This window comes from Micromonospora sp. RL09-050-HVF-A (assembly GCF_019374995.1).
In the GTDB taxonomy this organism is placed as follows: domain Bacteria; phylum Actinomycetota; class Actinomycetes; order Mycobacteriales; family Micromonosporaceae; genus Micromonospora; species Micromonospora antibiotica.
Window position 1 is genome coordinate 4,092,866 of the sequence record NZ_JAGKQP010000002.1, and the last position, 57,671, is coordinate 4,150,536.

Consider the following 57,671-nt stretch of genomic DNA (forward strand, 5'->3'; position numbering starts at 1 on the left):
ACGCAACTGGTTCCGCCCACCGGCTCGGCACCGCTCTGCCCGACCACCGGGCCGACGGTCGGGCCGACAGCGCTGTCCCCAACCACCGGACCCACGGCCGGGCCGACGGAGCTGTCCCCGGCCACCGGGTCGACGGAGCTGGGCCGACCGGCCACCGGGGTCAGCCGGCGGTCGGGGTGGCGCCGGCCGGGCCGTGTACCCGGGCCACCCAGGCGGCCGGGTCACCCAGCTCGTCCAGCCGGGGCAGGGTCAGCGGCGAACCGAAGATCTTGTTGAAGCCGGCCATGCCCACCTGCTCGACCACGCCGTGCACGAACTTGCGCCCCTCGGCGTACTGGCGCATCTTGACGTCCACGCCGAGCAGCCGGCGGATCGCCTTCTCCAGCGGGTTGCCCGCCTCGCGGCGGCGGTTGAACCCCGCCCGGATCCGCTCCACGCTGGGGATGACCTGCGGGCCGACGCCGTCCATCACGAACTCGGCGTGCCCCTCCAGCAGGGTCATCAGCGCGGTCAGCCGGTCCAGCACCGCCCGCTGCGCCGGGGTCTGCACGATGTCCAGCACGCTGGTGCGGCTGTCCGGGTCGCGTACCGCGTCGGAGAGGGTGGACACCCCCCTGCGCAGGCGCTCGACCAGGTGTTCGGTGCCCTGGGAGGCGTCCACGAACGCCTGCACCTCACCGAGGAAGTACGCCCGCATCCACGGCACGGCGGTGAACTGGGTGCGGTGGGTGACCTCGTGCAGGCACACCCAGAGCCGGAAGTCGCGCGGGTCGGCACCGAGCTTGCGCTCCACCTCGACGATGTTCGGCGCGACCAGCAGCAGCTGACCCGGGTCGGCGGAGAAGACCTCGTACTGGCCGAGCACCCGGCCGGAGAGGTACGCCAGCACGGTGCCGGCCTGCACCCCGGTGAGCCGGGAGCCGACGGCCTCGGTGAGTACGCCTGGCGGCTTGTCGCCGGAGAGCCGGCTGACCAGTGGGGTGATCACCTCCCGCAGGCCGGCGATGTTGGTGGCCGCCCAGTCCCGCCGGTCCACCACCCGCACCGGCGGATGACCCACCTGCGGGCGCAGCCCCGTGTAGTCGGCGACGTGCCCGGCCGCCTCGTCGGTGAGCCGGCGTAGATCGCCGACCACCTCGGTGGCCTCCGCGTACGACACGCGGGGGCCCGACTTGCTCAGCGCCCCCGCGGTGGCGGCGGCCAGATCCCAGTCCACGAACTGCGCCATGCCACCCACCGTACCCGCGCCGCGACACCCCGGCCGGTTCCGCACGACGGGCTGCTCGACGGCCGGCCCGGGCGCGACCCGCTGGACGGCAGCGGGCGGACGGGGACCGCTCAGCGGCAGGCGACCGGACCCGTTCAGCGGCAGCCGCAGCCGGCCAGTGCACCGGCGATCCGGTCCAGTGCCGCCCGGGTCACCTCCGGGTCGCCGCCCGGCGCCTGGTCGGTGAGCACGGCGAAGGTGAGCAGCCGGCCGTCGCGGGTGGTCACCAGGCCGGCGATGGCGTGCACCCCGGTCAGGGTGCCGGTCTTGGCCCGGACCACGCCGGCCCCGGCGGCGGTGGACGTCGACTCGTACCGGGTGCCGAGGGTGCCCGACCAGGCGGCCACCGGGAGGCCACCGAAGATGGCGGTCAACTCCGGGTGGGTGCCGTTGCCGGCCAACGCGATCAGGTCGGTGAGCAGCGAGGGGCTGATCCGGTTGCTCCGGGACAGTCCGCTGGCGTCGGCGAGGCTGATCTCGTCGGCCGGCAGGCCCAGCTCGCCGATCACCTCGTCCATCGCCGCCGCGCCACCGGCGAAGGACGCCTGCTGGTTGCGGGCCAGGGCGACCTGGCGGGCGAGTGCCTCGGCGATCACGTTGTCACTGTCGGTGATCATGATGTCGACCAGCCGGATCATGGGCAGCGACTCGACCTTGCCCAGTTCGGTGCCGGGCGCGGGTGCGCCACCCTCCGTCGCGCCGCCGGCCGCCGGGGCGGTGCCCCGGACCACCCCGGTCTCCGGCAGGCCGAGCAGCCGGGCGAAGGAGCGGCCGGCGGCCAGGTCGGGCTCGGCGTACCGGGTGGCCGCACCGTGGCTGTCGGCGAAGTTCTTCCGCGCCCCCGCCGGGTCCTGGCGTGCGCCGTCGGTCATCAGCGCGGTGATCGACGCGCCGAAGCCGCCGGTCGGGATGTCCGCGTCCCAGCCGGGACCGTGGACCGGGCCGGGGAAGAGGGTCGAGTCGACCACCACCCGGGTCGGGGCGGTGCCGCCGAGGGCCTGCTTGACCTGGGCGGCGAGGGTGTCGAGCCGGGCGGCACCGGGATAGAAGCCGGATTTGTCGACGGCCAGGGTCGGGTCGCCCCCACCGACCAGCACCACCTCGCCCGGGTTCGCCCCGGCGAGCACGCGGGTCGCGATCCGGTAGCCGGGGCCCCGCGCCTTCAACACGGTCACCCCGGTTGCGAGCTTGGTGACCGAGGCGGGGACGGTGCCGTCGTCGCCGCCCCTGGCGTACAGCGATTCGCCGCTCACCACGTCGGCCACCGACACGTTCACCCGGCTACCCAGGGCGGCGGCACCGGTCAGCGGCTCGACCGCGGCGCGTACCCCGGCGGGGGTCGGCACCGAGGCGGCGGCGTCGGGGCCGGCGAGCACCGGGGACGGATCGGGCTCGGGGGGACGCGCGGAGGGCGACGGGGTGGGGTCCGCGCCCAGCCAGCCGGCGACCGGACCGGGCCGGAGCACCGCCGCCGCCCCGGCGAGGCCGACCAGCAGCACGACGACCAGCAGCACCGGCACCCACCGCCGACGACGACGCGGCGGCCCACCGGCCGCCCCCGGGGGGCCGGTGACCGGCGCGGAACCGGGGGGTACGGGACGCGACGCCGGCCCCGGCTGGCCAGCCGACGACGGGTGGGCAGGCGAAGGATGACCAGTCGACCCCGGCTGGGCAGGTGACGACGAATGGACGGGCGGCGACGGCATCCCGCCCCCGGGGGAGACCGACGCCGCGCCACGGTGCGGCGCGACCTGCGCGGACCCGGCGTGCGGCGCGGCCGGTGCACTGCCGGCGTGCGGCGCGACCTGCGCGGAGCCGGAGTGCGGCGCGGCCGGGGCGCTACCGGCGTGCGGCGGGACCTGCGCGGAGCCGGAGTGCGGGGCTGCCGGGGCGGAGCCGACGGCCGCGCGGCCGGCGGCGGCCGTGGCCGGTGGACGCCAGACCGGCGGGGGCGGCTGGTCGGCGGCCCGACCAGCGGCCGACGGTGACTCGGGGGTCGACTCCGGGCGGCGTGGGACGTTCGCGTCGGGCACCGACACCCGGCCGGTGGCCCCGCCGGTCACGGGTCGCCCCGAACCCCGGCCGTCAACCCCCTCCGGGCGGTAGTGTGAATCTTCCCTCCTCACGACCCCCTCCTCCCGCCGCCGAACTCGCCTGGGTGACACTACTTCGGTCCGAAGACTATGCGGCGTCCGGAGCCGACGGGTGGCCATTCATCCGCACCGGGGGCGTCAGTGGTTCCGTTCAGCCAGCGTGGGCAGACGAGGGAGCGTGGGAGATGGATTTCGACGTCACGGTTGAGATCCCGAAGGGTCACCGAAACAAGTACGAGGTGGACCACGCGACCGGCCGGATCCGGCTGGACCGCACCCTGTTCACGTCGACCCAGTACCCGGCCGACTACGGCTTCATCGAGGGCACCCTCGGCGAGGACGGCGACCCGCTGGACGCGCTGGTGCTGGTGCCCGAGCCGACCTTCCCGGGCTGCCTGATCCGCTGCCGCACCATCGGCATGTTCCGGATGACCGACGAGAAGGGCGGCGACGACAAGGTCCTCTGCGTGCCCTACGAGGACCCCCGCCAGGAGCACCTGCGCGACATCCACCACCTGGGCGAGTTCGACCGGCTGGAGATCCAGCACTTCTTCGAGGTCTACAAGGATCTCGAACCGGGCAAGTCGGTCGAGGGTGCCACCTGGGTCGGCCGGGTCGAGGCCGAGGCCGAGGTGTTGGCGTCCTACCAGCGGGCCCGCGACGCCGAGGCGCAGGGCGGCACCGCCCACTGACCCACCAGCTCCACCGCAGGCCCGGACCCCGGTGGTCCGGGCCTGCGGCGTGACAGGGCGGCCGGTCGGCCTCAGCCCAGCAGGCCCCGGGCGGTGTCGTAGAGGTCCAGCACCGCGCAGGCCACCGGCACCACCGACACCACCAGCGCGGTGTCCGTCAGGTCAGCCACCCGACCGAGGTACGGCGAGACCGGTCGCCGGGCGTACGTCGTACCGGCGGCGACGGCGAGCAGGGCGACGAACAGCCCTCCCCCGCTCAACGCCAGCAGCCCGAGGGCACCGGAACGGCCGGCGAGCACCGCGCCGAGCACCACGAACCCGGCCAGCCCGGCGACCACCGGGGGCACCCGGTGCCGGACCGCCACGAACAGCCGGGACCGCAGCAGCAGCACCGCCGCCCCGACCGCCACCAGCACCCGCCCGGCGACGCCGCCGGTGACGGCGAGCACCGACACGGTCGCGACGACCAGGGTGGCGTGCCCGAGCAGCATCCCGGTCAGCATCTCCTCGCTGCGGGCCACCGCCGCGTACACCCGACCCCGGTCCGGCAGGTCCCGCACCCCGTCCGGGCCGCCCGTCGGGGCGTCCGGCAGGGTGATCGGCGGCAGCGGCACCTTGCCCAGCCGGATCGCCGCCAACGGCAGCGCCCCGAGGGCGAAGACCAGCACGCAGAGCAGTACGGCGGCGGTGGCGGCCGAGGTGAGCAGCAGCCCACCCAGGCCGGCGAGCGTACCCACCGCGCCGACGGTCGCGCCGGCCACGAAGACCCGCAGCCGGGTGGCGACGCCGAGCAGGCCCAGGACGGCGGCCAGGAGCAGCGCCACCGCACCGGCGAGGAGTTCGGGTGCGCCGAGCCAGGGCAGTGGCTGCACCGACCCGACCGGGTCCCCGGAGCTGACCGCGAGGGCACCCGCCGTCGCGGCGTACGGCAGGGCGTAGCCGCCGAGGGTGGCCCCGGTCGGGCCGTCGCCGTACGCCCGGGAGGCGATCGTGGCGGCGAGGGTGAGCAGCAGCGCCACCGCGCCCGCGGCGGGCCAGCCGGCGGGTTGCCCCGGCCCGGCGGCCAGGACGGCGAGCAGCCCCACGGCCAGCGGCACCCCCGCCCCGGCCAGTACGGCGGCCCGGGTGGTCGCCGCCGACCAGGCGGCCCCCGGCGGCGGGCGCCGTCGGCGATGGCCTCGACCACGTCGTCGTACTCCAGCTCGGGCCACTGGTCGTGGGCGGGCACCAGGTGCAGCACCTCGCCGTCGCGCACCCCCTGCGGCAGCAGCGGCTGCGCGGTCACCAGGACCGCGCCGTCGGTGCGTCGCAGCACCCAGCCGCCGTGCCGCTCGCCGTCGTCGGCCAACCCCTCGCCGGCGTGCCGTAGCACCTCGGGGAGCAGTTCGGCCAGGGGCACCTGCTCCGGCAGGGCCACGTCGACGCGGCGCCCGGGGGCGCTGATGGTGACCCTGGCCAGCCCGGTTGTCATCGACTGGACTCCATATCGATCGGGAGCGGTGGCTGACGGACGACGCGCACTTTACCTACGATGAGCCAGGTTCGGGTTACCGAGCGCCACAGGGAGGTGCCTTTTGTCCACTGTCGTCATCAAGCGGCCACCGCGCCGGCCCGCGCCGGAGATCCCGGTCGGCGAGCTGCCCGTGGAGGGCCCGCCGGAGATCCCCGTGGTCACCGGCGGACGCTGGCAGCAGGCACTGATGGTGCTGCCGATGCTGGGTGGCACGGTGGCGATGGCGATGATGTTCGGTCGGGGCGGCGGCGCCTACTCGTACGTGGTGGGCGGCATGTTCGGGCTCTCCTCGGTGGCGATGCTGATGACCTCCTGGGGCAGTGCCTCCGGCACGCCGAGGAAGTCGGAGATGATGGCCGCCCGCCGGGAGTACCTACGGCACCTGACCGGGCTGCGGCGACGGGTCCGGCAGACCGCCCGGCAGCAGCGTGCCGGGCTGTACTACCGGCACCCGGACCCGGGTCGGCTCTGGTCGACGGTGGACAGCCACCGGGTCTGGGAACGCCGCCCCGGCGACCCGGACTTCGGTGTGGTCCGGATCGCCGTCGGGCCGCAGACGCTGGCCACCCCGCTGGTCCCGCCGGTCACCCGCCCCCTGGAGGAGTTGGAGCCGATGACCGCCGGGGCGCTGCGGCGCTTCCTCGACGCGTACTCGGTGGTGCCGGACCTGCCGGTGGCGCTGTCGCTGCGCAGCTTCGCCCGGGTCTTCGTCCGGGGTGGGCGGTCCGACGGCACCGGCGGGGCGGCGGAGAGCGGCGGCACGGGGTCGCCCGACGCGCAGGCGCTGGCCCGCGCGATGCTCACCCAGCTCGCCGTCTTCCACGCCCCCGACGAGTTGCTCGTCGCGGTCTGCGCCGGCCCGGAACGGCGGCGGCACTGGGAGTGGGTCAAGTGGCTGCCGCACGCCCACCACCCGAGCAGGGTCGACGCGTTGGGCCCGGTCCGGCTGGTCGCCAGCTCCGCCGTCGAGCTGGAACGGCTCCTCGGCGAGGTGCTGGCCAGCCGGTCCCGGTTCAGCCCGGCCGGGCCGGCCACCGACGGCCCGCACGTGGTGGTGCTCCTCGACGGCGGCGACCTGACCGACGCCACCGAACTGACCGGCGACGGCGGCATCGACGCGGTCACCGTGCTCGACCTGGACACCCCGCCGCCGCGCCTGCTGGACCGGTTCGCCCTGCTGCTGGAGGTCCGGGCCGGCCGGCTGCACTCCTGGTCGGCCGAGGGGCACGCCGAGGTGGGCCGCGCCGACCGGCTGGACGTCGCCGACGCGGAGGCGGTCGCCCGCCGGCTCGCCCCGCTGCGGCTCGCCGCCGTCAGCCGGGGCACCGAGGCCACCCCCGGTGCCGAACTCGACCTTCCCGAGCTGCTCGGGCTCGGCGATCCGGAGGGGTTCACCGCCGACCAGGGTTGGCTGCCCCGCTCACCCCGCGACCGGCTGCGGGTGCCGATCGGCGTCGGCGTGGACGGCGGCGCGGTCGAGCTGGACCTCAAGGAGTCCGCGCAGGACGGGATGGGCCCGCACGGGTTGCTGATCGGCGCGACCGGCTCCGGCAAGTCGGAGCTGCTGCGTACCCTGGTGTTGGCGTTGGCCGCCACGCACAGCTCGGAGCAGCTCAACTTCGTGCTTGTCGACTTCAAGGGCGGAGCCACCTTCGCCTCCTTCGACCGGCTGCCGCACACCGCCGCCGTGATCACCAACCTGGTCGACGCGTTGCCGCTGGTCGACCGGATGGTGGACGCCATCAACGGCGAGCTGATGCGCCGCCAGGAGCTGCTACGCCGGGCCGGCAACTTCGCCAGCCTGCGCGACTACGAGCGGGCCCGGGCGGCCGGTGCGCCGCTCGCCCCGCTGCCGTCACTGCTGCTGGTCTGCGACGAGTTCTCCGAGCTGCTGTCGGCCAAGCCCGACTTCATCGACCTGTTCGTGCAGATCGGTCGGCTCGGCCGGTCACTCGGCGTGCACCTGCTGCTGGCCAGCCAGCGGCTGGAGGAGGGGCGGCTGCGCGGGTTGGACACCCACCTGTCGTACCGGATCGGGTTGCGGACCTTCTCGGCGTTGGAGTCCCGCACGGTGCTGGGGGTGCCGGACGCCCACGAGCTGCCCCGCTCCCCCGGGCACGGCTACCTGCGCGCCGGCACCGACCCGCTGGTCCGGTTCCGGGCCGCGTACGTCTCCGGGCCGGTCCGGCGGCGCAGCGGGGGACCGGCGGCGGGGCGGGCGGGGTGGCCCGGCTGCTCGCCTTCTCCACCCACCTCGTCCCGGTGCCGGAACCGGTCGCCCCGGTGGCCCTGCCGGCCGTCGGGGAGACCGCCGAGACCCTGCTCGACACGCTGGTCGGCCGGTTGGCCGGGCAGGGTCCGCCGGCCCACCAGGTGTGGCTGCCGCCGCTGGAGCACGCGCCCACCCTGGACGAGTTGCTCGGTCCGCCCACCGTCGACCCGCAGCGTGGCCTGGGCTTCGCCAACCCGGAACTGCACGGTGGCCTCCAGGTGCCGGTGGCGATCGTCGACAAGCCGTACGAGCAGCGACGCGACCTGCTGTGGTTGGCGCTGGGCGGGCCGGCCGGGCACGTGGCCGTGGTCGGGGCACCGCAGAGCGGCAAGTCGCACGCGGTGCGGACGTTGGTCTGCGCGCTGGCGCTCACCCACACGCCGACCGAGGTGCAGGTCTACTGCCTGGACTTCGGTGGCGGCGGGTTGACCGCGCTGCGGGAGCTGCCGCACGTGGGCGGGGTGGCCGGCCGGGCCGACCCGACGGTGGTCCGGCGTACCGTCGGGGAGGTCGCCACCCTGCTCGCCGAGCGGGAACGCCGCTTCGCCGAGCTCGGGGTGGAGTCGATGGCGGCGTGGCGTGACCGCCGCCGGGCACTCACCGCCGCCGGTCAGCCCACCGTCGACCCGTTCGGTGACGTGTTCCTCGTCGTGGACGGCTGGGCCACCCTGCGCGGCGAGTACGACGACCTGGAACCCCTGATCACCGACCTGGCCACCCGGGGTCTGTCCTACGGGGTGCACGTGGTGGCGAGCGCCGTGCGTTGGCTGGACTTCCGGCCCGGCATCCGGGACCTGTTCGGTTCCCGGGTGGAGCTGCGTCTGGGCGACCCGTCGGACTCGGTGGTGAAGCGGGCGGCGGCGGCCGGGGTGCCGGAGCAGGCGGGCCGGGGGATCACCGCGCAGAGCCTGCACCTGCTCACGGCCCTGCCGCAGCTCACCGGCGGGGACACCGGGGATCTGGTGAAGGCGGTCGCCGGTGCCTGGTCGGGCCCGGTCGCCCCCCGGGTGCGGTTGCTTCCCCCGGTGCTGCCGTACGCCGAGTTGGACAAGGGTGCCGGCACCGGCCTGGCGTTCCCGGTCGGGATCGCCGAGGCGGATTTGCGCCCGGTGCTGCTCGACTTCGCCACCGAGCCGCACTTCGTGGTCTTCGGTGACGCCGAGTGCGGCAAGTCGTCGTTCCTGCGGGCGCTGGCCACCTCGATCATCGACCGGTTCACCCCGGAGCAGGCCCGGGTGATCCTGGTCGACTACCGGCGCAGCCTGCTCGGCACCGTCGAGACCGACCACCTGATCGGGTACGGGACGGCGGCGGCGCACACCGCCGAGTTGATCGAGTCGGTCGCCGGTTACATGCAGGGTCGACTGCCCGGCCCGGAGGTCACCCCGGCGCAGTTGCGGGACCGTTCCTGGTGGTCCGGCCCGGAGCTGTTCATCCTGGTCGACGACTACGACCTGGTGGCCAGCGGTCCGGCGAACCCGCTGCGGGCGTTGGAGGAGCATCTGCCCCAGGCCCGTGACGTCGGCCTGCACCTGGTGCTGGCCCGCCGCTGCGGTGGCGCCGGCCGGTCCCAGTACGAGCCGATCGTGCAGCGCCTGCGCGAGTTGTCCACCGCCGGGCTGGTGATGAGCGGCAGCCCCGACGAGGGGCAGTTGGTGGGTGCGGTCCGGCCGGGTGCGTTGCCGGCGGGGCGTGGCCGGCTGGTCACCCGACGCGAGGGCGTACGCCTCGTGCAACTGGCCCATCTGCCGCCACCGTGATCCGGGTGTGCCGGAACGTGCCGTGTCGGCGGGGAGAACCGGTAATCTCCGTGCAGCAGGTGTCCCGTGATGAATGGCTGACGATGTGACCAGGGTTGGGCAGGGCTCCCCGACGGCGCTGCACCGGTTCGCCGGGCGGGCGCTGCTCGGTGTCGCGGCGACCACCGTCACCGTGTTGGGCACGGCCCCACCTCCGGCTGCCGCCGCGGTCCCCGCCTCCATGCCGGCCCCGTCGTCGGTCTCCACGGTGGCCGGCCGTCCGGCCGCGCTGGCCGGGGCGCGCACCGGCACCCCGCTGGCCGAACCCGACTTCGCCCCGGTGCAGGCCCGTGCCGACCGGGTCCGCGACGACCAGTTCCAGCTCGACGAGCTGAACGCGGCCACCGCCTGGCGTACCTCGACCGGGCGCGGCGTGACGGTCGCGGTGATCGATTCCGGGGTGGACGGTGGCCACCCCGACCTGGTCGGTCAGGTGCTGCCCGGCATGGACCTGGTCTCCCCCGCCGGTGGCGACGAGCCGGACCCGGTGGGGCACGGCACCACGGTGGCCAGCCTGATCGCCGGGCGCGGCGACGACCGGCGGGGGGTGGTCGGGCTCGCGCCGGACGCCCGGATCCTGCCGGTCCGGGTGCTCGACGACGAGAACCGCTACGACGACGCGATGATCGTCGCCAAGGGGGTGCGCTGGGCGGTCGACAACGGCGCCCGCGTGATCAACCTGTCGCTGGGTGGCAGCGGTGACAGCCCGGCCCTGGCCGCCGCGCTGGACTACGCGTTCGCCCGGGACGTGGTGGTGGTGGCCTGCACCGGCAACGTCGCCACCTCCACCACGTCGAAGGTCTGGTATCCGGCCCGGGAGCCGGGGGTGATCGCGGTGGCCGGTCTGGAACGCGACAGTGAGAACCTGTGGTCCGGTTCGATCACCGGCCACGCCACCACGCTGACCGCTCCGGCGACCGGCCTGGTCGGGGCCCGCCCGCCGAGCAACTACTGGGGGGTGCAGGGCACCAGCTTCGCCGCGCCGCTGGTGACGGCGACCGCCGCCCTGGTCCGCGCCCGCTACCCGCAGATGTCCGCCGGGGACGTGGTGAACCGGTTGTTGAGCACCGCGAAGGACATCGGTCCGACCGGCCGGGACGACCGCTTCGGGTACGGCCTGGTCGACCCGGTCGCCGCGCTCACCGCCGACGTGCCGCTGATCTACCGCAACCCGTTGGACGACAACGACTCCCCCGGGGTGGTCGGGTTCGGCCCGGCCCCCGGTGCCGCCGACGACACCCGGGCCGGGGGCACCGGCAGCGACCCGCTCGGCTTCGCCGCACCCCGCCAGCAGACCCGGTGGACGGCCCAGCCGGCCGGTGGTGCCGACGACGCCGCCCCCCGCCGGCTGTGGACGGGGGTCGCCGTGGCTGTCGCCCTGGTCACCGGGGTGGCGTTGATGGTGCGCCGGTTCCGGTTGGGGGGCCGGTGAACCGGGCCTGAGATCGGGTGCGGGTGGGTAGAGCAGGGCGCATGAGTTCCTCCGGTCCGCGTACCTCCGTACCCCCGTCGGAACGGTCCTGGCGGGACCGCCGCCTGGACCGGGACCATTCGCTCGGGTTGCGGTTGACCTTGGCGTCGGCGGCGGCGTTCCTGCTGCTGGTGCCGTTCGCGTTGCTGGCGGTGCTGGTGGTGGGGGCCTGGTCGCCGCTGCACGGCCTGGACGCCGCGGTCACCGACGCCCTGCACCGGTTCGCCGCCGACCATCCGGTGTGGGTGCGGGCGATGAAGGCGTGGACGCACCTGGCCTCGCCGGGGCCGCTGCGGGTGGCCGCGCTGGTCGTGGTGGTGTGGTCGTGGCGTCGCGGAGCCCGCCGGCTGGCGCTCTGGGTGGTCACCACGATGGCCGTCGGCGGGGCACTCGGTGCGCTGTTGAAGCTGCTCGTCGGCCGGGACCGACCGGAGCTGCTCGACCCGGTGGCCCGCGCCGCCGGGTTCTCCTTCCCGTCCGGGCACGCGCTGAACGCGACCCTCGCGGCGGGGGTGCTGCTGCTGGTGTTCCTGCCGTTCACCCGGGGCCGCCCGGTGGCCCGGGTGCTGCTCTGGACGGCCGCCGTGCTGCTGGTCGGGGTGACCGGGCTGAGTCGGGTGGCGCTGGGCGTGCACTGGGCCAGCGACGTGCTCGGCGGCTGCCTGCTGGGGGTGGCGGTGGTGGCGGCCACCACGGCGGCGTTGCGCACCTGGCGGGAGCAGGCCGGGCTGCCGGCCGCCCGGGCCACCGTGGACGGGGTGTCGCCGGAAGTGGCCGATCGACCGGGCCCGTACGCGTAGCGGGCCACCGGCGGGGGTACTGGGCGGCCATGTCCGCCATCGCTGCGCAGGTCGCCAAGCGGGTCCTTCTTCCGGTGACCCTGCTGCTCGCCTTCATGGTCCTGCTCGGGCTGCTGGTGACCCGGGTCCTCGACGACGTCTGGCCGTTCACCGTGGAGGACACGGTCAACCGGGGGTTGGCCGCCGACCGCACCGGCGGGTGGAACGACGTCTCGCTGGTGTTCAGCACGCTGGCCAGCACCCAACTGATCGTCGTGGTCACCGTGCTGGTGGCGCTGGTGCTCCGGCTGGTGCTGCACCGCTGGCGGGAGCCGCTGTTCCTGTGCGCGGCGGTGACCGCCCAGGCGCTGGTCTTCCTGCTCACCACGATGGCCATCGACCGGCAGCGCCCGGCGGTGGAACACATGGACGTCTCCCCGCCGACGTCGAGCTTCCCGTCCGGCCACACCTCGGCGTCGGTCGCCCTCTATGTCGGTATCGCGCTGCTGTTGGCGCTGCGGGCCAGGAGCACCGCCGGCAAGGTCACCTGGTGGACCCTGCTGGTGCTGGTGCCGGTCGGGGTTGCGGTGACCCGGATGTACCGGGGCATGCACCACCCGAGCGACGTGGTGGCGTCCTTCGTCAACGGCGGCACCTGCGTGGTGATCATGGCTCGGGCGGTGCTCAACCGCTCACTGACCTGGGGCCGGGCCAAGCTGCCCGGCCGCGCCCCGGCGGGCGGGGACACCCCGCCCGCCCACGCTCCGGCCGTCGGCTGACCCCGGGTCCCGCCCGACCGCCGGCTGACCCCGGTCCCGGCCGGTCGGGAGGCGTCGGCGGGCTCAGGTGCAGTCGCCGGTGGCCACCCCACGGGTACGCTCCGCGCCGGCCAGCGCCACCGGTCGGGCCTCCTCGGCGGTGACCGCGAAACCGGTGTTCGGGTCGTCCGCCGCCGCCGCGAAGATCACCCCGAGCACCAGGCCGTTGGAGGAGACCAGCGGGCCGCCGGAGTTCCCGCTGCGCACCAGCGCCCGGATCGTGTAGATCTCCCGGTTCACCTTGCTGGCGTTGTAGATGTCCGGGCCCTCGATCCGGTCCACGTCCCGGATCCGGGCCGGCCGGGCGTCGTACGGGCCGTCGAGGGGGAAACCCAGCACGATCGCGTCCGCGCCGCTGCCGGCCTGCCCGGCGGCGAAGCGCAGGGACGGACCGGGCAGCCCCGGCACGTACAGCACGGCCAGGTCGCGGTCCGGGTCGTAGACGACGACCTCACCGTCGTACCGTTCGCCGCGCAGTTCGACCGCGACGGTACGGGTGCCGGCCACCACGTGCGCGTTGGTCATCACCCGGTCGTCGGCGTAGACGAAGCCGGAACCCTCGATCCGGCGTGAGCAGCTCGGCGCGGAACCCAGCACCTTCACCACCGCCCGCTGGCTGTTCGCCACCACCTGGGAGCCGGCCAGCGCCGGGTCCGGTGGGGCGACCTGCCGCGCCGAGGTACGGCCCAGCCCGTTGAACACGTCGGGGAACCCGTTGGTGTCGACGGTGTCCCGCAGCGCGGTGGACAACTCCTGGGCCTGGTCGGGCAGGACCCGGTCCACCACGGTCAGCAGCGCGCTGTTCTTGACCGAGGCGGCCAACCAGGGCAGCGACGAGGAGCCCAGCGGAACCGCGACCAGCCAGGCCACCAGCATCACCGCGAGGATCGAGACGAACGCGCCCCCGATGTCGTCGGCCCGCCTGGCGGTGTCGTTGGTGATCGTGCGTCGCAGGTGGGAGCCGAGCCAACCGGCCAGCGCCTGGCCGAGCACGGCGAGCCCGAACACCGCGACCAGGGAGACCAGCACCCGTGTCCCGCTGTCGACGAACTGTCGGGCCAGCAACGGCCCGAGCTGGAGACCGATGAGCGCACCCAGGAAGAACCCGGAGAACGACAACGCCCCGATGACGAAGCCCTGACGGTATCCGCTGATCGCGAACACCAGCATGAGCAGGAGCAGAACGAGATCCACGGCCGACACCGGTCAAGGGTACGTGCACCGGACACCCGTGCGGCGCTGTGGATGCGGAACGTGACGGTCAGGTCAGCGGGCCGGCCAGTTCGTCCGCCTCGTCGGTGCCGGCCGAGGGGGCCGGGGTGGCCCCGGTCGGCGGCAGCTCGACCACCCGCGACCAGGGCCACGGCCGGGCCCAACCGCCCATCTCCAGCAGGGCGGCCAGCACTCCGGCGGTGAAACCCCAGACCAGCATCCCCCGGACGGAGAACGCCGGGCCGATCCAGCCGCTGGAGTGGCGGACCCGCAGCCGGTTGGCCGGGTCGACCAGCTCGGCGACGGGCAGCCGCGCGACGTGCGCCACCTCGGCCGGCTCCCGGGGGTGCACCGGGTGCGGGCTGTGCCACCAGGCCAGCACCGGGGTGACCACGAAGTCGCTGACCGGGATCCAGAGCTTCGGCAGCTCGGCGAGGACGGTCACGCTGGCCGGGTCGAGGTCGACCTCCTCGTTGGCCTCGCGCAGCGCGGTGGCCCGCGCGTCGGCGTCCTCCGGGTCGGCCGCGCCGCCGGGGAAGGCCGGTTGGCCGGCGTGGTTGCGCAGCGTGGCGGCCCGTTGGAGGACCAGCACGTCGGGGCCGACGCCGGGTTGTTCCCCGAGCAGCACCAGCACCGCGCTCTCCCGGCCGCCCTCCTCGGGGGTGGTCAGTCGGGTGAAGTCCTCGGCGCGGGCGGTGCCGAGCCGGTCCAGCAGCGGGTCGAACCAGGACGGCGGACGGGGATTCACCGGGTCGGCCCGGCACCGAGGGTCGGCCTCACGCGGGCACCGCCAGACCGAGGTGCCGGCGGACCAGGTCGGCGAGGCGGGCGTCGTCGAGCGCGCCGGAGTTGTCGGTGTGCCGGATCCGCCCCTGCGCGTCGACCAGCAGGGTGAGCGGCACGGCCGTGCGACGCAGCTCCCGTTGCAACGCCTCGCCCTGGTCGAAGAGCACCGGGAACCGGATGCCGAAGTCCTCACCGATGGCCTGCGCGCCGTCCCGGCTGTCCCGGCTGTTCACCCCGATCACCTGGAGCTGGCCGGCGGCGCGGACGCTGAGCCGTTGGAAGGCGGGCAGCTCCTGGCGGCAGGGCGGGCACCAGGAGGCCCACACGTTGATCACGGCCGGGCCGTGGATGTCGCGCAACGCCACCGGGGACCCACCGGTGAAGCAGGAGAGCGTCAGCTCGGGCAGGAGGCTGCCGCCACCGTCGGCCGGAGCCGGGCTGCCGGCCGTACCGCTGCCGTCGCCGGCACCGGCGGACCCGGTGGGGGCGGCGGCACCGGCGGACCCGGTGGGGGCGGCGGCACCGGCGGACCCGGTGGGGGTGGCGGTGGCGGGGGCCGGCGGGGCGGTCAGGGTGGCGCAGTCGGCGAACGGCGACGGGCGCGGGGCCCGGTCGGGGCTGGTGGCGGAGCCAGTCGGCTCGGCGGCGGCGGTGCAGCCGGCGAGGACCAGCAGCGGCGGGACGAGCAGTGCGGCGAACCGGCGTTTCACGGTGCCTCCGCGACGACGGCCTGTGCCGGCACCAGCTCCGGGTCGACCCCGGCGGCGACCGCGAGCTCCCGGGCGCGGGGGCCCTTGAGCAGCTTGGCGGCGGCGGCCGGCTCGGTCGGCCCGAGCCCGTACGACGGGCAGAGCCGGGTCAGGGTGCACGCCCCGCAGGCGGGCTTGCGGGCGTGGCAGACCCGCCGGCCGTGGAAGATGATCCGGTGGGAGAGCATGGTCCACTCCCGCTTGGGGTAGATCGCCCCGATCTCGTGTTCGATCTTGACGGGGTCGGTCTGGATGGTCAGCCCCCAGCGCTGTACCAGCCGCTGGAAGTGGGTGTCGACGGTGATCCCCGGGACGTCGAAGGCGTTGCCGAGGATGACGTTGGCCGTCTTGCGGCCGATCCCGGGCAGCGTCACCAGGTCGGCCAGCCGGCCGGGGACCTGGCCGTCGTACCGCTCGGTCAGGGCCTGGCCCAGCTTGATCAGCGAGTCGGTCTTGTTGCGGTAGAACCCGGTCGGCCGGATCAACTCCTCCAGCTCGCCCCGGTCCGCCCCGGCGTAGTCGGCCGCCGTCGAATAGCGGGCGAACAGCTTCGGGGTGACCTCGTTGACCTTCTTGTCGGTGCACTGGGCGGAGAGGATCGTGGCGACGGCCAGCTCCAACGCGGTGGAGTGGTCGAGTTCGCAGTGGGCGTCCGGGTGCGCCTCGGTCAGCGCCCGGCCTATCCGCCGGGCACGCCGGGTACGGCCGAGTTCCGTCTCGACCCGGCCGGGAGAGCTGATGGTCACGCCGGCCAGCCTACGTCGCCGCCCCGACGGGCCGCCGGAGCACGCCCCCGGGTCAGCCGGCGTCGGGCGGGCTGATCTTCCCCTTGCCGTCGAACCGCGCCCCGGTACGCGGGAAGTCGTTGCCGCTGAGCTGCTTGACCAGCCCGAGCCCCTGGTCGGCGGAGTCCATCCCCGGCTTGCCCACGGAACTCATCCGGGTGGAGGTGAACGAGCCACCGGCGAAGCTGCCGTCGGGCTTGAGGGAGACCTTCAGCACCCCGCCCCAGCCGAGCCGGCCGGTCGGGTTGAGCGACCGGGCACCCCCGGCGAAGTTGCCCAGGCTGTACGCGATCAACCGGCCCTGGTAGAACTCCATCCCGCGCAGCACGTGCGGACCGTGCCCGACGATCAGGTCGGCCCCGGCGTCGATCATGGCGTGGGAGAACTTCACCGGGTCACCCCGGTTCTCGCCGAGGAACATCTCGGTGCCGGGCCGGACCCGGGTCTTGTCCGACCCCTCGCCACCCATGTGCACCTGCACCACGACCAGGTCGGCCATGGTGGCGGCCTTCTCGACGACCCCCTTGGCGGCGTCGATGTCGACCAGGCTGTTGGACCACGGGTACGACGAGAAGCCGGCCACCGCGACCTTCACCCCGCCGACGTCGACCACGGTGATCTGGTCCGGCGCCCCGGTGTGCTTCAGGCCGTGCTTCTCCAGTGCCTGCTGGGTGTTCTCGTAGCCCTGCGGGCCGAAGTCGTAGCCGTGGTTGTTGGCCTGGTTGAGCAGCTGGAATCCGGCGTCCTTGAGGTGGGAGGCGTACTCCGGGGGGACGCGGAACTGGTAGCAGTTGCTGGCGTTCGCGCCGCACTTGCCGGTGCCGGTGTCGGTGGTGAGCGGCTCCTCCAGGTTGCCCATCACCAGGTCGGCCTTGAGCGCACCCTTGACCTCGTCGAAGAAGCCCTTGCCGCCGTTGGCGGGCAGCCGGGACGGGGCCATCCCCATCACGATGTCCCCGGTTGCCGACAGGGTCACCGACTCGTCCTTGCCGGCCGCCCCGGTGGTGGTCGGTACCGGGGAGCCGCTGGCGCCACCGCCACCACCCGGACGCCAGACCGGGTCCGGGGTGTCGTGCTGGGCGCAGCCGGCGAGGACCACGGCGAGCAGCGCGCCGGTGGCGTACGCGGCGCGGCGGCGGGGACGGGACTGGGAGAAGGCGGCAGAGTACATCGCCCGCGACGCTACCGGGTGGGTAATCGACCGACGACGGCCGATCGGACGGAAGTTCAGCACGACCGCCGCTGCGACCACGGGACGCAGGGCACCGCCCCGCCGTCGCGGACCGCCGCGTGGACGACCCGGGCCAACGGGGCGCCCCAGGTCGACCGGGGGCCGCCGTAGGGCTCCGCCCGGCCGGCCGGCGGGCAGAGCACGGTGACCGCGTCGGTGGGGGTGCCGGTGCCCGGTAGGCCGAGTTCCCCGATCGCCTGGCACTTCGCCTCGGTGGCGGTGGCGACGGCGTTCACCAGTGCGGCGTCGCCGAGCGCCACCGGCACGTAGACGACGACGTTGACCGTCCCCACCCGCTGCGCTAGGGCCCCGCCCTGCCCGGGGCAGTGCCCTGGCCGGGGTCCCGCCCTGGCCGGGGGCGACGCCCTGCTCGGGGGTAGCGCCCTGCTCGGGGGTAGCGGGCTGGGCGGGGGCGGCGGCCCAGAGGGGGGTGCCGAGGCCGACGGTGACCCAGGCGCGGACGCCGGTGTCGGTCCGGGTCACCACCTCGGCGACGTCCACTCCGGTGAGTAGGCCGATCCCGGGCCCGTCGAGGCCGAGCCGGTCGGCGAGCTCAGCCAGGTGGGCCGCCGGGTCGTCCCGGTGGTACGACATCGGCACGGTCGCGTTGACCACCCAGTGGCGTACGCCGACCCCACCACCGAGCGGACCGGAGCTGACCGCCCGCAGCGGTGAGCCGGCCCGCCACACCAGGAGCGGTATGTCCCATCCGTCCTCGAAGCGGTGGGTCAACACCGGGTCGCCAAGCACCGGGACACCCTACGACCAGCGGCGACAACTGTCGGTGAGCAGGTGGTGTGGGCGGCTGATCGTAGTGGCCGATCGGGTCGGCGGGGTTACGCCCAACGATCAAGTTTCCCGGGGTGCAGCTCTGATTCGTCCTCACGTGCGCCTAGACTTGGCGGCGCGCGAGGGATCAGCGGACGGCGGACCCGGCCGAGGGACGGCAACGCGCAACCGGAGGTGCGCGATGGACGAGGTACTGGCCCGCAGCGGGATCTTCCAGGGTGTCGACCCGGAGGCTGCCGAGGCGCTCGCCAAGGAGATGGAGACGATCGACGTCCGCAAGGGCGAGATCGTGTTCAACGAGGGCGAGCCCGGCGACAGTCTCTACATCCTCCTGTCAGGCAAGATCAAGGTCGGGCGTCGGGCAGCGGACGGCCGGCAGAACCTGATCGCGGTGATGGGCCCGTCGGACATGGTCGGCGAGCTGTCGCTCTTCGACCCGGGTCCGCGTACGGCCACCGCCACGGCGGTCACCGACACCCGGCTGGTCCGGCTGCGCAAGCAGGCGCTGCGGCCCTGGCTGAACAACCGGCCCGAGATCGCCGAGCAGCTGCTGCGGGTGCTGGCCCGTAGGCTGCGCCGGACGAACGACTCGCTGGCCGACCTGATCTTCACCGACGTGCCGGGCCGGGTCGCCAAGAACCTGCTCCAGATGGCCGGCCGGTTCGGCACCCGCGACGGCGGCGTGCTGCGGGTGACCCACGACCTGACCCAGGAGGAGATCGCCCAGCTCGTCGGCGCCTCCCGCGAGACGGTCAACAAGGCGCTCGCCGACTTCGCCTCGCGGGGCTGGCTGCGACTCGACGGCAAGAGCATCATCATCCTCGACCCGGAGCGTCTCGCCCGCCGCGCCCGGGTCTGACCGGCACCGCCTCACCGTCCGAGCCAGGACCGCCCTCGCCGGCGGCCCTGGCTCGTCGGCATTCCGGCGCCGGTTCCGCCCGCCCCGGTCGACCGGTCGGTGATGACCCGCTCTGCCCGGCGCAGAATCCCTCGACAACCCGCTCCGCCGGGCGCGACCCTGGACCGGTGCTGGAACGCGTAGCGGTGCTCTCCGACGTCCACGGCGCGTTGCCCGCGCTGGAGGCGGTGCTGGCCGAGCCGGAGGTGGCCGCCGCTGACCTGATCGTGGTCACCGGTGACGTGGCGGCCGGCCCACAGCCGGTCGAGGTGTTGGACCTGCTGACCGGGCTGGGTGCCCGGGTCCGCTGGGTACGCGGCAACGCCGACCGGGAGCTGGTGCAGGCCCGCGCCGGCCGACCGTCGGAGCACGACGTCTCGAACTGGGCGGCGGAACAGCTCCGGGCCGACCAGGTGGTTCTGCTGGCCGCGCTGCCGCTGACGCTCACCCTCCCGGTCGCCGGCCTCGGTCCGGTGCTCTTCTGCCACGCCACGCCCCGCGACGACGAGGAGGTGGTGCTCGTCGACTCCCGGCCGGCCCGCTGGGCCGAGGTGTTCGCCGGATTGCCCCCGGAGGTGCGCACCGTGGTCTGCGGGCACACCCACATGCCGTTCACCCGGCTGGTCGACCGCCGCCTGGTGATCAATCCGGGCAGCGTGGGCATGCCGTACGGCGGGCCGGGGCGTACTGGGCACTGCTCGGTCCGGGGGTGCAGCTGCGCCGTACGGGATTCGACGTCGACGCGGCCTGTGCCCGGGTCGCCGCCGGGTCGGGCTATCCGGACGCCGCCGCCTGGGCGGACGAGTACCTGCGCTCCCGGCACAGCGACCTCGACGCGCTCACCGCCTTCGCCCCGCGCGACGGCCGCTGACCGGCGACCGGCACCGGAACGGACCGACGGCACCGGCCGGGGTCACCACGGAGCCTAAAAAAGTCAGGCTTGACTGTTTGTTTCGGCGACGGCACGCTGTTCCCGTGTCCACCCCGTCGACCCGCGTCCCCCAGCAGGAACGCAGCCGCGCCACCCAGGCCCGGCTGCTGGAGGCGACGGTCGACTGCCTGGTGCGGTACGGCTGGTCGGGCACCACCACGACCGTGGTCGCCGCCCACGCCGGTGTGTCCCGGGGCGCCCAACTGCACCACTACCCCACCAAGGCGGCCCTGGTCACCGCCGCCGTCGCCCACCTCGCCGAGCGCCGCGCCGAGGAGTTGCGCGTCGAGGCCGAGGCGCTGCCGGTCGGGCCGCAGCGGCTCGACCGGGTGATCGACCTGCTCGGTGTCGCGTTCACCGGGCCGCTCTTCGTCGCCGCGCTGGAGCTGTGGGTGGCCGCCCGCACCGACCCGGAGCTGCGCGGCGCGCTGGTGCCGTTGGAGGCGCGGGTGGGTCGGGAGATGCACCGGCTCACCGTCGCGCTGCTCGACGTGGACGAGCGCCGCCCCGGCGTCCGCGAGGCCGTACAGGCCACCCTCGACCTGCTGCGCGGGCTCGGCGTGGCCAACCTGCTCAACGACGACTCGGCCCGGCGCACCGCCCTGCTGCACACCTGGAAACACCAGCTCGCCACCCTGCTCGCCCCCGGAGCAGCAGCACCGGGCCACGACGACCCGGCCTGACCCTCACTCACCGGCCCACCCGACCGGAGGCACCATGGTCGACCCGACCGCACTGCTCGTCGACCTGACCGACGGGTCCGACCAGCTCGTCGCCGCGCCGCCCCCACCGGACGTGCTGCCCGACCACAGCGGCCGTACCGTGCTCGCCGCCGCGTGGCTGGACGTGGCGCAGGTCCGCGCCGGCCCGCCGGGGGCAGGCCGCGCACCCCGCGCGGGCGCAGCCGGGACGGTCCTGCGGTGACCGGGGTGCTGCGGGTCGGCAACGCCTCCGGCTTCTATGGCGACCGGTCCACCGCCTGGCGGGAGATGCTCGACGGCGGTGAGCTGGACGTGCTGACCGGCGACTACCTGGCCGAGCTGACCATGCTGATCCTCGGCCGGGACCGGCTGCGCGACCCCGGCCTCGGTTATGCGAAGACCTTCCTGCGCCAGCTCGAAGGTTGCCTCGGCACCGCCCTCGACCGGGGGGTGCGGATCGTCACCAACGCGGGTGGGCTGAACCCGGCCGGGCTGGCCGCCGCGATCGGCGTGCTCGCCGACCGGCTCGGCCTCGCCGTCCGGGTCGCCCACGTCGAGGGCGACGCCCTGGCCCTGCCGGACGCGCTCACCGCCAACGCCTACCTCGGCGCGTTCGGCATCGCCGCCTGCCTCGACGCCGGGGCGGACGTGGTGGTCACCGGGCGGGTCACCGACGCGTCGCTGGCGGTCGGGCCGGCCATCGCCCGGTTCGGCTGGGGACGCGACGACCTGGACGCGCTGGCCGGGGCGACCGTCGCCGGGCACCTGATCGAGTGCGGGGCACAGGTCACCGGCGGCAACTTCAGCTTCTTCACCGAGCTGCCCGACGGCGGGCACCGGCCCGGCTTCCCGATCGCCGAGATCCACCCGGACGGCTCGTCGGTGCTCACCAAGCACCCCGGCACCGGCGGCGCGGTCACCGTCGAGACGGTCACCGCCCAACTGTTGTACGAGGTGGGCGGCCCCGACTACCTCGGCCCGGACGTGGTGACCCGGCTGGACACGGTACGGCTGCACCCGGAGGGGCCGGACCGGGTCCGGGTGGACGGGGTCCGGGGCACCCCACCGCCGGCCACCCTCAAGGTGGGCGTCAACAACCTGGGCGGCTTCCGCAACGCGATGACGTTCGTGCTCTGCGGGCTGGACATCCCGGCCAAGGCGGCCCTGGTCCGGGGGCAGGTCGAGGCGGCGGTCGGCCCGGACGGGCTGGAGTTCACGCTGGCCCGTACCGACCATGTCGATGCGGTCGACACCGAGACGGCGAGCGCGCTGCTGCACGTACACCTGCGTGACGGTGACCGGGCTCGGGCCGGGCGGGCGTTCTCGGCGGCGGCGGTGGAGCTTGCCCTGGCCTCCTATCCCGGTTGCACGTTGACCACCCTGCCCGGCGACGCCACCCCGTACGGGGTCTTCACCGCCGACGCCGTGCCGCAGGCCGACGTGCCGCACGTGGCCGTCCTGCCCGACGGCACCCGCCTGCCGGTCCCGCCGCCACGGACGGTGGCACCGGCCGTGGCCGGGCCGACGCCCGGCACGGCGGGCCCGACCCCGGTGGCCGGGCCGACCCGGCGGGGTCCGTTGGGTGAGCTGGTCGGGGCGCGGTCGGGTGACAAGGGTGGCGACGCCAACCTCGGCGTCTGGGCGCGTACCGACGCGACCTGGGCGTGGCTGCGCGGGTGGCTGACCGTCGACCGGCTGGCCGGGCTGCTGCCGGAGACGGCCGCGTCGACCGTCGAGCGGTACGAGCTGCCGAACCTGCGGGCGGTCAACTTCGTGATCCGGGGCCTGCTCGGGCCGGGGGTGGCCGCCTCCACCCGGTTCGACCCGCAGGCCAAGGCGCTCGGCGAACTGCTCCGCTCCCGCATCGTCGACCTGCCCGCCGCCCTCACCCCCGGACCGCCCGCAGCCGGGGAGGCCGACCGGTGACCATCGTGGACACCCCGGAGCGGCGGCAGTTACGGGAGCTGACCCGGGCCTTCGTGACCCGGGAGGTGCTGCCGCACCTGGCCGACTGGGAACGGGCCGGTGAGGTCCCGCGCGCGCTGCACGCCACCGCCGCGAAGCTCGGCCTGCTCGGCGTCGGCTTCCCCGAGTCGGTCGGCGGTAGCGGCGGCGACCTGCTCGACTCGATCGTGGTCACCGAGGAGATCATCCGCTCCGGCGGCTCGTCCGGGCTGGTCGCGGCCCTGTTCACGCACGGTGTCGCGCTGCCGCACATCGTCGCGGCGGCCGGCGGGCGGACCGGCGGCACGCTCGGTGGCCGGCTCGCCGCCCGCCCGTCCGCCGCCGACGACCCGCTGGTCACCAGGTACGTCCGGCCGACGCTGGCGGGTGAGCTGATCGGCGCGCTGGCGATCACCGAACCGGAGGGCGGCTCCGACGTCGCCTCGATCCGCACCACCGCGCGCCGCGACGGCGACCACTACCTGGTGAACGGGACGAAGACGTACGTGACCAGCGGGGTACGCGCCGACTTCGTCACCACTGCGGTCTGCGGCGACTTTCCCGGCAGCGGGTCGCTGCACCTACTGGTGATCGACAAGGGCACCCCCGGGTTCACCGTCGGCCGGAAGCTGGACAAGCTCGGCTGGCACTGCTCGGACACCGCCGAGTTGTCCTTCGTGGACGTCCGGGTGCCGGTGGGCAACCGGATCGGCGAGGAGGACACCGGCTTCCTGGCGATCATGCAGGGCTTCGCCGCCGAGCGGCTCTCCCTGGCCACCCAGGCGTACGCGACGGCGCAGCGCTGCGTGGAGCTTTCGACCCGCTGGTGTCGGGACCGGTCCACGTTCGGTCGTCCGCTGGCCAGCCGGCAACTGGTCCGGCACCGGCTGGCCGAGATGCACACCCGCGCCGAGGCGGCCCGCGCGTACGTGCACCAGGTGGCCGCCCGGGTGGCGGCCGGCGAGCCGGTGGTGACCGAGGTGGCGATGGCGAAGAACGTCGCGGTGGCCGCCTGCGACCAGGTGGTCGACGCCGCGCTGCAACTGCACGGCGGCTTCGGCTACCTGCGCGACGCCGAGGTCGAGCGGCACTACCGGGACGCCCGCATCCTCGGCATCGGCGGCGGCACCACCGAGATCATGAACGAGATCATCGCGAAAGGTCTGGGCCTGTGAGCGCGAGGAGTGAGCCGGGTTTGCGAGCCCCGCAGTCGCGAACGAAAGACGGACCTGTGAGCGCGAGGAGTGAGCCGGGTTTGCGAGCCCCGCAGTCGCGAACGAAAGACGGACCTGTGAGCGCGAGGAGTGAGCCGGGTTTGCGAGCCCCGCAGTCGCGAACGAACGGGGGAAATCTGTGAGCACACTGGAGAGTGCGGTCGATCCGGCCGCGCCGGCCTTCGTGGCCAACCGGGACGCGCTGCGGGACCGGCTCGCCGAGTTGGACGCCGCGCTCGACCAGGCGCGGGCCGGCGGTGGCGAGAAGTACGTGGCCCGGCACCACCAGCGCGGGAAACTGCTGCCCCGGGAGCGGATCGAGTTGCTGCTGGACCGGGACAGCCCGTTCCTGGAGTTGTCGCCGGTCGCCGGCTACGGCAGCGACTTCCCGGTCGGGGCGAGCGTGGTCACCGGCATCGGCGTGGTCGAGGGCGTCGAGTGTCTGATCGTCGCCAACGATCCGACGGTACGCGGCGGCGCGGTGAACCCGTGGTCGCTGGCGAAGACCCGGCGGGCCGGCGAGATCGCCCTGGCGAACCGGCTGCCGATGGTCAACCTGGTGGAGAGCGCCGGGGCGGACCTGCCCACCCAGGCGGAGATCTTCATTCCGGGCGGTCGGGTGTTCCGCGACCTGACCCGGCTCTCCGCCGCCGGGATCCCCACGGTCAGCGTGGTCTTCGGCAACGCCACCGCCGGTGGCGCGTACGTGCCGGGGATGTCCGACCACGTGATCATGATCCGGGACCGGTCGCAGGTCTACCTGGCCGGGCCGCCGCTGGTGAAGATGGCCACCGGCGAGGTCACCGACGACGAGTCGCTCGGTGGCGCGGCGATGCACGCCGGCACGTCGGGCCTCGCCGACCAGCTCGCCGAGGACGAACGGGACGGCATCCGGCTGGCCCGGCGGTGCGTACGCCGGTTCAACTGGCGCAAGCCGGGTCCGCCGCCGCGCGACCCGGCACCCCGACTGCCGAGGTACGACCCGGAGGAGCTGCTGGGCATCGTCAGCGCCGACCTGAAGGTGCCGTTCGACCCGCGTGAGGTGCTGGCCCGGGTCCTCGACGGCAGCGAGTTCGACGAGTTCAAGCCGGCGTACGGCACCGCGCTGGTCACCGGCTGGGGTGAGCTGCACGGCTACCCGGTGGGGGTGCTGGCGAACGCGCGGGGGGTGCTGTTCAGCGCGGAGGCGCAGAAGGCGGCCCAGTTCATCCAGCTCGCCAACGCCGCCGACACCCCGCTGCTGTTCCTCCAGAACACCACCGGCTACATGGTCGGCACCGAGTACGAGCAGCGCGGCATCATCAAGCACGGCGCGCTGATGATCAACGCGGTGGCGAACTCGACGGTGCCGCACCTGACGGTCAACCTGGGCGCCTCGTACGGGGCCGGCAACTACGGCATGTGCGGCCGGGCGTACGAGCCGAGGTTCCTGTTCACCTGGCCGAACGCGAAGTCGGCGGTGATGGGTCCGGCGCAGTTGGCCGGGGTGCTGTCGATCGTCGCCCGGCAGGCCGCCGCCGCCCGGGGCCGGGACTACGACGAGGACTCCGACGCGGCGATGCGGATGATGGTCGAGCAGCAGATCGAGTCGCAGTCGGGGGCGCTGTTCCTGTCCGGCCGGCTCTACGACGACGGGGTGATCGACCCCCGGGACACCCGTACCGTCCTCGGGCTCTGCCTGTCGGCGATCCACAACGCACCGGTGAAGGGCGCCGACGGCTTCGGCGTCTTCCGGATGTAGCCCCGTGAGCGCGAGGAACGCAGCGCAGCGGAGTCCCGCAGTCGCGAACACCAGCGAGAGGGCGTGATCATGGTTGTTCGGAAGCTGCTGGTGGCCAACCGGGGGGAGATCGCCCGCCGGGTCTTCGCCACCTGCCGGGCGCTGGGCGTGGCGACGGTCGCCGTGCACTCCGACGCGGACGCCGACGCGCCGTACGTGGCCGAGGCCGACGAGGCGGTCCGGCTGCCGGGGAACACGCCCGTCGAGACGTACCTGCGGATCGAGCTGATCCTGGACGCGGCCCGGCGCACCGGCGCGGACGCGGTCCACCCGGGTTACGGGTTCCTCGCCGAGCACGCCGGGTTCGCGGCGGCCGTGGTCGACGCGGGCCTGACCTGGGTCGGTCCGCCGGCCGGGGCGATCGCGGCGATGGGCGACAAACTGGCGGCGAAGGAGCTGCTCGCCGACGCGGGCGTGCCGATGCTGCCTTCCTGGACCGACGGCGACGAGGTCACCGACTTCCCGGTGCTGGTCAAGGCGTCCGCCGGGGGCGGCGGCCGGGGGATGCGCATCGTCCGCGACCCGGCCGACCTGCCGACGGCCGTCGACTCGGCACGCCGCGAGGCCGCCGCCGCGTTCGGCGACGGCACGGTCTTCGTCGAGCGGTACGTCGAGCGCGGCCGGCACGTCGAGGTGCAGATCTTCGGCGACACCCACGGTACGGTCGTGGCCCTCGGTGAGCGGGACTGCTCGATCCAGCGGCGGCACCAGAAGATCGTCGAGGAGGCCCCGGCGGTGCTGCCCGACGGGGTGCGGGAGCGGCTGCACGCGGCGGCGGTCGCCGCCGGGCGGGCTGTCGACTACGTCGGGGCGGGGACGGTGGAGTTCCTGCTCGCCCCGACGGGTGAGTTCTTCTTCCTGGAGATGAACACCCGGCTCCAGGTGGAGCACCCGGTCACCGAGGCGGTCACCGGGCTGGACCTGGTCCGGTTGCAACTGCTGGTCGCCGAGGGTGGCGCGTTGCCGGTGCCGGCGACCCCGCCGGCCGACGGCCACGCGATCGAGGTACGGCTGTGCGCGGAGGACCCGACGCAGGGATTCCGGCCGGCGACCGGCACCCTGCACCGGTTCGCGGTGCCCGGGGTGGTCGGTGAGTTCACCCCGACCCGGGGTCTGCGGCTCGACTCGGGGGTGGGCACCGGTTCGACGGTGGGCGTGCACTACGACTCGATGCTCGCCAAGCTGGTCGCCTGGGCGCCGACCCGGGGCGAGGCGGCCCGGGCGCTGGCCGGGGCGCTGGCCCGCGCCGAGCTGCACGGGGTGGTCACCAACCGGGACCTGCTGGTCCGGGTGCTGCGCAGCGCGGAGTTCGGGTCGGCGCAGGTGGACACCGGGTTCCTGGACGCGCACCCGGAGGTATTCGCGCCGCTGCTGCCGGCCGACGGGCTGCCGGTCGCCGCGCTGGCTGCCGCGCTGGCCGGGGCCGCCGCGCGCCGGGCCGTCGCCCCGGTGCTCGCCGGCCTCCCGTCGGGCTGGCGCAACGTGCCGGCCGTCCCCCAGGTCGTCCGGTACGCCACGGCGACCGGGGACGAGATCGAGGTGCGCTACCGCCTGGACCGCTCCGGCGGTCTCGCCGACTGGTCCACCGACCCGGCCGTCGCCGGCCCCGGCCCGACGACGGCCGACGCACCGGACGCCCCGCCGGTGGTGGAGCTGGTGACGGCGGCACCGGACCGGGTGCTGCTCGACGTGGCCGGGGTACGGCGGGCGTTGCGCGTACACCGGGCGGGGTCGGTGGTCTTCGTGGACGGCCCGGACGGGGCGGCGGAGCTGACCGAGCTGCCCCGCTTCCCACTGCCCCGCGCCGCGTTGGCGGTCGGGTCGCTGCTCGCGCCGCTGCCCGGCACGGTGACCCGGGTGCACGTGGCGGCCGGTCAGCGGGTCGCCGCCGGTGACCTGCTGCTGACCCTGGAGGCGATGAAGCTGGAACATCCCGTGCTCGCCCCGACCGACGGCGTGGTCGCCGACCTGCCGGTGCCCGCCGGCGGGCAGGTCGAGACGGGTGCGGTGCTGGCCGTGGTCAACCCTGAGGAGGCACCCCGATGAACTTCGACCTCACCCCTGAGCAGGATCAGCTCCGCGACGCCGTCCGCGCGCTGGGCCGCCGGTACGGCCACTCCTACTTCGTCGAGAAGGCGAAATCCGGCGGGCACACCACCGAGTTGTGGGAGGAGGCCGGCCGGCTCGGCTACCTGGGTGTCAACGTCCCCACCGAGTACGGCGGCGGCGGTGGCGGCCTCACCGAGCTGGCCATCGTCTGCGAGGAGTTGGCCGCCGCCGGTTGCCCGCTGCTGCTGCTGGTGGTGTCGCCGGCCATCGCCGCCACGGTGGTCCACCGGCACGGCACCGATGAGCAGCGCAAGCGTTTCCTGCCCGGGTTCGCCGACGGCTCGCTGAAGGTGGTCTTCGCGATCACCGAGCCGGACGCCGGGTCGAACTTCCACCGGCTCGGCACGGTGGCCCGCCGCGACGGCGACGACTGGCTGCTCTCCGGCCGCAAGTGCTACATCTCCGGCGTGGACGAGGCGCAGTACGTGCTGGTGGTGGCCCGTACCGAGGACGCAGCGACCGGAAAGCTCAAGCCCGCGCTGTTCCTGGTGCCGACCGACGCGGCGGGGTTGACCCGGTCCAAGCTGGACATGGAGATCGTCTCCCCGGAGAACCAGTTCCTGCTCTTTCTGGACGACGTCCGGCTGCCCGCCGACGCGCTGGTCGGCGGGTCGTTGGACGCCGGCCTGCCGGCGCTGTTCGCCGGGCTGAACCCGGAGCGGATCACGGTCGCCGCGATGGGTGTCGGCACCGGCCGGTACGCCATCGAGCGGGCCACCGACTACACCGCCACCCGCAAGGTCTGGGGTGGGCGGAGCATCGGCGCGCACCAGGGGGTGGCGCATCCGTTGGCGCACGCGGCGGTGCAGGTGGAACTCGCCCGACTGATGATCCACAAGGCGGCCACCCTGTACGACGCGGGCCGCGACCTGGAGGCCGGCGTCTGCGGCAACATGGCCAAGTACGCGGCCGGGGAGGCCGCCGCGCTGGCCGTGGACACCGCCGTGCAGGCCCTCGGCGGGGCCGGTATGACCACCGAGTACGGCGTGGCGACGCTGCTCGGCGCGGTGCGGGCCGGCCGGATCGCCCCGGTCAGCCGGGAGATGATCCTCAACTTCGTCGCCCAGCACGTGCTGGGTCAGGAGAAGTCCTACTGATCCTGCGGGTCGACGGCGTCAGCGCGGGGTGCGGCAGGCGGCGTCGGTGCGGTGCACCGGTCGGACCCGCCGGCCCAACCCCTCCAGCAGCGAGTCCTCCACGTGGTAGTCGCGGATCCGCAGCCGGTGCCGGGGCAGCTCCTCCTCGCTGGGGCAGAGCACCTGGGCGCGGACGTCGTCCACCGGCACGTACCGGACGCCGCCGCGTTCCTGGAGCAGCACCATGTTGACGTCGTCCACGGTGACCACGTGCCCCCGGACGTCCTCGGTGACGCCGGGGCTCGACTCCACGGTGGTCACGGTGAGCGGCAGCACCGGCGTGGTGATCACCGGTAGCGCCGCCCAGACCAGCATGGCCAGTACCGCCGCCTCGGTGACGGAGGCGAGCGGCCGGATCACCGCCCCGGGCAGTGGGCCGGTCACCGCGAGCGCGAGCAGCGGCGGGGCGACGAACAGCACCAGGGCGAGCAGTTCCCGTTGCTGCCAGGCGTCGAGCAGGGTGGGGGCGAGCAGCCAGCCGTAGCCGGCGAGGAGCGTCACCACGATCAGCGTCCGGGGCACGGGGTGCTCGTGCAGTCGCGCCGGGGTGAGCTGGAACGCTGCGACGAACGCCGGCAGCAGCAGCGGCAGGTAGAGCAGTTGCCAGGTGACCAGGGCCAGCAGGAAACTGGACAGCACGAACCAGGCCGGGGTTAGGTCCGCCCAGCGGACGAAGAGCGGGCGGCGGACGGTGGGCGGCATCCGTTCGACGCTGACCCGCAGCACCGCGCCGAGGGCGAAGACCGCGACCAGGCTGGTGGAGAGCAGCCGGGCGGCGGTGGTCAGGAAGCCGGCCAGCAGGTTGACCGGCCCGACGTTCGCCACCAGCAACAACGTGGTCTGGAGTTCGCCGCCCGCCTCGACGCCGAGGCGCAGCACGGAGAAGATGGCGGGAACGCCCACCACCGCCGTCCAGAACGACTGGCTGGCCCGTGTCCGCCGCTCCACCGCCGGGTCCCAGCCGTCGCGTACCGGGACGGTGGTGGCGCCCAGATCCTGCGGTACGGCCGGGGCGGTCACCGCGTCGGCGCCTTGTCGTCGAAGTCGACCAGCGCCGGCACGTTGAGCGGTTGGGGCTGTGCCTTCTCCGCTTTCAGATACGGTGCGAGGGACCTGGTGTAGGCGGTGATCCACGGACTGCTGATCCCGTTGCGACCCTGGAGGTAGCTCTTCTGCAGGGCGAAGGCGACCAGGTCGCGCAGGGCGGGGTCGCCGATCGGCACCCCGATGCCGAGCAGTTCGCTGGTGCCGAAGGGCATGTCGACGATCTCGAACTCGGTCGGATAGAGGGAGAGGAAGCCGGCGAGGATCGTCTCGTCGGAGCTGACCGCGTCGTAGCGACCTTCCCGGATGCCCTTGACGCAGTCGCCGACCTCCTTGACCACGAGCACCTTGACGTCGTGTTTGGCCAGCTCGGCCTCGGTGGTGGAGCCACCACTGGTGCAGACCTTGTAGGCCGGTTCACGGAGGTCCTCGATGGTGCGGATCTTGTCCCTGAGCCGGGTCGGCACCATCACCTCCTGGGTGGTGACGAAGTACGGCCCGGCGAAGCTGACCAGCTTCTCCCGCTCCTCGGTGATGGAGAAGCTGGAGACCACCAGGTCGACCACGCCACCCTGGAGGGCGGGGATGCGATCCTCGGTGGTCACCGAGACCCACTCGATGCGCTGGTCGCCCTCGTAGCCGAGGTAGGAGGCGACGTAGCGGGCGATCTCCACGTCGAAGCCGGAGTGCTTGCCGTTGCGCAGCTCGCCCATCAGCGGCTCGGTGGTGGCCACCCCGATCTTGATCTTCGCCTGACCGTCGATGTGCGACTCGCGCAGCTTGTCGCGGACCGAGGGCAGCGAGGGTTCGCGGCGGTTCTCGCAGCCGGCGGCGGCGGCCAGGGTGAGGGTCAGGGCCACCGCCAGGGTGGTGGTGACCGAACGGACCCGGTGGCGGGCGGACGTGTCGTTCATCGGCGCACCTCGCTGACGGACAGCCTGGGGGACACCGAGGGTAGCCGTTCCGGTCCATCTCGGTCGCGCCGCACCGGTGGCGGGTCGTCCGCCGCGACGCCCACCCGACCGGAAGGCGGGAGCAGGGCGGAGGGCGGGGACCGTCTTCCGGCGTTTCGTCACTCTAGGCAGAACGGTCAACCACACCGAGCCGTATGGTTTGACAGCGCGCCCGTTCAGGCCATGCTTGTCAGGTGAGCCGATTCCTGAAGCCGGACGCGCGGACCGTGGCGGTGGTCGCGGGGCTGGCGACCGGCGCGGTGCTGGTGGCGTTGGTGTTCCGGCATCCCGCCGGCATCCTGACGGTGGGGCTGGCCCTGCTCGGGGTCCTCTTCGCGACGGTGACCGGCACCGCGCTGGCCGCGTTGCGCGAACGCGACCACGAGGAGACACCGGCCGTGCCGCCCTCGCCGGGGCACCTGGAACCGGGATCGTTCCTCGACGCGGACACCCTCGACGCGTTGGACAGCGCGGCGGTGCTGAGCCGGCTGCACCGGATGCGCGAGGTCAGCGACCAGTGAGGGTGGGGGCGACCAGGGCGTCGACCCCCCGGCCGGCGAGGCAGCGGTAGGTCCGGTCGAGATCCGTCTCGCCGGGCGGCAGCACCTCCAGCCGCCAGCCGTTGGCGTAGTCGATCCCACTGGTCAGCCGGAACGTGCGGGCGTTGCACACCGACCGGACCGTCGGGTCGGCGCTGATCGTGGCGTGTCCGGCCCCGGCCAGCGCGGCCGGCAACTGGCCCTCCACGTACGTTTCCCAGGTGTGCCGCCCCTCGCAGGAGACCTGCGGCGCCTCCGCCCGGTCGCCGCGTAGCCGTACCGGGCCGAAGCACTCCAGCACGGGGGCGCACCGGGCACCGGGCGGCAGGGTCGCGGCCGTGCCGTCGGCCGCGCAGCCGGGCAGGGTGCCCCAGCGGGCGGCCGGGCTGGACGAGCCCACGGTCGACGGGGCGGCGGTCGGCCCGGCCACCGGTGGCGCACCGCCGGCGACCCACGCCCCGGCGCTCGCCGAGGCGGCCAGGGCGAGCACCCCGGCCCCGCCGAAGAACCAGCGTCGCCGCCGCCGCTCGCCGTGCGGAACGGTCGGATGGTCGTCCTGGGCCGGCGGGCGGGGGCGGGCTGGCCGGTGATCCGCCCCGGTTGACCGGTGGTCCACCCGAGGGTGTACGGCCCGGTGCCGCCGGACCCGCCGGTGGAGGGCCCGCCGGAGACCGGCGCACCGCTGACCGGGGCGGGGGCCGGGTCGACGGGCAGCGCGGTGAGCAGGTCGCGCAGTTCGAGCGCGGAGGGGCGGGCGTCGGGGTCGTTGGACATCCCGGCGCGGAGCACGTCGACCAGTTCGGTGGGCACCCCGGGCAGGTCGGGGATCGGGTGGTGGAACAACTCCAGCACGGTGACCAGGCTCGGGTTGCGCTCGGACTGCCAGCGTGGGGGCCGGCCGGTCATCACCGCGTAGAGGGTGGCGCAGAGGGCGTACACGTCGACGGCAGGTGACGGCGGGCTGTGGTTGAACATCTCCGGCGGCGCGTAGGCCGGGGTGAGCACCTCCAGGGTGACCGAGGCGTCCCGCGCCTCGGCCAGCACGGCCAGCCCGAAGTCGGCCAGCACCGCCGAGTTGAAGTGCGAGTGCAGGATGTTGGCCGGCTTGACGTCGCGGTGCAGCACCCCGGCCGCGTGCGAGTGGGCCAACGCGTCGGCGATCTTGATGCCGAGGTCACGGGTCTCGGACGCGTCGAGCGGCGAGGTCCGCATCCGTTCGGCGTACGACCCGTCGCACAGCTCCATGATCAGGTAGGGGTGCTGGTCGACGGTCACCCCGACGTCGAAGAGGTCCACCACGTGCGGATGGGAGGACATCCGGCCGGCGGCCCGCGCCTCGCGCAGGAACCGGGCCTGGTCTCGTTCGTTGTCCAGGGTGCGGTTCTCCACCTTGACGGCGACCTCCCGACCGACGGAGATCTGGGTGGCCCGGTAGACGGTGGCGTAGCCGCCCCGGGCAAAGACCTGCAAGTCGGTCAGACCGGGCACATTGGGCAGCCGGGAGGCGCCGGGCGGGGTCTCGGTCACGGCTCGAAAATACCCGTTCCGCCGGGGCGCTCAGCGGTCCGTACCGGCGGCAGCGGCCGGGCCGGCGGCGACCGACCCGCTCGACGCACCCCCGGAGACCCCACTGACCTGGGACACTGTCGAGATGGGAGCGTTTCCGCCCGCACCAGCGGATCGACGGGCGTCCCAGCGCAGGCCGAGCGCCGTCGCCACCGCACCCACCCCCTCCCACAGCGCCACCCCGATGAACCGGTCCGGAGCCACGTCGGCCAGCACGGTCAGCGTGAAGACGGTGAAGGTGACCAGCCGGAAGACCACCGTGAACCGGTAGAACGCCCGCCACTCGGTCGCCACCGCCAGCAGGTAGTAGACGCCCATGTTGAACGACGCCATCGAGGACGCGGTGAGGAACGTGCCCGTGTAGTCGCCGGCCGCCCGGGTCTGCGGCACCTCGAAGCCGAGCATCCGCAACTGCGCCTCCGGCCACACCAGCCCGAACGCGCCGAGCAGCACCGCCAGCACACCGAAGACCGCGATCGTCCAACCGGCGCCCGAACGCGGCAACCTCATCTAGATCCCCCACCTGACGGCGCGACCGGCACCGAGGGGCGGTCGCGTGAAGTGACACGCTAACCGTCCCCGCCGATACGCGCACATCCCCGTAACCGACAGACCTACCGTTTCGACGCCGGACCCCGCCGCCGACGGCGCGACGCGGGGCCGGTCAGACCCCGCCGGCCAGCCGGGCCGCCAGGGCGTCGGCGCTGGCCCGCTCGCTGCGCTGCTCGGTCGCGTACGCCAGCCGGACCGCCTCCTGCGCGCTGGCCGCCGCCTCCACCGGGTGCCCGCAGGCCGCCAACGCCTCGGCCAGCACCCCCGCGCCGATCACCTGACTGCGGACGTCCTCCGCCGGGGCGGCGACCGCCCGCCGGGCCCAGTCCAACGCCTGCTCCGACTGACCGTGGGCGAGCAGCGCGGAAGCGTACCGGGCCAGGGTCTGCCGGCGGGAGAAGAGCAGCGTCGGTGTCTTCGCGGCGGTCGTCGCCACCGGGGCGAGCAGCCCGACCGCGGTGGCCGGGTCCCCGGCGGCGAGCCGGGCGGTGGCGAGCAGCACCCGGGGCGCGGCCTGCGCCGGGGCCTGCGGGTTGTGCGGTTCGACGGCGGTCAGCACCGCACGGGCGTCCCGCTCGGCGGTCTCGCAGTCGCCCATGTCCAACGCCACGAACCCGCGCAGCGTGCCGGCCATCCCGGTCAGCAGTGGATGCGACGTCCGACCGGCGTACGCCAGGGCGTCGGTGAACAGGTCGGCGGCGTGCTCCGGCTCGCCCAGCCCCCGCGCCACCACCCCCCGGACGACCAGCGCGAACCCGCGCCCCCAGTCGTCGGATACCGCCGCGAAGTCCCGGTACGCCCGGCGGGCCGACCGGTCCGCCTCGGCAACCTCGCCCAACTCGGCCGCAGCGAACGCCTCGACCGCGCGCAACGTGCCCACCGCCCACGCCTCACCGACGCGTTCCCCGAACGGCAGGAAGATCCCGGCCAGCCGGCAGGCTTCCCCCAACCGGCCGGCCAGCAGCCGGGCGAAGGCGGTGGTGCCGCGCAGCCAGGCCCGCCCGTACGGGTCCTTCAACTCGGCGAAGAGCCGGGCGGCCCGACCGAGCACCGCGTCGGTGCCGGCGAAGTCCCCCCGGGTGGTGGTGACCCAGGCCAGGTTCTGCAACGCCCAGGCCTGCCCCCGCAGGTCCTTCGCGGCGAGGCTGATCTGGTAGGACGCGGCGAGCCGGCTGCTCGCCTGACCGAGTCGACCGGCGACGAAGTCGGCCATCCCGAGCCGGCGCATGGCCGAGGCCCGCAGGTTGGTCACCTCCCCGGCGGTGGCCACCTGCAACGCCTCCTCCCAGCAGGCCACCGCGCGCCCATGGTCGCCCTGCGTCTGGTGGGCCTGGCCGGCGAGCAGCAGGGCGCTGGCCCGGGTGCCGGCGTCGTCACCGGCGTTGGCGGCGATCTTCTCGGCGAAGGCCAGCGCGTCGCCGACCCGACCGACCTGGAGCAGCGCCCGGGCGTGCGCGACCCGGTCGGCCGGGGGCACCCCCTCGCGGGCCAGGTCGGTGGCGCGTTCGGCGTGTTCGACGGCCAGTGCCGGCTCACCGGCCTGCAACGCCCGGCGGGCGGCCCGGCCCAGCGCGGCCACCCCCAGCCCGGCGACCGTCCGGGCCGGCGAGTCGGGGCGGAGCTTGACCGCGTCGGCGAGGGCGGCGGCCCGCTCGACCTGCTCGGCCACGAAGTCGTCCCGGGCGGCGTCGGTGAACCCGCCGGGTGCGGCGACCGACGCCGCCGGGTCACCGGTGGCCCAGCGGGCCAGTGCGGCGTGCCGTTCGGCCAGCTCCGCCTTGCTCACCCCGGCGTAGGCGGCCTCGCGCATCAGCGGGGTGGCGAACGCGAAACCGGTCCGGGTGCGGTGCAGCATCCGGCGTTGCAGCAACTCCTCGACGGCCCGTTCCAGCTCGACGGCGGCCACTGCGGCGGGCCGGCCGTCCCGCCCGGCCCGCTGCTCGCGCAGCGCCTCCAACGCGCCGGTGGGCACCGCGTCACCGACCACGGCGGCGTCGCGCAGCGCCGAACGGGCCTCCGGCGGGAGGGCGTCGATGCGGGCGGCGAGCACGGCGGCGAGGTCCCGGGAGAGCAGCCGGCTGCCCAGCGAGCCGGGCACCAACCGCCAGCCGCCGTCCGGGCCTGCGGTCAGCGCTCCCCGCTCCCGCAGCAGGGTGACCAGTTCGGCCAGGTAGAAGGCGTTGCCCTGGGCGGTGGCGAGCAACCGGTCGGCGTCGGACTGGGGCAGCCTGCCGCCGTTGAGATAGCTGGTGAGCAGGCGGGAGGCGTCCGCGCCGCGCAGCGGCGGCAACGGTTGCACCTCGGCGTCGGCGATCCAGGTCAACGTCCCGGCGGTCCGGACCAGCTCCGGTCGGCCCAGCAGCATCACCAGCACCGGGCCGGTGAGCCGGGACAGGGTCGCGCCGAGGGCGGCGATCGTCTCGCCGGTGGCGTCGTGCAGGTCGTCGACCACGATCACCAGCGGCGCCTCGGCGGCCAGCGCGCTGAGCAGCCCGGCCACCGCGACCGGCACCGCCTCGGCGTCGGCGGCCGGCGGGGTCGCCCCCAGCCGCCCTGGTCACCCGCGTTGCCGGGCAGTTCGGCGTAACCCAGCAGCGCCAGCAGCTGGTCAGCGGCGATCGGCGGTACCTCGGTACGCAGCCGGCCGAGCCGTTGACCGAGCCGGCGCAGCCGCTCCTCGACGGCCGGCCGGGTGAGCGCGGTGGAGGTGTCGCTGGGCAGGCCGACGGCGGCCCGGACCAGGTCGGCCAGCGGGGCCAGCCGACGCCGCTCACCGAAGGCGGCGCAGCGGACCGAGAGCACCCGGGCCCCGCTGTGCGCGGCGTACCGGCCGGCGCCGACGTCGTAGCCGGCGGCGAGGCGTTCCACCTCGGCGGCGAACCGGGACTTGCCGATCCCCGCCTCGGCGGTCATCAGCAGCACCCGGGGTTCGCCCCGGTCGATCACCTCGGCGAGCCGGCCGGCGACCCGGCCGATCTCGGTCTCCCGCCCGACGAAGGGGGCCTCGTCGCCGAGCCCCGACCGGGTGCCCGGGGCGTCCAGCAGACCCAGCAGCTCGTACGCCTCGACCGGCTCGCGCTTGCCCTTGAGCCGCAGCGGGCGCAGCACCCGCCAGGAGGCGACGTGCCGGGTGGCCGAGGAGGTCCGGGCACCGGCGTAGATCGCGCCGACGGCGGCGGCGTCGGCGAGCCGGGCGGCGGTGTTCACCGTGTCCCCGATGACCGTGTACTCGATGGCGGCCTGGATGCCGGCGATCACGTCGCCGGTGTTCAGCCCGACCCGCAGGCCGAGCGGTGCGCCGCCGCCGCGTTCGTCGTCGAGGACCCGGCGCACGGCCCGCTGCATCGACAGGGCCGCCCGGACGGCCCGCTCGGCGTCGTCCTCGTGGGCCACCGGGGCACCGAAGACCGCCATGATCCCGTCGCCGGTGAGTTTGTCGACGTGCCCACCGAACGTCTTCACCGCACCGGCGAGCGCGGCCAGCACCCGGTCGGTGACGGCACCGACACGTTCCGGGTCGAGGTCTTCCGACCACGAGGTGAACTCGGACAGGTCACCGAAGAGCACGGTGACCACCCGGCGCTCGGCGGTCGGCAGGGTGGCGGCGGCCGGCAGTGCCGCCCCGCAGTTGTGGCAGAACCGCGCGCCCGGGACGGCGAGCGTGCCGCACACCGGGCAGGTCACGGCTGCTCCACTCCGAGGTGTTCGAGTTGCGCGCGGACCGACCACTCGGCGGCCCACCACAGCGACCGGTCCACGTCGGCGTAGACCGTCGCCACCACCTCGGCCGCGGTGCGCGCGCCCGCGTCGACGGCGGCCCGCACCTGGTCGAGGCGGGCCTGGCGGTGGGCCAGGTAGAAGTCGGCCGCCGCACCGCAGTCGGCCAGCGCCGGGCCGTGCCCGGGCAGCGCCGGGATCCCCTGGTACGCCGAGAGCCGCTCCAGGCTGCTCAGGTAGTCGCCGAGGTGGCCGTCGGGGTGGGCGACGACGGTGGTGCCCCGGCCGAGGATGGTGTCCCCGGTCAGCACCACCTGCTCGGTGCCGTACGACACCCGGAAGCAGACCGAGTCGGCGGTGTGCCCGGGGGTGTCGACCAGGTCGATGTCCAGCCCGGTCCCGCCGAGCTGCGTACCCGCCCCGGTCAGTGGCGGGCCGCCGATGGTGTGCGCGGGGTCGACGGCGAGCACGGGTGCCCCGCCGAGCAGTTCACTCAGCCGGGGGGCGCCCTCGGTGTGGTCGGGGTGCCCGTGGGTGATCAGCACGAACCCGATCGGTCCCGACGCCGCCACGGCGGCCAGGTGCGCCTCGTCGGCCGGGCCGGGGTCGACGACGACCGCGTGCGGCGCACCCGGGGCGCGTAGCACCCAGGTGTTGGTGCCCTCCAGGGTCATCGGCCCAGGGTTGGGGGCGCGCAGCAACGTCACCCAGTCCGGCAGCCGGTCGGCCAGCGCGGCCGGTGGTGCCGTCACATGCCCGGTCATGGCTGCGATCGTACGACCCCGCGCGCCACTCCCCACGATCTTGCGGAACCGGCGTACCCGGTTCGTGGCCGTTCGCGGCTTTCCGCCGGCCGACCGGCCCGGATCGTGGTGCGCGCCGGGCCGGCGGGCGGCGGTGGGGCGGTGGGGCGGTGCGGTCAGCCGACCTCGACGATCAGTTCGACCTCGACCGGGGAGTCCAGCGGCAGCTCCGCCACCCCGACGGCGGAGCGGGCGTGCCGGCCGGCCTCCCCGAAGACCGCGCCGAGCAGGTCGGAGGCCCCGTTGATCACGGCCGGCTGGCCGTGGAAGCCCGGTGCCGAGGCCACGAAGCCGGTCAGCTTCACGATCTTGACGATGTTCTCCAGGCCGACCAGCGAATCGACGGCGGCGAGGGCGTTCAGCGCGCACCGCTCGGCGAGATCCTTGGCCTGCTCGGGCGAGACACCCGCGCCGACCTGGCCGGTGGCGAGCAGCTTGCCCTCGACCACCGGCAGCTGACCGGAGACGTAGACGTGCTGGCCGGACTGCACCGCCGGGACGTAACTGGCCACCGGCGGCACCACGTCGGGCAGGGCCAGGCCCAGCTCGGCGAGCTTGGCGTGGGGTCCGTTGCTCATCGTCGGGCCCTCAGCCCTTGGGGCGCTTGAGGTACGCGACCAACTGGTCCGGGTTCGGGCCGGGGATCACGGCGACGAGTTCCCAGCCGTCCTCACCCCAGTTGTCGAGGATCTGCTTGGTCGCGTGGACCAGCAGCGGGACCGTGGCGTATTCCCACTTCTGCATCGGTGGAAGGCTCCCTTGCCTGACGTGGATGTTCCGCCGACAGCCTACGGTCCGGGTGCGGGTCGGGGCGCGGGACGCTGCTCCGGGGCGGCGGGCAGCTCGCCGCACTGCCCGGTGTGGTCGTACGGCTGGGGGCAGCGCGACCGGTCGGGCAGCAGCAGGTCGCAGAAGACCCGGTGCCGGTTGTTCTGGTCGTCGACGGTGGAGACGGTGGTCTCGCCGGCGTCCAGTTCGACCAGGAAGCCGAGCGAGGTGGCCACGGTGCCGGCCAGGGCGGTGGCCGCCGTCAGGTCGGCCACCCGGATCGGCAGGTGGATGACGTAGCCGGGCTCCTCGTCGTCCCGGCCCCGGTCACCGGGGCGGCCGAGGATCCGCAGCACCTCGGACGGTTCGGCGCAGCGCCGGTAGGACCGCTCGTTCATCGGCAGTGAACCACCCGACCCGTCCGCGTCTCCGGGCGAACCGCCCCGCCTCCCCCGGTCTCCTGGTGAGAAGTGGGCCCGGGAGATGTTCTCCGCGTCGCGCATGTACCTGCCTCCGGCCTCGTACCGTGAATGACCGCCGTCCGGACCGGGCGCCGACCCGAACCGCTCCCCCACACCCGGACGAACGTAGGACCCGGCCGGGGCGGGGGACAACGGGACGCGCGCAATCGCTCACCCAAAGTCACATATGCGACAGACGCTTGGTCTGAAAGGTGATCGCGACCCACCGCAGGTCGTGAGCAGTCCGCCACGCGCCGCCCATCGACCGTTACCCTTGCGCCTCGGACGGGCGATCAGGGGTCGCCCGCCGCGCCCGTACCCGCGTCGTCGCCAGGGGCGGCGACGGCGCCCCATCCCCCGGGGGACCACATGACCCATCCACCGTTCGGTGGCGCGAGCGGATCGCCGGGCGTGCCGACGCCACGGCAGGACCAACCCGACCCGGGCGGTACCACCGCCCCCGGCACCTCCACGCCCGGCACCTCCCCGTCCGGCGCCGCCACGCCGTCACCGGCGGGCTACCCGGCGTACCGGACACCGGCCCCCACGCGACGGCGGGGCGTGCTGGTCGCCTCGCTCGCGCTGCTCGCGGCCGTCGTGCTCTGCGGTGGTGGCGGAACGCTCGCCTACCTGACCCTGCGCGACGCCGAGGGCGGCGAGGGCGCCCGGGAGCCGACGGTGGCGGTGGACGGTTTCCTCACCGCCGTCTACCAGGACCGGGACGCCGGCAGGGCGGCCAACTTCGTCTGCGCGGAGTCGCGCGACCAACAGAAGATCAGCGCGAAGGTCGCCGAGGTGCAGAAGTACGCCACCCTCTACACCAACCCACGGTTCCGCTGGTCCAGCCCGACCGTCGACAGCCAGAACGGTGACCGGGCCACCGTCTCCACCAAGCTCACCCTGACCACCGCCGACGAGAAGATCGCCGAGCAGCCGTTGCGGTTCACGGTGGTACGGAAGACGGGTTGGTGGGTCTGCGAGGTCGGCTGACCACGTGGGGTGGATAGGCTCGACCGGTGCGAGCAGCTGAGCGGCCGGCCGACCCGGCCGGCACCGGATGGCCGTCCCGCCTGCACGTGGTGACCGGCAAGGGCGGCACGGGCAAGACGAGCGTGGCGGCCGCGCTGGCGCTCGCCCTGGCCGCCGGGGGCCGGCGCACCCTGCTGGTCGAGGTGGAGGGCCGGCAGGGCATCGCCCAGCTCTTCGGCGTCGATCCCCTCCCCTACACCGAGCGGCACCTCGCCGACGCCCCGGGCGGCGGCGAGGTGCGCGCCCTGGCGGTGGACGCCGAGGAGGCGTTGCTGGAGTACCTCGACATGTTCTACAAGCTCGGCGCGGCCGGCCGGGCGCTGCGCAAGCTCGGCGCGATCGACTTCGCCACCACCATCGCCCCCGGCCTGCGTGACGTGCTGCTCACCGGCAAGGTCAAGGAGGCCACCACCCGCACCGCCGGGCAACGCCGGGTGTACGACGCGGTGGTGCTGGACGCCCCGCCGACCGGCCGGATCGGCCGCTTCCTCAACGTCACCGCCGAGACCGCCCGGCTGGCGAAGGTCGGCCCGATCAAGACCCAGAGCGAGGGGGTCTCGGCGCTGCTGCGCTCCCCGATGACCGCGGTGCACGTGGTGACGCTGCTGGAGGAGATGCCGGTCCAGGAGACGGTGGACGCGATCACCGAGCTGACCCAGCTCGGCTTCCCGGTGGGTCGGGTGATCGTCAACGCCGCCCGCCCGCCGCTGGCCACCGGCCGGGAGGTGACCCGGGCGGAGCTGAAGCGGGGGCTGGCCGCCGCCGGCCTGCCCACCGACGCGGCGACCGTGGCCGGGCTGGCCGGCGAGGCCCGGGACCAGCGGGTACGCCGGGAGCTGGAGGATTCGCTGCGGACCGACCTGGCGGAGCTGGGGCGACCGGTGACCGAGCTGCCGTTGCTGCCCGACGGGGTGGACCCGGCGGGGCTGGCGGCGTTCGCCGAGCTGCTCCGCCGGGCGGATTGACGCGCAGCTCACGTCGGCCCGGGCGCACGGACCCCACCGGCCCGATACGCTCGATTGGTGCCTTCCGAAGACGCGGCGCCCGTGCTGGACGTCGACCAGATCCTCGCCGACCCCGGCGTGCGCATCGTGGTCTGCTGTGGCGCCGGTGGGGTCGGCAAGACGACCACCGCGGCGGCGCTGGCGCTGCGGGCGGCCGAGCGGCACGGCCGGCGCACGGTGGTGCTCACCATCGACCCGGCCCGCCGGTTGGCCCAGTCGCTCGGCCTGACCGAGCTGGACAACACCCCCCGCCGGGTCAAGGGGATCGACGTCGAGGCCGGTGGCGGTGAGCTGCACGCCATGATGCTGGACATGAAGCGCACCTTCGACGACGTGGTGCTCCAGCACACCGACCCGGCGAAGGCGGCAGAGATCTTCGCCAACCCGTTCTACCAGGCCATGAGCTCCACCTTCGCCGGCACCCAGGAGTACATGGCGATGGAGAAGCTGGGCCAGCTGCACGCCCGGGGCGAGTGGGACCTGATCGTGGTGGACACCCCGCCGTCCCGCTCCGCGCTGGACTTCCTCGACGCCCCGGCCCGGCTGTCCCGCTTCCTGGACGGCCGGATGCTGCGGTTGCTGCTCGCCCCGGCACGCAGCGGGGGCCGGAGCATGTTCAGCTTCGTCACCGCCAGCTTCGGGATGTTCTCCCGGGTCGTGCAGAAGGTGCTCGGGGCGCAGCTGTTGACCGATCTCTCCGGCTTCGTCGCCGCCCTCGACTCGATGTTCGGCGGGTTCCGGCAGCGGGCCGAGCAGACGTACCGGATCCTGCAGGCCGGGGAGACGGCGTTCCTGCTGGTGGCGACGCCGGAGCCGGACGCGGTCCGGGAGGCGGCCTACTTCGCCGGGCGGTTGGGTGAGGAGCGGATGCCGCTGGCCGGGCTGGTGCTCAACCGGGTGCACCGGCCGGCGGTGGCCCTGGGCGCGGTGCAGAGCCGGGCGGCGGCCGACCGGCTGGCCGACCTGGGCGGGCACGACGCCACGGTCGACGTGCTGCGCGCGCACGCCGCGCTGGCGCAGCAGGCGGTCCGCGAGGAGCAGGTCGCCCGGCGGTTCACCGAGGCGTTCCCGGCGGTGCCGACGGTGTCGGTCACGGCGCAGCCCGCCGACGTGCACGACGTCGACGGGCTACGGACGATCGGGGCGGCGATCAGCCACCCCTGACCTGCGGGCCGACCCACCCGGCCGGGCCCGCGCCGGGCGGACCGTGGTCCGGGCGGACCACGGTCGGGCGTCAGCCGGCGGCGGTGACCAGGATCTTGTCCTTGCCGGTGCGGTCCTTGGCGTTCTTCTTCATCGCCGCCTCGAACATCTTGCGCCAGCTCGCCACCTGCGGGTGCCGGCGCAGCAGGGCACGGCGTTCCCGCTCGGTCATGCCACCCCACACGCCGAACTCGATGCGGTTGTCGAGCGCGTCGGCCAGGCACTCGTAGCGCACCGGGCAGCTGCGGCAGATCCGCTTGGCCACGTTCTGCTCGGCGCCCTGTACGAACAACGCGTCCGGGTCCCCGTTCTGACACGCCGCCAGCGACGGCCAGTCAGTGATCATCCCCATCTGTACACGTCCCCCCTTGCAGTACCTACCGACCTCGTGCGACCAGCCGTCGTTCCCCCGGTCGTCCGGCCCGTTCCTTCCCCCAGGGGGCACGGACGACGTGTGGCTCGGGTCGCCGCCACCATCATGCTCTGTAGTCGCATGATTACGCAACGTTGTCGGCGAAATCCAGCATTACGGACAGTCCCGGCTTACCGGGCCTTCGATCGCCGCTTACCCCGCCGGAGTACGTGAAAACGCTGCGCGGGCTCCACCGATCGGTGGAGACTCGGCGCGGGTCACACGCAACCCCACACCGGGGGTCGTGCGTTTAGCACAACGAGGTCGGCGCGCGCAGGAAATGGGGAAAGAACGCCCCGGCGCCCCTCGTTCCCTACTCGCGTACCCTGTCGAGGTGACCTGGATGCGGAAACGTGACCACAATGTCTTCACCAACGCCGCATCGCTACTGATCTGCGGCCTGCTGGCCGGTGTGGTGGTGGCGGCGGCGGCCTTCCCCGCGGTGGCGATGTCCGGCCTGGCGGCGAAGGCCGGGGCCGAGACCTTCGGGGCGTTGCCCAAGGAGCTGACGGTGGCCCGCGCGCCACAGATCAGCTACCTGCTCGCCAGCGACGGCAAGACCCCGCTGGCGACCATGTACGACGAGAACCGGCGCGACGTCAAGCTCGCGGACATCTCCCCGTACATGCAGAAGGCGATCATCGCCGCCGAGGACCACGACTTCTACAAGCACAACGGCGTGGACATCAACGGCGTGGCCCGGGCGTTCGTCAACAACCAGTCCGGCACCAACTCCCAGCAGGGCGCCTCCACCCTGACCATGCAGTACGTCCGGCTGGCCATCGCCTACTCGGCCACCCACCCGGCCGACGTGGTCGCCGCGACCGAGGACACCAGCGCCCGCAAGCTCCGCGAGATGCGGCTGGCCCTCCAGGTCGACAAGGAGTTCTCGAAGGACGAGATCCTCACCCGCTACCTGAACCTCGCCTCCTTCGGCAACGGCGCGTACGGCGTGTTCGCCGCCAGCCAGGTGTACTTCGGCAAGTCGCCCAAGAACCTCAAGATCGAGGAGGCGGCGCTGCTGGCCGGCATGGTCAAGGCGCCCACCACCAACGACCCGACCACCCGCAGCGGCTACCCGCTCGCGCTCGACCGGCGTAACTACGTCATCGACAACATGGTCAAGACGAAGGCCATCACCCAGCAGGAGGCGGACGCCGCCAAGGCGGTCAAGCTGGCGGTGAAGGACAAGCGCACCCCGAACGGCTGCGTCGCCACCAACCAGAAGGACTGGGGCTTCTTCTGCGACTACTTCTACCGCTGGTGGCTCGGGCAGGAGACCTTCGGCTCCACCACGTACGACCGGGAGCGGCGGCTCAAGAGCGGTGGCTACACCATCACCACCACGCTCGACGTGCAGGCGCAGAACGGTGCCGACCGGGCCGTCCGCAAGAACCTCGGGGTGAACAGCAAGGCCGCCCGGATGGTCGCCGCGATCGAGCCGGGCACCGGCCGGGTACGCGCACTGTCGGTGAACCGGAACTTCAAGATCGATGACCCGAAGAAGCCGCAGAACAAGTACTCCAGCGACCCCAAGAAGGCCAAGAAGAAGATCCGGGGCAACTACCCCAACACGGTGAACCCGCTGCTCAGCGGCGGCCAGGGCATCACCGGCTACCAGGCCGGCTCGACGTTCAAGATGTTCACCCTCGTGGCCGCGCTGGAGAAGGGCATCCCGCTCGCCTACCAGATCAACTCGCCGCCGGTGTTCAAGTCGGAGTACATCGTCCAGCAGAACTCCCCGGCCGCCTGCTCGGGGACGCACTTCTACTGCCCCAAGAACGCCTCGGCGAGCATGGCCGGCGTGCACAACATGTGGACGGCGTTCGGCAGCTCGGTCAACACCTACTTCGTCCCGCTGGAGCAGCAGGTCGGCGCGGAGAACGTGATCAAGGCGGCGCAGAAGCTCGGCATCACCTTCCGCAGCAGCGACGACGCCCGCCGGGCCACCAAGGAGGGCGGCGCCAACCAGTGGGGCGCCTTCACCCTGGGTGTCTCCTCGACCACCCCGCTGGAGCTGGCCAACGCCTACGCCACCCTGGCGGCCGACGGGAAGTTCTGCGAGCCGATCCCGGTGCAGCAGATCAAGGACCCGGAGGGCAACAAGCTCGACGTCGCCAACCCGCGCTGCGAGCAACGGATCAGCACCGAGGTGGCCCGGGCCGCCGTGGACGCGGCCCGCTGCCCGGTCGGTGACCGGTCGTCGGTCTCCAAGTGTGTCGGGGCGACCGCCCGCAACGTCCGGGGCATCGTCGGCAAGCCGGTGGCCGGCAAGTCCGGCACCACCGACGGTGACAAGACCTCGGCCCTGGTGGCGATGACCAAGCAGTTCGCGGTCGCCGGCATCATGGCCGACCCGGACTGGCCGCAGACCAACCAGAAGATGGGGCACGACGAGACGCCGACCGGCATCAACCCGGCGGTCTACCAGACGCTGCGCGACGCCATGAAGGGCAAGCCCGGCATCGAGTTCACCCCACCCAACGGCAAGATCATCAATGGTGACCAGCGGTCCATCCCGAACGTGAAGTGCCAGTCGGTGGACAGCGCCCGGAGCAGGCTCAAGGACGCCGGCTTCTCCGTCGTCGTCTCCGACAACAAGATCGCCTCGGACTGCCCGGCCGGCTCCGTCGCCGGCACCAGCCCCGACGGCCGCACCATCAAGGGCGGCGTGGTCACCATCGAGGTGAGCAGCGGCGGCGGCAGCACCCCCAACCAGGCCGGTAACACGCCGGGTAACACCGGCAACACACCGGGCCGTCCACCCGGCAACAACTGACGCCTCTGTCGACGCCAGTGGGCGGGCACCCGGTCGGGTGCCCGCCCACTGGCGTCGAGGCTCTCGGAGCCCGATCAGGTGTAGATGGGATCGGCGGCCTTGTCGCACCGGTTGCCCACCGAGCGCCACGTCAGGCTCAGCCGGGTCTGCGGTCCATAGACGCCGTCTGCGGTGATGCCCTCCCGCTTCTGAGCGGAGACAAGGGCGGACTTGGTCGCCGGGCCGAAATCGTTGTCCACGGTGATGCCGGCGCCATAGCAGTATTTCAACGCCCGTTGCAGGGCACCGACAGCGCTGCTGTTGGCGCCCTGCGCCATTCCACAGCTCGTGCTCGACGCGGTGCTGCCGGTCGACGGCATGGCGATGGGATCGACCGTGCTGTAGGCACTGCTAGCCACGTTGACCGTGCGGGAACACGTGGCCTGGATGGAGATGTCGGCGGACGCCGCCGACGGCACGACGACGACGGCACCCATACACGTCGAAATGAATAGGGAAGCAACAGCCAACGGCTTCATAGTCACCTCAAGTGGTCGAGGCAACGAGGGTCATGTCCTCAAACCGGTGTCGAACACGCCCCCGTTGCATGTCAAGCCGGCCAAACGAGCCTTCCACGAATCAGCCGTCACCGCAACAGCCAATTGCAGGCACTCTCGGTAATCAAAATTGAATTGACAAACCGGTGACCGGGGAAACGACCAGAGTTGATATGGGTCAGAGGCCGAGCTGTCGGCGTACCTCGGCGGCGACGCGACCACCCTCGGCCCGGCCGGCCACCGCGGCCTGGGCCGCCTTCATCGCCGGGCCCATCTGGGACTTCTCGGTGAAGCCGCCCGCCGCGAGCGCCCCCGAGACCAGCTCCGTCAACTCCTGCTCGGAGAGCTGCTTCGGCAGGTAGCGGTCCAGCACCGCACCCTCGGCGGTCTCCTTGTCGGCCTGCTCGGCGCGACCGGCGTCGGCGAAGGCGGCAGCCGCCTCCCGGCGCTTCTTGGCCTCCTTGGTCAGCACCGCGAGCACCTCGTCGTCGGAGAGCTCGCGCTTGGCCTTGCCGGCGACCTCGGCGTTGCCGACGGCGGCCAGCGCCATCCGCAACGTGGAGGTGGTCAGCTCGTCGCGTGCCTTCAGAGCGGCGCGCATGTCTGCGGTCAGGCGGTCCTTCAGCGTGCTCATGGACGGTCAAACTACCCTGGTCGGCATGCGAAAGCGCACACTATTCGGCCTCGCCGCCGGGACCGTCGCCGCCGGAGCGGCCACCCTGGCGTACGCGTCCCTCGTCGAACGCAACATGTTCACCCTGCGCCGGTACGACGTGCCGATGCTGCCGGCCGACGCCGAGCCCCTGCGCGTGCTGCACCTGTCGGACCTGCACATGATGCCCGAGCAGCGGCGCAAGCAGCAGTGGGTGGCGTCGCTGGCCGCCCTCGACCCGGATCTGGTGGTGGTCACCGGGGACAACATGGCCCACCCCGACGCGGTGCCGGGGGTGCTGCGCGCCCTGCAACCACTGCTCGACTACCCGGGGGCCTTCGTCTTCGGCTCGAACGACTACACCGGGCCGGTCTGGAAGAACCCGTTCACCTACTTCCTGCCGAACCGGGAGTACGCCGAGGGCACCGCCCTGCCGTACGAGGAACTGCGGGACGTCCTCACCGGCGCCGGTTGGGCGGACCTCAACAACGCGCGCACCTCGGTCAAGGCCGGTGGCCGCCTGGTCGAGCTGGTCGGCGTGGACGACCCGCACATCGGGCAGGACGACTACCCGGCCGTGGCCGGCCCGGTCACCCCCGCCGCCGACCTGTCCATCGCGCTCGCCCACGCGCCGGAACCGGCCCTACTCGACGAGATGGCCGCCGACGGCTTCGGTCTGCTGCTGGCCGGGCACACCCACGGCGGGCAGGTCTGCGTCCCCGGCTACGGTGCGCTGGTCACCAACTGCGGGCTGCCCCGGTCGATGGCGAAGGGCCTGCACCGCTGGCCCGGCTCCGACTCCTGGCTGCACGTCTCCGCCGGCCTCGGCACCCACCCCACCGCCCCGGTCCGCTTCGCCTGCCCGCCCGAGGCCAGCATCCTCACCCTCACCCCCCGCTGATCCCCGCTCTGCTGCCCCCATGATCAGGTTGCCGTTCCGCGCAGTCCTGACGGCGTGTCGTCACCGTTCCGGCAATCTGATCATGGGGACAGGCAGGCCAGAGCCGGGTGCCGGGCTCCCCGTCGCCGGTGCCGGGGGTACCGAGTTTGATCGGCGGAGCGGGTGGGCTACTATTTCACCGCACGCCTCGGGGTGTGGCGCAGCTTGGTAGCGCGCTTCGTTCGGGACGAAGAGGTCGTCGGTTCGAATCCGGCCACCCCGACAGAGGTCAGAGGGCACATCCGATCCATGGATGTGCCCTCTAGTGCTTCTGTACAGCAGTGAAGTACAGCAGCAGTCAGCGCAGGCTCTCGCCCAGCCGCTTGAGGGCGTCGCGGGTGGCGTCCGAGGACGCCTGCGAATAGATCTCCATCGTGACCGACACCTCGGCGTGCCGGAGCACCTGCATGATGACGCGCGGGTGCACGTCCAAGTCGACGAGCAGCGTCGCGCAGGTACGCCGGGCGTCGTGCACGGTGATCTTCCGAACCCCGGCCCGGGCGCAGCGGGCATCCCAGGAACGGTTGAAGTTGCGCGGCTCGACCGGCGTTCCGTAGCGGGTGGTGAACAGCAGCCGGGAGCCCTGCCAGGCGATGCCCGCCTCATCACGGTCGTTCTTCCTCGCCTGCTGGCGGAGGTCGAGTGCCGCCGCGCAGATGTCCGGCAGCGGGAGGGTGGCGTCCGAGGTGTGCGTCTTGGTCTCGCGGTGCAGCAGTTGCCCGCCGACCCGCTGCAACTGCCAGCCGATCGAAAGCTCTCCCGCCGCCAGGTCGACGGCGTCCCCGGTGAGCCCGAGCACCTCACCCTTGCGCAGGCCGAGGACCAGGATCAGCACGTACGCGGCATACAACGGGTCGCGGTCGGCCCGCGCGGACTCCAGGAAGCGACGAGCCTCGTCGCTGGTCCACGCCCGGCCCCGACGGCGGCGGACCGGTGGGAGCTTGACCAGGGCGGCGGCGTTGCGGGTGACCAGTTCCTCGGTGGCGGCGTGGTTGAGCGCGGAGCGCAGCACGCCCCGGATGTCCTTGACCGTGCGGGCGGACGGCACGTCGCCGCAGCACCGGCCGAGCGCACAGCAGCGCCGTCTCAGTTCCGGGCGGCGGGCGTCCTTGCCCTGGGCGCAGCACTGGCAGGTGCGGGCCACCTCGTTGATCCAGGTCTGCACGTCGCGCACCTGGAGCCGGTCGAGCCGCTTCCCGCCGAGGCCGGGGATGACGTACAGCCGGAGGATCGTCTCGTAGGTGGCGCAGGTGAGCGGCGCGAGGTTGGGGCGCACGACCTCCCGATGCCAGTAGGTCAGGTAGTCGCCGAGGGTCGGCACCCGGGTGGCGACCGGCCCGGCCTTGGCCTGCTGGTGCAGCTTGATCCACTTGTCGTGGACGACCTCCCGGGTCGGGCCGTAGACGTACTTGCGGGTCCGCTTGCCGTCCGGCTTGGTGACCCAGACGTACGCGGCGAAGCCGTTGCGGTACGGGAAGATCGAGCCTTCGCCGTTGGCGCGTGCACGTCCCGGCATCAGGCGGCCTCCTGCCGCTCGACCTGCTCACGGATGTATTCGTCGACCCACTCGGGCAGGATCCGGCGGTACTTGCCGTCCTTGATCGAGCGCAGCTCGCCGGTGGCGATCTTCATCTTGACCTTGGACAGGCCGAAGCCGAGCAGGACGGCGACCTCGGCGGGTGAGTACCAGCGCGGGGTGAGTTCTCGGCTCATGCGGCGACCCCGCTCAGCCACGCTTCGTGGGCGAGTTCTTCCCGACCGATGCGTTGGCGTTCGCGGTATTGGGCGGCGGCGGTGTTGGCGAGCAGAGCATCCCCGTCGGTCAGCCAGCCGGAGCCGACGAAGGCCAGCGTGCCCACGGTGACCATGCCGGCGGTGTCGGCGGTGCCGGTGTGCTCGGTGCGGCGGTAGGCGGCGCGGGTGTCGCGGAGCAGGCCGAAGGTGACCGAGTAGCGGCGGGCTTTGGTGAGGAAGTGGCCGCCGTAGCCGAGCATGTGCGCCCAGCGGCGCAGCCCGGCGTAGGGGTTCGGTGTGGGGTCAAGGTCGCCTTGACGGTCTTCTGTCTTCCTGGCTGTCCGGGTGGTGTGGTGCCGGGTGGGGCGGCCGAGTCGCCAGCAGGCGTCGATGAGGCGGGCGAGGTGGTCGCCTTCCGGGTCGGCGTAGGCGTCGACGGTGTCCGGGGTGAGTCGGGTGGAGCAGTGGCCGGTGGCCTCGGTGGACTTCGTGGCGTACTTGGCGAGGTAGGCGGCCACCTTGGCGTCGGTCACGTCGCCGTCGCTGGTGCCGATGCGGCATACGTCGACCTGCTCGCCCCAGGCGATCGGCCAGCCCTGCGGGCGGTCGGGGTGCGGCGGGGTGGTGACGGTGATCTGTCGGGTGGCGGCGTGGACTGCGGCGTCGAGGTCGTCGACGGTGATGCCGACCGGTGGCGGGACCAGGGCGTGCCGGTCGTGGGGGTCGACGCCGTCGAGGCGCAGCAGGACGTGGAAGTGCACCGCGCCCCGGCGCTGCATCTCGGCGACCTTCCCGTGGGACACCCGCACCGGAGGCACCCGCCGGACCCGGCCGGACTCGGTGACGACCTGGACGTGGGGGATGCCGCGTCGGCGGCACACTGCGGTGAGGTGGCGTTCGATGGCCTGTTTCGTGCGTCGCCACAAGTCGCCCGAGGAGTGGTTCCAGACGGCCTGGTGGTCGTGGTCGTAGCAGTCCAGGCAGAGCGGTCGACCGAGCTGCGGATCGTCGGCGTCGTGGCGGGTGAAGCAGGCTGCGGGCCGCCCGTGCAGGCAGGTACCGGCGGTGCTCCGGGCGCGGCAGGGTGCCGGGCGGCAGTCGCAGCGCCGCCGGTTGGCGCAGGTGTGTCGGGGGATGTGCCGGTGGTGGACCGGGCCGAAGGACGGCGCGGTGAAGGTGGCGAAGACGACCGGATGGGCGCTGACGGTGGTGGGGATGGTCTTGCCGCCGGTCAGGCCGCAGCGGACGACCTGGAAGGCGTCACCGGCGTAGACCCAGGCGCAGTCGGGGCACTGGGCGGCACGGCGGTTGCCGCACGCCTTGTAGAGCGTCCGGTCGGGCAGCTCGCCTGTGTGCCGCTCGGCCAGGACCCGGCCGGTGCCGGGTTCGACGGTGGTGAGGGTGCCGGTCAGGCGGATCGGGCGGGTGCAGCCTCCGGCGGCGCGGGTGTGCTCCAGCCAGCCGAAGTAGTCCGGGGCGGCGGCGCGCTGCAGGGCCTGGGCGTCACGGCCGGCGGTGAGGGTGGACACGGTTCTCTCCTCAAGGGGTGGCAGGGGACGGGCGACGAACTGCCACCGGACGCCGGAGCGGTGTCCGTCGGTGGTGTTCGTGGTGTCTCCTGGCACCGCCGGAGAGGGCGGCTCACGCCGGAGGGCGGGTGCAGGCCATCGGCCTTGGACCGCCGTTGAGCTGGGTTCCTGAATCTTGGGTGATGCCGGAACGGGTGGGGCGCCTGGTCGTCGGCTACCGGCCGGTTGCCGCAGGCGATCCCCACCCGTCGAGGTGCGCGAATCCGAGGGCCATCGTGGACGGCGGGAAGGCCGTGCTGGGCCGCTCAGCGGATTCCGGACCGGCACAGTGGCCGGTGCGATCGAGAGCCGGCGGGACGTGACCCGCGTCAGCGGCAGGAAGGCCGCTCGGCAACTCCGAAGTCGAGTTCAGCGATCCGGCGGGAAGGCCGCGCTGACGTGCTCGACGAGGGCCAGAGTAGCACCGGGTACCGACACGTCAACCCGCCGTAAACCCGAAGGGCGGCCGGCTGCCGGCCGGTGTGGGAGGACTTTCTGTACGTCTATCAAGGCGGCCCTGAACGGGCCGCACGCGCCGCCGCCAGGGCGCGCGTCCGTCGCTCCGCTGGCGCTCCGACTCCGGCCACGCAACATGCCCGCCGGCTGGCGCGGAGGGCGGGGAGCCCAGGCCGCGACAGACGGGATGGCGGGGAGAGTGGTAGAGGTTGTCGCCGGCAGCCGGCCGCGCCGCGCCTGAGTAGCACGGCGCTGGGAAGGGCCTGCCGGGTCCGCGCGGCAAGCTCCAAGCGTGGGGGCGGTGGCCGCGCAAAGGCATGCCGGTCGTCGAGGATCCGGCTCACAGCCGCTCGGGGCAGGTCAACTGCTCACCTGGGAGGGGGAGGGTGGCCGCCGGTGGCCAGCTCCGATCCCAGGAGCCGGGTCCGTGCCGGGCGAGGTTGGGTCAACTACGCCACTGTGGCGGTGTCCACCGGGGGCGCGGTCCGTGACACGAAAGCCGACTCGGTCTGTTTCGGCAGGGGCCGTCCGTGCGTCAAGGCTTTCTTGACAGGACGGGCCGGACGGCGACCTGCCCTGAGCAGGGAGGCGACGGCGGAAAGGGTGGCAGCGGCGTTGCTAGGCGACGCGCAGGGAGAACCCCCGGACAAGATCACTGAACGACTTAAAGTACCGGGCGTGCGTTCGGCGGAGCTCATCCTCAGAGTCAGCGACAAGCACGACGATCTCTAGGTCCGAGTTGCCCTTATTTGAGCGCTCCAGGGCGAATCGCTGCCGCATCGCGGCTTCCTGGCTCGGGAACCGGTCCAGTCGCAGCACGTCACCCCTGGCCCGGTCATACACCATCAGAAAGTTACCCATGGGTACCTAGCTCCTCAACGATGTCCGCCACGTCCCCGAGGGCACCTCGGATCTGGTTGCGAGCCGACTCTAGAGCGTCCCGCGCCTGCTCTACATGGTGCCACAGGTCGACGGATGCTGGCTGCTCCGTGAACGAGAGCTGCAACTCCGCCTTGTCGATGACGTGCTGCGCTTCCTCGTACGTGGCGATGCCGACAGAGAGACGTTGCAGCAGCTCAACGAATCGCTCTCGCGTGATTGCCGCAGAGCGGAACAGGGATTTGTCGGGTTCGTCCGGTCCTAGTCCGTAGCGCAGACCCCGCCCCCATCGGTCCCCAAGACGCTCTGTGGCCTCAGCCCACATGTGTTGTAGCTCTGTTCGGACCTGCACTTCGACAGGAAGGCCTTCGAGAAAAACAACCACGTGCACTGCTCGGTATCCATGGCTTGGATTGGCGCGTCGGTCAATTTCTTTGGGCATCTTCGAGGCCAAGGGAGGAACAAACACGTTCAATATCTTGCGCACCGCGATTTCCTGCGCAAGAAGCCCGTCTCGCGCTTCGAAATCCCTCTTACACTCCGCACCTTCAATCCGAAATCCCTTCGGCAGAGTTACCGGTCGAACAAGTACGCGACTGCCAGCGAGGTCATGTACGCCCCGTATCGTCAGTCCCGGCGTGCGGCGTAGCTTGTCAATGAGAGTGCCTGTTGTCTTTACCCTGCCGGTCGCGGGGAGTTCCAAGGCAGAAAGACCATGTTGGGCGATCTCTAGCGCGCGTCCGTATCGGATGCGAACTTCTTCGAACATCTTCTCGTCATCATCACTGGCGGCGCCGTCAGCTAGACGCTTGCCCAGACGGTCGAACTGCGAGCCAGAGAGTGGCAGAAGCGTCACAGGGGCAAGATACCGCAAGTTATTACGAGGGGCTACGAAGTAGGTGGACGGGCTGTCTACAGGCCAGCGTGTTGTTGACAGCAACCGCGCGGCATGGCGGCACGCTTGGCTGGGGCTGGTACGGGACTAGGCCCCGAGGATGAGGCCATTCCGGGACGTGCGCGGACGAAGTGCGCAGAGCTTGCAAGCGAGGTGTCAGGCAGCGAGGCAGCAAGAGCGTTACGCAGGTCGACCCCGAACGTGAATGGACGACCTTCGCCACCTGCTCGTTGACGCGGGCTGGCACCGGTTGGCGGTGGCCGATAGATCGAGTCCCCCCGGCGGGGTTCCCCAGAGTTGGGGTAGGTCAGCGACCGACGCGGATGCGGTCGGCGGCGAACAGCTCGCGGGAGCCGTCGGCGCGGAAGATCACGATGACCGGGATGCCCTCGCCCATCTCCAGTTCGCGTCGCTCGGCCGGGGTGGGCATCCGGGCGGTAGCGGTATCGCCCCTGAGGAGAGCCACCGTCTCGGTCGGCTCGATAGCGCGGACGAACGTGCCGCGCGGTGGTTCCACGATGACGAGCCCTTCCGACCGGAGCAGTGCTACCGCTTGTCGGACGCTCGTGCGACTCAGCCCGTACTCCTGAGCCAACCGCAGCTCGCTGGGCAGTGAGGCCCCGGGCGCGAGGGCACCAGAGGTGATCCGGTCTCGCAGGAGGTCTGCGAGCTGCCGGAACACGGCGCGATCCGCACTCGGGTCGATCACGAAAGTGACGCTACGTGTTCAACAGTTCTACATCTTATTGTATCTACAGTCCTACGTCGTTACGGTGACATGAGCCGTGGCGTTGACCCCAGAGGCCGGCCCGGCACCCCGACCACCAGGACAACCGAGGGGAGAACCAGTGCCTCGCGTCTCGTACGAGGAGTACCTGACAGCCGTCGCGCTCACCCTGTCGAGACGACACCGACCTGTCTGGTCCTGGAAGCGATGGCGGACGGTCTGCCGATGCGGTAGCGAGCTGCCCTGCCACGCCACACACCGGATTCCGATCAGCCGAGACCACTGGCCCTCTGAACACAGCCAGGCCGAGGCCCCACCATCCGATCAACCGGCCACCCGGGAGACACCGCGATGACCACACACCTTCCGCTCACGCCGGGCTGGACCTGCGGCGGCTGCAATGCCGAATGGCCCTGTCCCACCCGTCGTCAGGAGTTGCGAGCGGAGTACGACCGCGCCCCGGTGTCGCTGGCCCTCTACCTGGCCGCCCAGTTCGTCGACGCCGCCCAGGACCTGGCCCATGTCCCCGCAGGCAACCTGCACTACCGATTCCTTGGCTGGATGCGATGAGCGTCCTCCGACTCGACGCAGGCAGCTCCGCGTCCGACGCCAGCAGTACAGCAGCGAAGTACAGCAACCGAGCCGACCACACCCGACCCAGCGCGACCCCGACAGGCCGCATGACCTCGGATGACACCCGATCCGACCGGCTCGCCGCCAGTTCGGGACGAAGAGGTCGTCGGTTCCGGCCACCCCGACAGAGGTAAGAGGGCACATCCAATCGGTGGATGTGCCCTCTGGTGCTTCTGTACAGCAGTGACGTACAAGCGGGTCCGGGCGGCTGCGCGGGGTCGACGTGGTGCTGGACGCGGTCGGCAGGCAAGGGCTGCGCGTGTGTTGCTGCGGCGGCGAGCCGGTGTCAGCCGGCAACCGCCGCGCGGACGAAGGCGGCGACCTCGCGCGACGTGCTGGTCTGCGACCAGGCGAGGACCAGGGTGGCCGGGTCGGCGTCCAGGACGGGGCGGCTGATCAGGCCCGGGGGCAGGTACTCGCCGACCGATTCCGGGACGACCGCGATCAGGCGGCCGAGCTGGATCAGGTGCAGCAGCTGGTTGCTGTCGGCGACCGGGTGGCCGGTGACGCCGGGTCGGGCTTCGGGCCAGCGGGGCATCGGCTCGCCGTGCAGGTCGGCCATCGTCACGGTGGCGCGTTCGGCGAGCCGGTGACTCTCGGGCAGCAGCACGACTTGGCCCTCTGTGTGCAGGTCGTCGCTGTCCAGGCCGGTCAGGTCGTTCTGCGGCCGGTGCAGCAGGGCGAGGTCGGCGCGGCCGTCGCGGACCATGGCGGCGCGTTCGCCGACCCGGAAGGCGAGGTCGACCGGGACGGCGCCGGGAGATGCCGCGTAGCGGTCGAGGATGGTGCGCAGCAGTCCGGCGTCGCCGCCGGGTTTGAGGGCCAGGGTGAGGTGCGGGGTGGTCTGGGCGGCTTTTCGGGTACGCCGGATCGCCGTCTCGACCGCGTTGAGCGCGCCGCGGGCCTCGGTGAGCAGCACCTCGCCGGGCGGGGTGAGGTGGACCGCGCGGCTGGTGCGTTCCAGCAGCGTGACGCCCATCCGGCGTTCGAGCAGGCGGATCGCTCGGGACAGGGGTGGCTGGGCGATGCCGAGGCGCTGTGCGGCGCGGCCGAAGTGGAGTTCCTCGGCGACCGCGACGAAGTAACGCAGTTCGCGCGTCTCGACGTCATCCATACCGCCAAGGTATCGCCACGGACCGGTTCGGTCCTGGTCCGCAGGCGCTGCCGGTGGTGGGCTCGGGGCATGAGTGGAGCACGCATCGCGCTGGTGACCGGGGCGAACAAGGGGATCGGGCGGGCCGTCGCGGAAGGCCTCGCCGAGTTGGGGATCACGGTGCTGGTCGGTGCCCGGGACCCGGAGCGGGGAGCTGAGGCGGCGGCGAGGATCGAGGGCGCGTCGGCGATCCGGCTGGACGTGACCGATCCGGCCGGGGTCGCCGCTGCCGCCGAGGAGATCGGGGCCCGGTTCGGTCGGCTGGACATCCTGGTCAACAACGCGGGGATCGGCGGTGACCTGGCGGCGCAGGCACCGGGGGCGGCCCGGCTGGACGGCATCCGGGAGGTGTTCGAGACGAACCTGTTCGGGGTGGTGACGGTGACCGAGGCGATGCTGCCGCTGCTGCGCCGCTCGGCCGGGGCACGGATCGTGAACGTGTCCAGTGGCACGTCGTCGATGGCGTGGATGACCGACGCGACCCATTATTTGAGCCGGATGCCGGCGTCGCTGGGTTATCCGGTGTCCAAGGCGGCGTTGAACATGCTGACCGTGCAGTATGCGAAGGCGCTGGCCGGGGACGGGATCCTGGTGAACGCGATCGCGCCGGGGGCGTGTGACACGGATTTCGCCAAGGGTTTGCCCTTTCAGCTGTCCCGGACGCCGGCCGAGGGCGCGGCGGTGGTGCTGCGGCTGGCCACGTTGGGGCGGGAGTGCCCCAGCGGCGGGTTCTTCGACGACGGCGGGAAGGTGCCGTGGTGAGACGGCCCAGCCGGGGCGGGGCACCGATCACCCACGAACCAGTATGACTGTCAGGCATGAATATGCCTGGGGGGCATGGAGCCCTCACCCGAAGACCGTCCCTCCGGGTCGACCACGACGCGCCCGCGTGGGGCGGGGAGTGGGAGGCGAGCGCGACGGTCCTAGAGTCGGTGGCCGGGAGACCGGGAAGGAGCCCGATGTCGATCCCCGATCCGGTCGTGCTCGCCCTGCCGTTCCGGGGCACCTGGCTGGTCCGCAACAGCCCCGCCCGACGGGTGCCCAGCCACGGCACCGACCTCTTCGCCACCACGTACGCGATCGATTTCGTGGCGGTGCGGGGGCGACGGACGGCGGCCGTCCGGGACTGGCGGACGCTGCTGGCGACCGAGCCGCCGCAGCGGTTCCTGGCCTTCGGGCGGCCGATCCTCGCCCCCGCCGCCGGGCGGGTGCTGGCGGTGCACGACGGGGAGGTCGACCACGAGGCCCGCCGGTCGCCGACGACGCTGCTGGGCTACGCGCTGACCCAGGCGGCCCGGGTCCGCCGGGGCGCGGGCGCCGTCGCCGGCAACCACGTGATCGTCGAGCTGGCCGGCGGCCGGGGGTACGTCCTGCTCGCCCACCTGCGCGCCGGGTCGGTCCGGGTGGCGGTGGGTGACCCGGTCGACGTCGGGCAGGAGTTGGGCGACTGCGGCAACTCGGGGAACTCCACCCAGCCGCACCTGCACCTACAGGTGATGGATGCCGCCGACCCGTACGCCGCCCGGGGTTTGCCGATGGCCTTCCGGCACTACCGGTCGTGGCGGCGGCCGGGTGACCCGCCGGTCGAGGTCGACCGGGGCGTCCCGGGCGAGGCTGCGGTGGTCGAGCCGGCGCGGTGACCACCCCGGGCGCGGGGGCTCCGCCGCCCGGCGCGACACGACGACCCGGTCTTCCTGGC

46 protein-coding genes, 1 tRNA gene and 5 pseudogenes are annotated in these 57,671 nt (G+C 73.1%); 24 read left to right on the forward strand and 28 right to left on the reverse strand.

Annotation, left to right across the window (positions count from 1 at the left end):
• Window positions 1-160: 160 nt before the first annotated feature.
• Both J7462_RS17905 and dacB read right to left on the reverse strand, forming a co-directional pair.
• The gene (locus J7462_RS17905; RefSeq protein WP_208567733.1) at window positions 161-1,228 is read right to left on the reverse strand and encodes a zinc-dependent metalloprotease; all 1,068 of its coding nucleotides are present in this window, start codon (window positions 1,226-1,228) and stop codon (window positions 161-163) included.
• Between the two features lie 134 nt (window positions 1,229-1,362).
• Window positions 1,363-2,973, reverse strand: a complete 1,611-nt coding sequence (dacB, locus tag J7462_RS17910) for a D-alanyl-D-alanine carboxypeptidase/D-alanyl-D-alanine-endopeptidase (protein WP_255598743.1) — start codon at window positions 2,971-2,973, stop codon at window positions 1,363-1,365.
• Window positions 2,974-3,545: 572 nt separating this feature from the next.
• On the opposite strand from dacB, the gene J7462_RS17915 reads away from it, so the two are divergent.
• Window positions 3,546-4,052, forward strand: a complete 507-nt coding sequence (locus tag J7462_RS17915) for an inorganic diphosphatase (protein ID WP_204927072.1) — start codon at window positions 3,546-3,548, stop codon at window positions 4,050-4,052.
• 71 nt (window positions 4,053-4,123) lie between these two features.
• On the opposite strand, the pseudogene eccD reads toward J7462_RS17915, so the two are convergent.
• A pseudogene (eccD, locus tag J7462_RS17920) lies at window positions 4,124-5,523 on the reverse strand (type VII secretion integral membrane protein EccD).
• A gap of 103 nt (window positions 5,524-5,626) precedes the next feature.
• On the opposite strand from eccD, the pseudogene eccCa reads away from it, so the two are divergent.
• The 4 genes and pseudogenes from eccCa to J7462_RS17940 all read left to right on the forward strand — a co-directional run bounded on the left by eccCa (window position 5,627) and on the right by J7462_RS17940 (window position 12,665).
• A pseudogene (gene eccCa / locus J7462_RS17925) lies at window positions 5,627-9,597 on the forward strand (type VII secretion protein EccCa).
• Window positions 9,598-9,670: 73 nt separating this feature from the next.
• Window positions 9,671-11,068: a type VII secretion-associated serine protease mycosin gene (mycP, locus tag J7462_RS17930; RefSeq protein WP_219465096.1), complete on the forward strand. Its 1,398-nt coding sequence runs from the start codon at window positions 9,671-9,673 to the stop codon at window positions 11,066-11,068.
• Between the two features lie 41 nt (window positions 11,069-11,109).
• The gene (locus J7462_RS17935; RefSeq protein WP_219465097.1) at window positions 11,110-11,907 is read left to right on the forward strand and encodes a phosphatase PAP2 family protein; all 798 of its coding nucleotides are present in this window, start codon (window positions 11,110-11,112) and stop codon (window positions 11,905-11,907) included.
• Window positions 11,908-11,936: 29 nt separating this feature from the next.
• Entirely contained in the window at window positions 11,937-12,665 is a 729-nt protein-coding gene (locus J7462_RS17940; RefSeq protein WP_219465098.1) for a phosphatase PAP2 family protein, read from the forward strand.
• Between the two features lie 63 nt (window positions 12,666-12,728).
• On the opposite strand, the gene J7462_RS17945 is transcribed toward J7462_RS17940, so the two are convergent.
• From J7462_RS17945 to J7462_RS17970, 6 genes and pseudogenes are all read right to left on the reverse strand, one after another.
• Window positions 12,729-13,907, reverse strand: coding sequence for a MarP family serine protease (locus J7462_RS17945; RefSeq protein ID WP_208567727.1), 1,179 nt, complete (start codon window positions 13,905-13,907; stop codon window positions 12,729-12,731).
• Window positions 13,908-13,965: 58 nt separating this feature from the next.
• Window positions 13,966-14,664 carry a CoA pyrophosphatase gene (locus J7462_RS17950; RefSeq protein ID WP_208567726.1) on the reverse strand — a complete coding sequence of 233 codons (699 nt, stop codon included), beginning with the start codon at window positions 14,662-14,664 and terminating at the stop codon, window positions 13,966-13,968.
• Window positions 14,665-14,692: 28 nt separating this feature from the next.
• Window positions 14,693-15,412 (reverse strand): TlpA disulfide reductase family protein, encoded by a 720-nt coding sequence (locus tag J7462_RS17955; RefSeq protein WP_219465099.1) that lies wholly within the window; start codon window positions 15,410-15,412, stop codon window positions 14,693-14,695.
• Entirely contained in the window at window positions 15,409-16,197 is a 789-nt protein-coding gene (gene nth, locus J7462_RS17960; RefSeq protein ID WP_219465100.1) for an endonuclease III, read from the reverse strand. Before nth ends, J7462_RS17955 begins: the two co-directional genes overlap by 4 nt.
• 52 nt (window positions 16,198-16,249) lie before the next feature.
• Window positions 16,250-17,407, reverse strand: a complete 1,158-nt coding sequence (locus J7462_RS17965; RefSeq protein ID WP_219465101.1) for a CapA family protein — start codon at window positions 17,405-17,407, stop codon at window positions 16,250-16,252.
• 56 nt (window positions 17,408-17,463) lie between these two features.
• Window positions 17,464-18,217, reverse strand: a pseudogene (locus J7462_RS17970) (adenosylcobinamide amidohydrolase).
• A gap of 220 nt (window positions 18,218-18,437) precedes the next feature.
• Between J7462_RS17970 and J7462_RS17975 the strand changes: the two are divergent.
• From J7462_RS17975 to J7462_RS18015, 9 genes are all read left to right on the forward strand, one after another.
• Complete coding sequence (locus J7462_RS17975) at window positions 18,438-19,115, forward strand: Crp/Fnr family transcriptional regulator (protein WP_067306583.1); 678 nt, start codon at window positions 18,438-18,440, stop codon at window positions 19,113-19,115.
• 167 nt (window positions 19,116-19,282) lie between these two features.
• Window positions 19,283-20,083, forward strand: coding sequence for a metallophosphoesterase family protein (locus J7462_RS17980; RefSeq protein ID WP_308290929.1), 801 nt, complete (start codon window positions 19,283-19,285; stop codon window positions 20,081-20,083).
• A 46-nt stretch (window positions 20,084-20,129) separates the two neighbouring features.
• Window positions 20,130-20,768: a TetR/AcrR family transcriptional regulator gene (locus J7462_RS17985; RefSeq protein WP_208567720.1), complete on the forward strand. Its 639-nt coding sequence runs from the start codon at window positions 20,130-20,132 to the stop codon at window positions 20,766-20,768.
• A 34-nt stretch (window positions 20,769-20,802) separates the two neighbouring features.
• Complete coding sequence (locus J7462_RS17990) at window positions 20,803-21,009, forward strand: hypothetical protein (RefSeq protein ID WP_219470892.1); 207 nt, start codon at window positions 20,803-20,805, stop codon at window positions 21,007-21,009.
• Complete coding sequence (locus J7462_RS17995; RefSeq protein WP_219470432.1) at window positions 21,006-22,712, forward strand: acyclic terpene utilization AtuA family protein; 1,707 nt, start codon at window positions 21,006-21,008, stop codon at window positions 22,710-22,712. Before J7462_RS17990 ends, J7462_RS17995 begins: the two co-directional genes overlap by 4 nt.
• The gene (locus tag J7462_RS18000; protein WP_219465102.1) at window positions 22,709-23,905 is read left to right on the forward strand and encodes an acyl-CoA dehydrogenase family protein; all 1,197 of its coding nucleotides are present in this window, start codon (window positions 22,709-22,711) and stop codon (window positions 23,903-23,905) included. The genes J7462_RS17995 and J7462_RS18000 overlap by 4 nt, the downstream gene beginning before the upstream one ends.
• Before the next feature lie 178 nt (window positions 23,906-24,083).
• Window positions 24,084-25,685 carry an acyl-CoA carboxylase subunit beta gene (locus J7462_RS18005; RefSeq protein WP_219465103.1) on the forward strand — a complete coding sequence of 534 codons (1,602 nt, stop codon included), beginning with the start codon at window positions 24,084-24,086 and terminating at the stop codon, window positions 25,683-25,685.
• 69 nt (window positions 25,686-25,754) lie between these two features.
• On the forward strand, window positions 25,755-27,770 hold the full coding sequence (locus tag J7462_RS18010; protein ID WP_219465104.1) for a biotin carboxylase N-terminal domain-containing protein: 2,016 nt from the start codon (window positions 25,755-25,757) through the stop codon (window positions 27,768-27,770).
• On the forward strand, window positions 27,767-28,930 hold the full coding sequence (locus J7462_RS18015; RefSeq protein ID WP_219465106.1) for an acyl-CoA dehydrogenase family protein: 1,164 nt from the start codon (window positions 27,767-27,769) through the stop codon (window positions 28,928-28,930). Before J7462_RS18010 ends, J7462_RS18015 begins: the two co-directional genes overlap by 4 nt.
• Before the next feature lie 18 nt (window positions 28,931-28,948).
• Here J7462_RS18015 and J7462_RS18020 read toward each other — a convergent pair whose 3' ends face one another.
• Window positions 28,949-29,989: a hypothetical protein gene (locus J7462_RS18020; protein ID WP_208567713.1), complete on the reverse strand. Its 1,041-nt coding sequence runs from the start codon at window positions 29,987-29,989 to the stop codon at window positions 28,949-28,951.
• Window positions 29,986-30,927, reverse strand: a complete 942-nt coding sequence (locus tag J7462_RS18025; protein ID WP_208567712.1) for a transporter substrate-binding domain-containing protein — start codon at window positions 30,925-30,927, stop codon at window positions 29,986-29,988. The genes J7462_RS18020 and J7462_RS18025 overlap by 4 nt, the downstream gene beginning before the upstream one ends.
• A gap of 233 nt (window positions 30,928-31,160) precedes the next feature.
• Here J7462_RS18025 and J7462_RS18030 point away from each other — a divergent pair, with 233 nt between their 5' ends.
• Entirely contained in the window at window positions 31,161-31,487 is a 327-nt protein-coding gene (locus J7462_RS18030) for a hypothetical protein (RefSeq protein WP_208567711.1), read from the forward strand.
• Here J7462_RS18030 and J7462_RS32300 read toward each other — a convergent pair.
• The 8 genes and pseudogenes from J7462_RS32300 to J7462_RS18065 form a co-directional block, all read right to left on the reverse strand.
• Window positions 31,474-31,638 carry a hypothetical protein gene (locus J7462_RS32300; protein WP_255599273.1) on the reverse strand — a complete coding sequence of 55 codons (165 nt, stop codon included), beginning with the start codon at window positions 31,636-31,638 and terminating at the stop codon, window positions 31,474-31,476. The genes J7462_RS18030 and J7462_RS32300 overlap by 14 nt on opposite strands.
• A gap of 207 nt (window positions 31,639-31,845) precedes the next feature.
• Window positions 31,846-33,032: pseudogene (locus J7462_RS32985) on the reverse strand (serine/threonine-protein kinase); the annotation flags it as partial.
• Between the two features lie 30 nt (window positions 33,033-33,062).
• Window positions 33,063-33,581, reverse strand: coding sequence for a hypothetical protein (locus J7462_RS18040; protein ID WP_219465108.1), 519 nt, complete (start codon window positions 33,579-33,581; stop codon window positions 33,063-33,065).
• 154 nt (window positions 33,582-33,735) lie between these two features.
• Window positions 33,736-37,307, reverse strand: a pseudogene (locus J7462_RS18045) (adenylate/guanylate cyclase domain-containing protein).
• On the reverse strand, window positions 37,304-38,104 hold the full coding sequence (locus J7462_RS18050; protein ID WP_219465110.1) for an MBL fold metallo-hydrolase: 801 nt from the start codon (window positions 38,102-38,104) through the stop codon (window positions 37,304-37,306). Before J7462_RS18050 ends, J7462_RS18045 begins: the two are co-directional and overlap by 4 nt.
• A 155-nt stretch (window positions 38,105-38,259) precedes the next feature.
• Window positions 38,260-38,721, reverse strand: a complete 462-nt coding sequence (locus tag J7462_RS18055; RefSeq protein ID WP_208567707.1) for a RidA family protein — start codon at window positions 38,719-38,721, stop codon at window positions 38,260-38,262.
• A gap of 10 nt (window positions 38,722-38,731) precedes the next feature.
• Window positions 38,732-38,887, reverse strand: coding sequence for a DUF4177 domain-containing protein (locus J7462_RS18060; RefSeq protein ID WP_088643831.1), 156 nt, complete (start codon window positions 38,885-38,887; stop codon window positions 38,732-38,734).
• Between the two features lie 44 nt (window positions 38,888-38,931).
• Entirely contained in the window at window positions 38,932-39,414 is a 483-nt protein-coding gene (locus tag J7462_RS18065) for a hypothetical protein (RefSeq protein WP_219465111.1), read from the reverse strand.
• 327 nt (window positions 39,415-39,741) lie between these two features.
• Here J7462_RS18065 and J7462_RS18070 point away from each other — a divergent pair, with 327 nt between their 5' ends.
• Genes J7462_RS18070 through J7462_RS18080 form a run of 3 tightly spaced genes read left to right on the forward strand, consistent with a single transcriptional unit; the run spans window position 39,742 to window position 42,569 of the window.
• Window positions 39,742-40,362: a hypothetical protein gene (locus tag J7462_RS18070; RefSeq protein WP_219465112.1), complete on the forward strand. Its 621-nt coding sequence runs from the start codon at window positions 39,742-39,744 to the stop codon at window positions 40,360-40,362.
• A 26-nt stretch (window positions 40,363-40,388) separates the two neighbouring features.
• The gene (locus J7462_RS18075; RefSeq protein ID WP_219465113.1) at window positions 40,389-41,366 is read left to right on the forward strand and encodes an ArsA-related P-loop ATPase; all 978 of its coding nucleotides are present in this window, start codon (window positions 40,389-40,391) and stop codon (window positions 41,364-41,366) included.
• Between the two features lie 54 nt (window positions 41,367-41,420).
• Window positions 41,421-42,569: an ArsA-related P-loop ATPase gene (locus tag J7462_RS18080; RefSeq protein WP_219465114.1), complete on the forward strand. Its 1,149-nt coding sequence runs from the start codon at window positions 41,421-41,423 to the stop codon at window positions 42,567-42,569.
• 70 nt (window positions 42,570-42,639) lie between these two features.
• Here the strand turns inward: J7462_RS18080 and J7462_RS18085 are convergent, their stop codons facing one another.
• Entirely contained in the window at window positions 42,640-42,960 is a 321-nt protein-coding gene (locus J7462_RS18085) for a WhiB family transcriptional regulator (protein ID WP_208567702.1), read from the reverse strand.
• A gap of 403 nt (window positions 42,961-43,363) precedes the next feature.
• Here J7462_RS18085 and J7462_RS18090 point away from each other — a divergent pair, with 403 nt between their 5' ends.
• Window positions 43,364-45,799, forward strand: a complete 2,436-nt coding sequence (locus J7462_RS18090; protein WP_219465115.1) for a transglycosylase domain-containing protein — start codon at window positions 43,364-43,366, stop codon at window positions 45,797-45,799.
• Between the two features lie 74 nt (window positions 45,800-45,873).
• Here the strand turns inward: J7462_RS18090 and J7462_RS18095 are convergent, their stop codons facing one another.
• Both J7462_RS18095 and J7462_RS18100 read right to left on the reverse strand, forming a co-directional pair.
• Window positions 45,874-46,275 (reverse strand): peptidoglycan-binding protein, encoded by a 402-nt coding sequence (locus J7462_RS18095; RefSeq protein ID WP_219465116.1) that lies wholly within the window; start codon window positions 46,273-46,275, stop codon window positions 45,874-45,876.
• 238 nt (window positions 46,276-46,513) lie between these two features.
• A complete protein-coding gene (locus J7462_RS18100) occupies window positions 46,514-46,969 on the reverse strand; it encodes a GatB/YqeY domain-containing protein (protein WP_088643824.1) in 456 nt (151 codons plus the stop codon).
• Between the two features lie 25 nt (window positions 46,970-46,994).
• On the opposite strand from J7462_RS18100, the gene J7462_RS18105 reads away from it, so the two are divergent.
• Window positions 46,995-47,888 (forward strand): metallophosphoesterase, encoded by an 894-nt coding sequence (locus tag J7462_RS18105; protein ID WP_219465117.1) that lies wholly within the window; start codon window positions 46,995-46,997, stop codon window positions 47,886-47,888.
• 188 nt (window positions 47,889-48,076) lie between these two features.
• Window positions 48,077-48,150: transfer RNA gene (locus J7462_RS18110), tRNA-Pro, on the forward strand.
• A gap of 75 nt (window positions 48,151-48,225) precedes the next feature.
• On the opposite strand, the gene J7462_RS18115 is transcribed toward J7462_RS18110, so the two are convergent.
• The 5 genes from J7462_RS18115 to J7462_RS18135 all read right to left on the reverse strand — a co-directional run bounded on the left by J7462_RS18115 (window position 48,226) and on the right by J7462_RS18135 (window position 54,168).
• On the reverse strand, window positions 48,226-49,443 hold the full coding sequence (locus J7462_RS18115) for a site-specific integrase (RefSeq protein WP_219465118.1): 1,218 nt from the start codon (window positions 49,441-49,443) through the stop codon (window positions 48,226-48,228).
• Window positions 49,443-49,640, reverse strand: a complete 198-nt coding sequence (locus tag J7462_RS18120; RefSeq protein WP_219465119.1) for an excisionase family DNA-binding protein — start codon at window positions 49,638-49,640, stop codon at window positions 49,443-49,445. Before J7462_RS18120 ends, J7462_RS18115 begins: the two co-directional genes overlap by 1 nt.
• A complete protein-coding gene (locus J7462_RS18125) occupies window positions 49,637-51,190 on the reverse strand; it encodes a replication initiator (RefSeq protein ID WP_219465120.1) in 1,554 nt (517 codons plus the stop codon). The genes J7462_RS18120 and J7462_RS18125 overlap by 4 nt, the downstream gene beginning before the upstream one ends.
• Window positions 51,191-52,538: 1,348 nt before the next feature.
• A complete protein-coding gene (locus J7462_RS18130; protein ID WP_219465121.1) occupies window positions 52,539-53,420 on the reverse strand; it encodes a hypothetical protein in 882 nt (293 codons plus the stop codon).
• A 346-nt stretch (window positions 53,421-53,766) separates the two neighbouring features.
• Window positions 53,767-54,168 (reverse strand): winged helix-turn-helix domain-containing protein, encoded by a 402-nt coding sequence (locus J7462_RS18135; RefSeq protein ID WP_219465122.1) that lies wholly within the window; start codon window positions 54,166-54,168, stop codon window positions 53,767-53,769.
• A gap of 369 nt (window positions 54,169-54,537) precedes the next feature.
• On the opposite strand from J7462_RS18135, the gene J7462_RS18140 reads away from it, so the two are divergent.
• A complete protein-coding gene (locus J7462_RS18140) occupies window positions 54,538-54,756 on the forward strand; it encodes a flavin reductase (RefSeq protein WP_219465123.1) in 219 nt (72 codons plus the stop codon).
• A gap of 349 nt (window positions 54,757-55,105) precedes the next feature.
• Here the strand turns inward: J7462_RS18140 and J7462_RS18145 are convergent, their stop codons facing one another.
• The gene (locus J7462_RS18145; RefSeq protein ID WP_219465124.1) at window positions 55,106-55,933 is read right to left on the reverse strand and encodes a LysR family transcriptional regulator; all 828 of its coding nucleotides are present in this window, start codon (window positions 55,931-55,933) and stop codon (window positions 55,106-55,108) included.
• A 69-nt stretch (window positions 55,934-56,002) separates the two neighbouring features.
• Between J7462_RS18145 and J7462_RS18150 the strand changes: the two genes are divergently transcribed.
• Complete coding sequence (locus J7462_RS18150; RefSeq protein WP_219465125.1) at window positions 56,003-56,734, forward strand: SDR family oxidoreductase; 732 nt, start codon at window positions 56,003-56,005, stop codon at window positions 56,732-56,734.
• A gap of 197 nt (window positions 56,735-56,931) precedes the next feature.
• Window positions 56,932-57,612, forward strand: a complete 681-nt coding sequence (locus J7462_RS18155; RefSeq protein ID WP_219465126.1) for a M23 family metallopeptidase — start codon at window positions 56,932-56,934, stop codon at window positions 57,610-57,612.
• Window positions 57,613-57,671: the final 59 nt, after the last annotated feature.

Bases quoted from the DNA above. Each gene is read 5' to 3' on its own strand.
- mycP (WP_219465096.1), top strand. From the start codon at position 9,671: ATGGCTGACGATGTGACCAGGGTTGGGCAGGGCTCCCCGACGGCGCTG.
- J7462_RS18070 (WP_219465112.1), top strand. From the start codon at position 39,742: ATGACCCATCCACCGTTCGGTGGCGCGAGCGGATCGCCGGGCGTGCCG.
- J7462_RS18150 (WP_219465125.1), top strand. From the start codon at position 56,003: ATGAGTGGAGCACGCATCGCGCTGGTGACCGGGGCGAACAAGGGGATC.
- J7462_RS18065 (WP_219465111.1), bottom strand. From the start codon at position 39,414: ATGCGCGACGCGGAGAACATCTCCCGGGCCCACTTCTCACCAGGAGAC.
- J7462_RS17905 (WP_208567733.1), bottom strand. From the start codon at position 1,228: ATGGCGCAGTTCGTGGACTGGGATCTGGCCGCCGCCACCGCGGGGGCG.
- J7462_RS18145 (WP_219465124.1), bottom strand. From the start codon at position 55,933: ATGGATGACGTCGAGACGCGCGAACTGCGTTACTTCGTCGCGGTCGCC.
- dacB (WP_255598743.1), bottom strand. From the start codon at position 2,973: ATGCCGTCGCCGCCCGTCCATTCGTCGTCACCTGCCCAGCCGGGGTCG.
- J7462_RS18090 (WP_219465115.1), top strand. From the start codon at position 43,364: ATGCGGAAACGTGACCACAATGTCTTCACCAACGCCGCATCGCTACTG.
- J7462_RS18010 (WP_219465104.1), top strand. From the start codon at position 25,755: ATGGTTGTTCGGAAGCTGCTGGTGGCCAACCGGGGGGAGATCGCCCGC.
- J7462_RS18060 (WP_088643831.1), bottom strand. From the start codon at position 38,887: ATGCAGAAGTGGGAATACGCCACGGTCCCGCTGCTGGTCCACGCGACC.
- J7462_RS18040 (WP_219465108.1), bottom strand. From the start codon at position 33,581: ATGAGGTTGCCGCGTTCGGGCGCCGGTTGGACGATCGCGGTCTTCGGT.
- J7462_RS18140 (WP_219465123.1), top strand. From the start codon at position 54,538: ATGACCACACACCTTCCGCTCACGCCGGGCTGGACCTGCGGCGGCTGC.
- J7462_RS18055 (WP_208567707.1), bottom strand. From the start codon at position 38,721: ATGAGCAACGGACCCCACGCCAAGCTCGCCGAGCTGGGCCTGGCCCTG.
- J7462_RS18015 (WP_219465106.1), top strand. From the start codon at position 27,767: ATGAACTTCGACCTCACCCCTGAGCAGGATCAGCTCCGCGACGCCGTC.
- J7462_RS17940 (WP_219465098.1), top strand. From the start codon at position 11,937: ATGTCCGCCATCGCTGCGCAGGTCGCCAAGCGGGTCCTTCTTCCGGTG.
- J7462_RS17975 (WP_067306583.1), top strand. From the start codon at position 18,438: ATGGACGAGGTACTGGCCCGCAGCGGGATCTTCCAGGGTGTCGACCCG.
- J7462_RS18115 (WP_219465118.1), bottom strand. From the start codon at position 49,443: ATGCCGGGACGTGCACGCGCCAACGGCGAAGGCTCGATCTTCCCGTAC.
- J7462_RS18105 (WP_219465117.1), top strand. From the start codon at position 46,995: ATGCGAAAGCGCACACTATTCGGCCTCGCCGCCGGGACCGTCGCCGCC.
- J7462_RS17990 (WP_219470892.1), top strand. From the start codon at position 20,803: ATGGTCGACCCGACCGCACTGCTCGTCGACCTGACCGACGGGTCCGAC.
- J7462_RS18050 (WP_219465110.1), bottom strand. From the start codon at position 38,104: ATGACCGGGCATGTGACGGCACCACCGGCCGCGCTGGCCGACCGGCTG.
- J7462_RS18085 (WP_208567702.1), bottom strand. From the start codon at position 42,960: ATGGGGATGATCACTGACTGGCCGTCGCTGGCGGCGTGTCAGAACGGG.
- J7462_RS17915 (WP_204927072.1), top strand. From the start codon at position 3,546: ATGGATTTCGACGTCACGGTTGAGATCCCGAAGGGTCACCGAAACAAG.
- J7462_RS17965 (WP_219465101.1), bottom strand. From the start codon at position 17,407: ATGTACTCTGCCGCCTTCTCCCAGTCCCGTCCCCGCCGCCGCGCCGCG.
- J7462_RS18120 (WP_219465119.1), bottom strand. From the start codon at position 49,640: ATGAGCCGAGAACTCACCCCGCGCTGGTACTCACCCGCCGAGGTCGCC.
- J7462_RS18155 (WP_219465126.1), top strand. From the start codon at position 56,932: ATGTCGATCCCCGATCCGGTCGTGCTCGCCCTGCCGTTCCGGGGCACC.
- J7462_RS18025 (WP_208567712.1), bottom strand. From the start codon at position 30,927: ATGAACGACACGTCCGCCCGCCACCGGGTCCGTTCGGTCACCACCACC.
- J7462_RS18100 (WP_088643824.1), bottom strand. From the start codon at position 46,969: ATGAGCACGCTGAAGGACCGCCTGACCGCAGACATGCGCGCCGCTCTG.
- J7462_RS17935 (WP_219465097.1), top strand. From the start codon at position 11,110: ATGAGTTCCTCCGGTCCGCGTACCTCCGTACCCCCGTCGGAACGGTCC.
- J7462_RS18095 (WP_219465116.1), bottom strand. From the start codon at position 46,275: ATGGGTGCCGTCGTCGTCGTGCCGTCGGCGGCGTCCGCCGACATCTCC.